Source organism: Citrobacter sp. ABFQG, from assembly GCF_004322975.1.
Lineage (GTDB): Bacteria > Pseudomonadota > Gammaproteobacteria > Enterobacterales > Enterobacteriaceae > Citrobacter > Citrobacter freundii.
This window is the reverse complement of the sequence record NZ_CP036435.1, coordinates 3339024-3396694: the sequence shown is the minus strand read 5'-3', so window position 1 is coordinate 3396694 and position 57671 is coordinate 3339024. Positions and strand designations below refer to the sequence as shown.

At 50.2% G+C, this 57671-nt stretch carries 57 protein-coding genes, 2 tRNA genes, 3 other RNA genes, 1 pseudogene and 1 other annotated feature (2 of these 64 cut by a window edge); of the genes and pseudogenes, 35 read left to right on the top strand and 28 right to left on the bottom strand.

Features of this window, described 5'->3' with window-relative positions; all coding sequences use genetic code 11:
* The 4 genes in view from WN16_RS16700 to narI are tightly spaced (each overlapping or abutting the next) and all read left to right on the top strand, a layout consistent with a single transcriptional unit that may run on beyond the window.
* Positions 1 to 505 carry the 3' portion of a nitrate reductase subunit alpha gene (locus WN16_RS16700; RefSeq protein WP_044700181.1) on the top strand. 3239 nt of this gene lie to the left of the window's left edge, so 505 of the gene's 3744 nt are visible here — the last part of the coding sequence; its start codon lies beyond the left edge, outside the window; its stop codon occupies positions 503 to 505.
* Positions 502 to 2040, top strand: coding sequence for a nitrate reductase subunit beta (gene narH / locus WN16_RS16695; RefSeq protein ID WP_016150347.1), 1539 nt, complete (start codon positions 502 to 504; stop codon positions 2038 to 2040). The genes WN16_RS16700 and narH overlap by 4 nt, the downstream gene beginning before the upstream one ends.
* Positions 2037 to 2747, top strand: coding sequence for a nitrate reductase molybdenum cofactor assembly chaperone (gene narJ, locus WN16_RS16690; RefSeq protein WP_016150346.1), 711 nt, complete (start codon positions 2037 to 2039; stop codon positions 2745 to 2747). The genes narH and narJ overlap by 4 nt, the downstream gene beginning before the upstream one ends.
* Positions 2747 to 3424, top strand: coding sequence for a respiratory nitrate reductase subunit gamma (narI, locus tag WN16_RS16685; RefSeq protein WP_003020743.1), 678 nt, complete (start codon positions 2747 to 2749; stop codon positions 3422 to 3424). The genes narJ and narI overlap by 1 nt, the downstream gene beginning before the upstream one ends.
* Positions 3425 to 3660: 236 nt before the next feature.
* On the opposite strand, the gene WN16_RS16680 is transcribed toward narI, so the two are convergent.
* The 7 genes from WN16_RS16680 to WN16_RS16650 form a co-directional block, all read right to left on the bottom strand.
* A non-coding RNA gene (locus tag WN16_RS16680) (RtT sRNA) lies at positions 3661 to 3792 on the bottom strand.
* Positions 3793 to 3836: 44 nt separating this feature from the next.
* A tRNA-Tyr gene (locus tag WN16_RS16675) sits at positions 3837 to 3921 on the bottom strand.
* A gap of 36 nt (positions 3922 to 3957) precedes the next feature.
* Positions 3958 to 4089: non-coding RNA, RtT sRNA (locus WN16_RS16670), on the bottom strand.
* A 44-nt stretch (positions 4090 to 4133) separates the two neighbouring features.
* Positions 4134 to 4265: non-coding RNA, RtT sRNA (locus WN16_RS16665), on the bottom strand.
* Between the two features lie 44 nt (positions 4266 to 4309).
* Positions 4310 to 4394, bottom strand: a tRNA-Tyr gene (locus tag WN16_RS16660).
* 156 nt (positions 4395 to 4550) lie between these two features.
* Positions 4551 to 5393, bottom strand: a complete 843-nt coding sequence (gene purU / locus WN16_RS16655) for a formyltetrahydrofolate deformylase (protein WP_003020737.1) — start codon at positions 5391 to 5393, stop codon at positions 4551 to 4553.
* Between the two features lie 55 nt (positions 5394 to 5448).
* On the bottom strand, positions 5449 to 5904 hold the full coding sequence (locus tag WN16_RS16650) for a YchJ family protein (protein WP_003841307.1): 456 nt from the start codon (positions 5902 to 5904) through the stop codon (positions 5449 to 5451).
* A gap of 111 nt (positions 5905 to 6015) precedes the next feature.
* Between WN16_RS16650 and rssA the strand changes: the two genes are divergently transcribed.
* From rssA to galU, 3 genes are all read left to right on the top strand, one after another.
* Entirely contained in the window at positions 6016 to 6927 is a 912-nt protein-coding gene (gene rssA, locus WN16_RS16645) for a patatin-like phospholipase RssA (RefSeq protein ID WP_003020732.1), read from the top strand.
* 90 nt (positions 6928 to 7017) lie between these two features.
* Entirely contained in the window at positions 7018 to 8031 is a 1014-nt protein-coding gene (gene rssB / locus WN16_RS16640) for a two-component system response regulator RssB (protein ID WP_003841305.1), read from the top strand.
* 204 nt (positions 8032 to 8235) lie between these two features.
* Positions 8236 to 9144 carry a UTP--glucose-1-phosphate uridylyltransferase GalU gene (gene galU / locus WN16_RS16635; RefSeq protein WP_003020727.1) on the top strand — a complete coding sequence of 303 codons (909 nt, stop codon included), beginning with the start codon at positions 8236 to 8238 and terminating at the stop codon, positions 9142 to 9144.
* Between the two features lie 136 nt (positions 9145 to 9280).
* Here galU and hns read toward each other — a convergent pair whose 3' ends face one another.
* Positions 9281 to 9694, bottom strand: coding sequence for a histone-like nucleoid-structuring protein H-NS (hns, locus tag WN16_RS16630; protein WP_003020723.1), 414 nt, complete (start codon positions 9692 to 9694; stop codon positions 9281 to 9283).
* Positions 9695 to 10304: 610 nt separating this feature from the next.
* On the opposite strand from hns, the gene tdk reads away from it, so the two are divergent.
* A complete protein-coding gene (tdk, locus tag WN16_RS16625; RefSeq protein WP_044700177.1) occupies positions 10305 to 10922 on the top strand; it encodes a thymidine kinase in 618 nt (205 codons plus the stop codon).
* Positions 10923 to 11159: 237 nt separating this feature from the next.
* On the opposite strand, the gene adhE is transcribed toward tdk, so the two are convergent.
* A complete protein-coding gene (gene adhE / locus WN16_RS16620) occupies positions 11160 to 13838 on the bottom strand; it encodes a bifunctional acetaldehyde-CoA/alcohol dehydrogenase (protein ID WP_003020717.1) in 2679 nt (892 codons plus the stop codon).
* A gap of 487 nt (positions 13839 to 14325) precedes the next feature.
* Between adhE and ychE the strand changes: the two genes are divergently transcribed.
* From ychE to WN16_RS16575, 7 genes are all read left to right on the top strand, one after another.
* Positions 14326 to 14973: an NAAT family transporter YchE gene (gene ychE / locus WN16_RS16615; protein ID WP_003020714.1), complete on the top strand. Its 648-nt coding sequence runs from the start codon at positions 14326 to 14328 to the stop codon at positions 14971 to 14973.
* Between the two features lie 771 nt (positions 14974 to 15744).
* Positions 15745 to 17376, top strand: coding sequence for an oligopeptide ABC transporter substrate-binding protein OppA (oppA, locus tag WN16_RS16600; RefSeq protein WP_003844005.1), 1632 nt, complete (start codon positions 15745 to 15747; stop codon positions 17374 to 17376).
* Positions 17377 to 17498: 122 nt separating this feature from the next.
* On the top strand, positions 17499 to 18419 hold the full coding sequence (oppB, locus tag WN16_RS16595) for an oligopeptide ABC transporter permease OppB (RefSeq protein ID WP_003020708.1): 921 nt from the start codon (positions 17499 to 17501) through the stop codon (positions 18417 to 18419).
* Positions 18420 to 18433: 14 nt separating this feature from the next.
* Positions 18434 to 19342 carry an oligopeptide ABC transporter permease OppC gene (gene oppC / locus WN16_RS16590; protein WP_003020701.1) on the top strand — a complete coding sequence of 303 codons (909 nt, stop codon included), beginning with the start codon at positions 18434 to 18436 and terminating at the stop codon, positions 19340 to 19342.
* Between the two features lie 11 nt (positions 19343 to 19353).
* Positions 19354 to 20367, top strand: a complete 1014-nt coding sequence (gene oppD, locus WN16_RS16585) for a murein tripeptide/oligopeptide ABC transporter ATP-binding protein OppD (RefSeq protein ID WP_003833364.1) — start codon at positions 19354 to 19356, stop codon at positions 20365 to 20367.
* Entirely contained in the window at positions 20364 to 21368 is a 1005-nt protein-coding gene (gene oppF / locus WN16_RS16580) for a murein tripeptide/oligopeptide ABC transporter ATP-binding protein OppF (RefSeq protein ID WP_003020696.1), read from the top strand. Before oppD ends, oppF begins: the two co-directional genes overlap by 4 nt.
* Positions 21369 to 21413: 45 nt before the next feature.
* The gene (locus WN16_RS16575) at positions 21414 to 22250 is read left to right on the top strand and encodes an ion transporter (RefSeq protein WP_003020693.1); all 837 of its coding nucleotides are present in this window, start codon (positions 21414 to 21416) and stop codon (positions 22248 to 22250) included.
* Positions 22251 to 22287: 37 nt separating this feature from the next.
* Here the strand turns inward: WN16_RS16575 and WN16_RS16570 are convergent, their stop codons facing one another.
* The gene (locus tag WN16_RS16570) at positions 22288 to 22617 is read right to left on the bottom strand and encodes an HI1450 family dsDNA-mimic protein (RefSeq protein WP_003020691.1); all 330 of its coding nucleotides are present in this window, start codon (positions 22615 to 22617) and stop codon (positions 22288 to 22290) included.
* A 34-nt stretch (positions 22618 to 22651) separates the two neighbouring features.
* On the bottom strand, positions 22652 to 24112 hold the full coding sequence (gene cls / locus WN16_RS16565; RefSeq protein ID WP_003020687.1) for a cardiolipin synthase: 1461 nt from the start codon (positions 24110 to 24112) through the stop codon (positions 22652 to 22654).
* 142 nt (positions 24113 to 24254) lie between these two features.
* Here cls and WN16_RS16560 point away from each other — a divergent pair, with 142 nt between their 5' ends.
* Positions 24255 to 24428 carry a YciY family protein gene (locus WN16_RS16560; RefSeq protein WP_003020684.1) on the top strand — a complete coding sequence of 58 codons (174 nt, stop codon included), beginning with the start codon at positions 24255 to 24257 and terminating at the stop codon, positions 24426 to 24428.
* A gap of 50 nt (positions 24429 to 24478) precedes the next feature.
* Here WN16_RS16560 and WN16_RS16555 read toward each other — a convergent pair whose 3' ends face one another.
* Positions 24479 to 24775, bottom strand: a complete 297-nt coding sequence (locus WN16_RS16555) for a YciI family protein (protein ID WP_044700174.1) — start codon at positions 24773 to 24775, stop codon at positions 24479 to 24481.
* A 215-nt stretch (positions 24776 to 24990) separates the two neighbouring features.
* Between WN16_RS16555 and tonB the strand changes: the two genes are divergently transcribed.
* Complete coding sequence (gene tonB, locus WN16_RS16550; protein ID WP_168150127.1) at positions 24991 to 25719, top strand: TonB system transport protein TonB; 729 nt, start codon at positions 24991 to 24993, stop codon at positions 25717 to 25719.
* Between the two features lie 64 nt (positions 25720 to 25783).
* Here the strand turns inward: tonB and yciA are convergent, their stop codons facing one another.
* The 4 genes and pseudogenes from yciA to WN16_RS24590 form a co-directional block, all read right to left on the bottom strand.
* Positions 25784 to 26185: an acyl-CoA thioester hydrolase YciA gene (yciA, locus tag WN16_RS16545; RefSeq protein ID WP_003020670.1), complete on the bottom strand. Its 402-nt coding sequence runs from the start codon at positions 26183 to 26185 to the stop codon at positions 25784 to 25786.
* A 165-nt stretch (positions 26186 to 26350) separates the two neighbouring features.
* A complete protein-coding gene (locus WN16_RS16540) occupies positions 26351 to 26890 on the bottom strand; it encodes a septation protein A (RefSeq protein ID WP_003020667.1) in 540 nt (179 codons plus the stop codon).
* A gap of 54 nt (positions 26891 to 26944) precedes the next feature.
* Positions 26945 to 27688, bottom strand: coding sequence for a YciC family protein (locus WN16_RS16535; RefSeq protein WP_003020663.1), 744 nt, complete (start codon positions 27686 to 27688; stop codon positions 26945 to 26947).
* A 28-nt stretch (positions 27689 to 27716) separates the two neighbouring features.
* A pseudogene (locus WN16_RS24590) lies at positions 27717 to 27803 on the bottom strand (YkgJ family cysteine cluster protein); the annotation flags it as partial.
* Between the two features lie 283 nt (positions 27804 to 28086).
* On the opposite strand from WN16_RS24590, the gene ompW reads away from it, so the two are divergent.
* On the top strand, positions 28087 to 28725 hold the full coding sequence (gene ompW / locus WN16_RS16530) for an outer membrane protein OmpW (protein WP_003833354.1): 639 nt from the start codon (positions 28087 to 28089) through the stop codon (positions 28723 to 28725).
* A gap of 567 nt (positions 28726 to 29292) precedes the next feature.
* A complete protein-coding gene (locus WN16_RS16525; RefSeq protein WP_003020658.1) occupies positions 29293 to 30009 on the top strand; it encodes a YebC/PmpR family DNA-binding transcriptional regulator in 717 nt (238 codons plus the stop codon).
* Positions 30010 to 30081: 72 nt separating this feature from the next.
* Here WN16_RS16525 and WN16_RS16520 read toward each other — a convergent pair whose 3' ends face one another.
* Positions 30082 to 30540, bottom strand: coding sequence for a hypothetical protein (locus WN16_RS16520; RefSeq protein WP_044700171.1), 459 nt, complete (start codon positions 30538 to 30540; stop codon positions 30082 to 30084).
* Positions 30541 to 30779: 239 nt separating this feature from the next.
* Between WN16_RS16520 and WN16_RS16515 the strand changes: the two genes are divergently transcribed.
* Together WN16_RS16515 and WN16_RS16510 are read left to right on the top strand one after the other, a co-directional pair.
* Positions 30780 to 31055, top strand: coding sequence for a hypothetical protein (locus WN16_RS16515; RefSeq protein ID WP_003020652.1), 276 nt, complete (start codon positions 30780 to 30782; stop codon positions 31053 to 31055).
* A 186-nt stretch (positions 31056 to 31241) separates the two neighbouring features.
* Positions 31242 to 32714: a GGDEF domain-containing protein gene (locus tag WN16_RS16510; RefSeq protein WP_032935568.1), complete on the top strand. Its 1473-nt coding sequence runs from the start codon at positions 31242 to 31244 to the stop codon at positions 32712 to 32714.
* A gap of 32 nt (positions 32715 to 32746) precedes the next feature.
* Here the strand turns inward: WN16_RS16510 and trpA are convergent, their stop codons facing one another.
* From trpA to trpL, 6 genes are all read right to left on the bottom strand, one after another.
* Positions 32747 to 33553 (bottom strand): tryptophan synthase subunit alpha, encoded by an 807-nt coding sequence (trpA, locus tag WN16_RS16505; RefSeq protein WP_044700166.1) that lies wholly within the window; start codon positions 33551 to 33553, stop codon positions 32747 to 32749.
* Positions 33553 to 34746, bottom strand: coding sequence for a tryptophan synthase subunit beta (trpB, locus tag WN16_RS16500; RefSeq protein ID WP_044700164.1), 1194 nt, complete (start codon positions 34744 to 34746; stop codon positions 33553 to 33555). Before trpB ends, trpA begins: the two co-directional genes overlap by 1 nt.
* Before the next feature lie 10 nt (positions 34747 to 34756).
* The gene (gene trpCF / locus WN16_RS16495) at positions 34757 to 36115 is read right to left on the bottom strand and encodes a bifunctional indole-3-glycerol-phosphate synthase TrpC/phosphoribosylanthranilate isomerase TrpF (protein ID WP_003841280.1); all 1359 of its coding nucleotides are present in this window, start codon (positions 36113 to 36115) and stop codon (positions 34757 to 34759) included.
* Between the two features lie 3 nt (positions 36116 to 36118).
* Positions 36119 to 37714: a bifunctional anthranilate synthase glutamate amidotransferase component TrpG/anthranilate phosphoribosyltransferase TrpD gene (gene trpD / locus WN16_RS16490; protein ID WP_003020639.1), complete on the bottom strand. Its 1596-nt coding sequence runs from the start codon at positions 37712 to 37714 to the stop codon at positions 36119 to 36121.
* On the bottom strand, positions 37714 to 39276 hold the full coding sequence (locus tag WN16_RS16485) for an anthranilate synthase component 1 (protein ID WP_044700161.1): 1563 nt from the start codon (positions 39274 to 39276) through the stop codon (positions 37714 to 37716). The genes trpD and WN16_RS16485 overlap by 1 nt, the downstream gene beginning before the upstream one ends.
* A gap of 23 nt (positions 39277 to 39299) precedes the next feature.
* Positions 39300 to 39394, bottom strand: a sequence feature (Trp leader region).
* A complete protein-coding gene (gene trpL / locus WN16_RS16480) occupies positions 39371 to 39415 on the bottom strand; it encodes a trp operon leader peptide (protein ID WP_191229385.1) in 45 nt (14 codons plus the stop codon). Its footprint overlaps the feature before it by 24 nt.
* A gap of 135 nt (positions 39416 to 39550) precedes the next feature.
* On the opposite strand from trpL, the gene rnm reads away from it, so the two are divergent.
* From rnm to rluB, 3 genes are all read left to right on the top strand, one after another.
* Positions 39551 to 40429, top strand: a complete 879-nt coding sequence (gene rnm, locus WN16_RS16475; protein WP_044700160.1) for an RNase AM — start codon at positions 39551 to 39553, stop codon at positions 40427 to 40429.
* Positions 40426 to 41046 carry an L-threonylcarbamoyladenylate synthase gene (locus WN16_RS16470; RefSeq protein ID WP_003020628.1) on the top strand — a complete coding sequence of 207 codons (621 nt, stop codon included), beginning with the start codon at positions 40426 to 40428 and terminating at the stop codon, positions 41044 to 41046. Before rnm ends, WN16_RS16470 begins: the two co-directional genes overlap by 4 nt.
* Positions 41047 to 41146: 100 nt before the next feature.
* Positions 41147 to 42022, top strand: coding sequence for a 23S rRNA pseudouridine(2605) synthase RluB (rluB, locus tag WN16_RS16465; RefSeq protein ID WP_016150338.1), 876 nt, complete (start codon positions 41147 to 41149; stop codon positions 42020 to 42022).
* 83 nt (positions 42023 to 42105) lie between these two features.
* Here the strand turns inward: rluB and cobO are convergent, their stop codons facing one another.
* Positions 42106 to 42696 (bottom strand): cob(I)yrinic acid a,c-diamide adenosyltransferase, encoded by a 591-nt coding sequence (cobO, locus tag WN16_RS16460; protein WP_044700157.1) that lies wholly within the window; start codon positions 42694 to 42696, stop codon positions 42106 to 42108.
* Positions 42693 to 43454, bottom strand: coding sequence for a YciK family oxidoreductase (locus tag WN16_RS16455; RefSeq protein WP_003843987.1), 762 nt, complete (start codon positions 43452 to 43454; stop codon positions 42693 to 42695). The genes cobO and WN16_RS16455 overlap by 4 nt, the downstream gene beginning before the upstream one ends.
* A gap of 221 nt (positions 43455 to 43675) precedes the next feature.
* Here WN16_RS16455 and sohB point away from each other — a divergent pair, with 221 nt between their 5' ends.
* The gene (gene sohB, locus WN16_RS16450; RefSeq protein WP_003843986.1) at positions 43676 to 44722 is read left to right on the top strand and encodes a protease SohB; all 1047 of its coding nucleotides are present in this window, start codon (positions 43676 to 43678) and stop codon (positions 44720 to 44722) included.
* A 110-nt stretch (positions 44723 to 44832) separates the two neighbouring features.
* Here sohB and WN16_RS16445 read toward each other — a convergent pair whose 3' ends face one another.
* Complete coding sequence (locus WN16_RS16445) at positions 44833 to 45084, bottom strand: YciN family protein (protein WP_044700155.1); 252 nt, start codon at positions 45082 to 45084, stop codon at positions 44833 to 44835.
* Positions 45085 to 45482: 398 nt separating this feature from the next.
* Here WN16_RS16445 and topA point away from each other — a divergent pair, with 398 nt between their 5' ends.
* The 5 genes from topA (at position 45483) to acnA (ending at position 52875) form a co-directional block, all read left to right on the top strand.
* Entirely contained in the window at positions 45483 to 48080 is a 2598-nt protein-coding gene (topA, locus tag WN16_RS16440) for a type I DNA topoisomerase (protein ID WP_046155113.1), read from the top strand.
* Between the two features lie 208 nt (positions 48081 to 48288).
* The gene (gene cysB / locus WN16_RS16435; RefSeq protein WP_032935573.1) at positions 48289 to 49263 is read left to right on the top strand and encodes an HTH-type transcriptional regulator CysB; all 975 of its coding nucleotides are present in this window, start codon (positions 48289 to 48291) and stop codon (positions 49261 to 49263) included.
* A gap of 326 nt (positions 49264 to 49589) precedes the next feature.
* Entirely contained in the window at positions 49590 to 49718 is a 129-nt protein-coding gene (locus tag WN16_RS16430) for a YmiA family putative membrane protein (RefSeq protein ID WP_071667655.1), read from the top strand.
* Between the two features lie 2 nt (positions 49719 to 49720).
* Positions 49721 to 49891, top strand: coding sequence for a hypothetical protein (locus WN16_RS24385; protein ID WP_164846210.1), 171 nt, complete (start codon positions 49721 to 49723; stop codon positions 49889 to 49891).
* 308 nt (positions 49892 to 50199) lie between these two features.
* Positions 50200 to 52875, top strand: a complete 2676-nt coding sequence (gene acnA / locus WN16_RS16425; RefSeq protein WP_044700147.1) for an aconitate hydratase AcnA — start codon at positions 50200 to 50202, stop codon at positions 52873 to 52875.
* Positions 52876 to 52924: 49 nt separating this feature from the next.
* Here the strand turns inward: acnA and ribA are convergent, their stop codons facing one another.
* Positions 52925 to 53515 carry a GTP cyclohydrolase II gene (gene ribA / locus WN16_RS16420; protein ID WP_003020601.1) on the bottom strand — a complete coding sequence of 197 codons (591 nt, stop codon included), beginning with the start codon at positions 53513 to 53515 and terminating at the stop codon, positions 52925 to 52927.
* Between the two features lie 202 nt (positions 53516 to 53717).
* Between ribA and pgpB the strand changes: the two genes are divergently transcribed.
* The 5 genes from pgpB (at position 53718) to yciH (ending at position 57371) form a co-directional block, all read left to right on the top strand.
* Positions 53718 to 54482 carry a phosphatidylglycerophosphatase B gene (pgpB, locus tag WN16_RS16415; protein ID WP_103790851.1) on the top strand — a complete coding sequence of 255 codons (765 nt, stop codon included), beginning with the start codon at positions 53718 to 53720 and terminating at the stop codon, positions 54480 to 54482.
* 149 nt (positions 54483 to 54631) lie between these two features.
* The gene (locus WN16_RS16410) at positions 54632 to 54940 is read left to right on the top strand and encodes a LapA family protein (RefSeq protein WP_003020595.1); all 309 of its coding nucleotides are present in this window, start codon (positions 54632 to 54634) and stop codon (positions 54938 to 54940) included.
* 6 nt (positions 54941 to 54946) lie between these two features.
* A complete protein-coding gene (gene lapB, locus WN16_RS16405) occupies positions 54947 to 56116 on the top strand; it encodes a lipopolysaccharide assembly protein LapB (RefSeq protein WP_003020592.1) in 1170 nt (389 codons plus the stop codon).
* A 190-nt stretch (positions 56117 to 56306) separates the two neighbouring features.
* Positions 56307 to 57044: an orotidine-5'-phosphate decarboxylase gene (pyrF, locus tag WN16_RS16400; RefSeq protein ID WP_003840720.1), complete on the top strand. Its 738-nt coding sequence runs from the start codon at positions 56307 to 56309 to the stop codon at positions 57042 to 57044.
* Positions 57045 to 57371, top strand: a complete 327-nt coding sequence (yciH, locus tag WN16_RS16395; RefSeq protein WP_003843984.1) for a stress response translation initiation inhibitor YciH — start codon at positions 57045 to 57047, stop codon at positions 57369 to 57371.
* Between the two features lie 91 nt (positions 57372 to 57462).
* On the opposite strand, the gene osmB is transcribed toward yciH, so the two are convergent.
* Positions 57463 to 57671 carry the 3' portion of an osmotically-inducible lipoprotein OsmB gene (gene osmB, locus WN16_RS16390; RefSeq protein ID WP_003020583.1) on the bottom strand. It continues 10 nt past the right edge of the window, so only the last 209 of its 219 coding nucleotides appear in the window; its start codon lies beyond the right edge, outside the window; its stop codon occupies positions 57463 to 57465.

Genomic DNA, 57671 nt, shown 5'->3' with positions numbered 1-57671 from the left:
TGGTAACCCGGAAAAAGCGCTCAACTTCCTGACGCCACACCAGAAGTGGGGTATCCACTCCACCTACAGCGATAACCTGCTGATGCTGACGTTAGGCCGCGGCGGTCCGATCGTGTGGATGAGCGAAGCGGATGCGAAAGATCTGGGTATCGAGGATAACGACTGGATCGAAGTCTTTAACAGTAACGGGGCACTCACCGCTCGTGCGGTTGTGAGTCAACGTGTCCCGGCCGGGATGACCATGATGTACCACGCCCAGGAACGTATTGTGAATATTCCGGGGTCGGAGATTACCGAGCAGCGCGGCGGGATCCATAACTCGGTGACCCGTATCACACCGAAACCGACGCACATGATTGGTGGTTATGCCCACCTGGCCTACGGCTTTAACTACTACGGCACCGTAGGTTCGAACCGTGATGAGTTCGTGGTGGTTCGTAAGATGAAGAACATTGACTGGTTGGATGGCGAAGGCAATGACCAGGTACAGGAGAGCGTAAAATGAAAATTCGTTCACAAGTCGGCATGGTGCTGAATCTCGATAAGTGCATCGGTTGCCACACCTGTTCAGTAACCTGTAAAAACGTCTGGACCAGCCGTGAAGGTGCGGAGTATGCCTGGTTTAACAACGTTGAAACCAAACCGGGTACTGGCTTCCCCACTGATTGGGAAAACCAGGAAAAATGGAAGGGCGGTTGGATCCGTAAGATCAACGGTAAACTGGTGCCGCGCATGGGTAACAAAGCGCTGCTGCTGGGTAAAATTTTTGCTAACCCGCATTTGCCAGGTATTGATGACTACTACGAACCGTTTGACTTCGATTACCAGACTCTGCACAACACCCCGGCAGACAGCAAAGCGCAGCCGATTGCCCGCCCGCGCTCGCTGATCACCGGTCAGCGTATGGATAAAATCACCAAAGGTCCGAACTGGGAAGATGACCTCGGCGGTGAGTTCGAGAAGCTGGCGAAAGACAAAAATTTCGAGAACATGCAGAAGGCGATGTACGGTCAGTTCGAAAACACCTTCATGATGTATTTGCCGCGTCTGTGCGAGCACTGCCTTAATCCGGCGTGCGTGGCGACTTGCCCGAGCGGTGCCATTTACAAGCGTGAAGAAGATGGCATCGTGCTGATCGATCAGGACAAGTGCCGCGGCTGGCGTATGTGCATCACCGGTTGCCCGTACAAAAAAATCTACTTCAACTGGAAGAGCGGTAAGTCAGAGAAGTGCATTTTCTGCTATCCACGTATCGAAGCCGGTCAACCGACCGTGTGCTCCGAAACCTGCGTCGGTCGTATCCGTTACCTCGGCGTACTGCTGTATGACGCGGATGCGATTGAAAGCGCGGCAAGCACCGAGCATGAGAAAGATCTGTACCAGCGTCAACTGGACGTGTTCCTCGATCCGAACGATCCGGCTGTTATTGAACAGGCGCTGAAAGATGGTATTCCGCTGAGCGTTATCGATGCCGCACAGCAGTCTCCGGTTTATAAAATGGCGATGGACTGGAAGTTGGCGCTGCCGCTGCATCCGGAATACCGCACATTGCCGATGGTTTGGTACGTGCCGCCATTGTCACCGATTCAGTCTGCCGCCGATGCGGGCGAGCTGGGCAGCAACGGTATTCTGCCGGACGTTGACAGTCTGCGTATCCCGGTTCAGTACCTGGCGAACCTGCTGACAGCAGGCGATACTCAGCCGGTGCTGTTGGCGCTGAAACGTATGCTGGCGATGCGTCACTACAAACGTGCGGAAACCGTTGACGGTAAAGTCGATACCCGTGCGCTGGAAGAGGTCGGTCTGACCGAAGCTCAGGCACAGGAGATGTATCGTTATCTGGCCATTGCGAACTACGAAGATCGTTTCGTGGTGCCGAGCAGCCATCGTGAACTGGCGCGTGACGCGTTCCCGGAGAAAAGCGGTTGCGGCTTTACCTTCGGTGACGGTTGCCACGGTTCTGATACTAAATTCAATCTGTTCAACAGCCGCCGCATCGACGCTGTCGATGTGACCAGCAAAACGGAGCCGCACCAATGATTGAACTCGTCATTGTTTCGCGTTTGCTCGAGTACCCGGATGCTGCCCTGTGGCAGCATCAGCAGGAGCTTTTCGATGCACTCGCGTCATCTGAGAACCTGGATAAAGAGGATGCCCAGACTCTGGGCGTTTTCCTGCGCGATCTAATCGCGCAGGACGTGTTGGATGTGCAGGCAAGTTACAGCGAACTGTTTGATCGTGGCCGTGCCACCTCGCTGCTGCTGTTTGAACATGTACACGGTGAATCCCGCGATCGCGGTCAGGCGATGGTTGACCTGATGGCACAGTATGAACAGCACGGTTTGCAGCTCGACAGCCGCGAACTTCCCGATCATCTGCCGTTGTATCTGGAATATCTTGCGCAACTGCCGAAAAGCGAAGCGCTAGGTGGCTTGCAGGATATTGCGCCGATCCTGGCTTTGCTCAGCGCTCGTTTGCAGCAGCGTGAAAGCCGTTATGCAGTACTGTTCGATTTGCTGTTAAAACTGGCGAATACCGTTATCGACAGCGATAAAGTGGCTGAAAAAATTGCGGATGAAGCCCGTGATGATACTCCACAAGCGCTGGATGCGGTCTGGGAAGAAGAGCAGGTAAAATTCTTCGCCGATCAGGGGTGTGGCGAGTCGGAAATCTCCGCTCACCAGCGTCGTTTTGCCGGGGCCGTTGCGCCGCAGTATCTGAATATCACTACCGGAGGACAGCACTAATGCACTTCCTGAATACGTTCTTCTTTGACATCTATCCGTACATCGCGGGTTCTGTCTTTCTGATCGGCAGTTGGCTGCGTTATGACTACGGGCAGTATACGTGGCGTGCGGCCTCCAGTCAGATGCTGGATCGCAAAGGGATGAACCTGGCGTCAAACCTGTTTCACATTGGGATCCTGGGGATTTTTGCCGGGCACTTCTTGGGTATGTTAACGCCACACTGGATGTATGAAGCGTGGCTGCCGCTTGAAGTGAAACAAAAGATGGCGATGTTCGCGGGTGGCGCTAGCGGCGTAATGTGTCTGATTGGCGGTGTACTGCTGCTGAAACGTCGTTTGTTCAGCCCACGAGTGCGGGCTACCACCACCGGAGCGGATATTCTGATCCTCTCTCTGTTGGTTATCCAGTGTGCGCTGGGTCTGCTGACCATTCCGTTCTCCGCCCAGCATATGGACGGCAGCGAGATGATGAAGTTGGTGAACTGGGCGCAGACAGTGGTGACCTTCCATGGCGGAGCGTCTCAGTATCTGGATGGCGTCGCATTTATTTTCCGTGTGCACCTTGTGCTGGGTATGACGCTGTTCCTGTTGTTCCCATTCTCGCGTCTGGTACACATCTGGAGCGTCCCGGTCGAATATCTGACACGCAAATACCAGATTGTTCGTGCACGTCACTAATTGTATTTCTGTGAAAGATAAAACCCTGCTTCGGCGGGGTTTTTTTATGCCTGTTTGCCGGATGGCGGCGCAAACGCCTTATCCAGCCTACGCAGGTTTCAGCGAGCGCCGTAGGCCTGCGTAGTGCATCAGGCAATTTGTGGGCATGTGTCGAGTTTGTAGGTCTGATAAGCACAGCGCATCAGGCAAATAAAGGGCAATGCAGATTGATTTTGTGTTGGTGCTTTATGAAGTGATGGTGGTGGGGGAAGGATTACTCAGCGCTGCGCGCTTCGCCCTTCGGGTCGTTGCCTGCGGCAACGCTTTCTCGCTAACGCTCGAATCGAACCTTGGTCAAAGCTTCTCATCCTTCCCGAATAGGAAGAATTTGGGGCATTGCAGATTGATTATGTGTTGGTGCTTTATGAAGTGTTGGTGGTGGGGGAAGGATTCGAACCTTCGAAGTCGATGACGGCAGATTTACAGTCTGCTCCCTTTGGCCGCTCGGGAACCCCACCAGGGGTATACTAATTTTGTGAGTCTAAAAGAATGAGTGGTGGTGGGGGAAGGATTATTCGTCGCTTCGCTCCTCACCCTTCGGGCCGTTGCCGTTGGCAACGTTCTCTCGCTTTCGCTCGAGTCGAACCTTAATCGAAGGTTCTCACCCTTCCCCGACAAGTGCAAACTTCTGTATTGCTCACCGGGATAACTACATCGCTGTAGTAAAAAATGGTGGTGGGGGAAGGATTATTCGTCGCTTCGCTCCTCACCCTTCGGGCCGTTGCCGTTGGCAACGTTCTCTCGCTTTCGCTCGAGTCGAACCTTAATCGAAGGTTCTCACCCTTCCCCGACAAGTGCAAACTTCTGTATTGCTCACCGGGATAACTACATCGCTGTAGTAAAAAATGGTGGTGGGGGAAGGATTCGAACCTTCGAAGTCGATGACGGCAGATTTACAGTCTGCTCCCTTTGGCCGCTCGGGAACCCCACCACGGGGTAATGCTAATTACTGGCCTGCTTCCGTTGGAAGCGGGGCGCATCATATCAAATGATGCGCCCCTGTAAAGCATTCCGTTGATAAAAAAGAACTGGTTGCCTGATTTTTACACGCAAAGATGTAAAGGTAACCAATTAACTTATCAATCGATTACAGAATAATCGTTCGGTTACCGTAAACAAAGACGCGCTGAGCCAGAACCTGATACAGCGCACGGCTTAAAACATTTTTTTCAACGTCGCGACCCGCGCGCATCATATCTTCGGCAGTGTAGGTGTGATCAACATGGATCACGTCCTGCATAATGATTGGGCCTTCATCAAGGTTATCATTCACGTAGTGGGCCGTCGCGCCGATGATTTTTACGCCGCGCTCATAAGCTTGATGATACGGGCGAGCACCAATGAATGCTGGCAGGAATGAATGGTGAATATTGATAATTTTATTTGGAAAGCGTGAAACAAATGTCGGGGTCAGAACGCGCATGTATTTAGCCAACACGACATAGTCCGGCTGGTGGGCGTCGATAGCGTCAGCCATTTTCTGATCATGTTCGTCACGTGTTAAACCTTCATGGCTGACCAGCTCAAACGGAATATCAAACCGTTCAACCAGAGGACGCAACGTCTCGTGATTGCCGATCACCGCGGCGATTTCAACATCCAGCCCGCCATAATTGGCCTTCATTAACAGATCGCCCAGGCAATGCGCTTCCTTAGTGACCAAAATGACGATGCGGCGGCGGCCTGCTGGGGTTAATTCACGAATTGAGCCTTCAGGTAAGGCGCTGTCCAGATCGGCAAGCAGCGTGACGTCGTTAAAAATGCCCTCCAGTTCGGTGCGCATAAAGAAGCGTCCGGTGCGGTGGTCCACAAACTCATTGTTCTGCACGATGTTCAGTTCATGCTTGTAACAGATATTCGTAATGCGCGCGATCAGACCTTTTTGGTCCGGGCAAATAGTACGCAGCACTTTTCTTTGTAATGAATGCATTTGCAGCGGTGATCCTGTTGAGAATGTTTGCAAAATTGATACTGTCGGGCGTTGATTAGCCGCAGCACTTTTTAAATTTTTTACCGGAGCCACAAGGGCAGGTATCGTTTCGTCCAATTTGAGGGCGTGTACCGTCTATATAGTACCACTGACCGTTTTCTTTTAAAAAACGAGAGCGCTCGATAATTGCACCTGTTTTACCTTGTTCAGAAAACCGTGCGACGAAACTGACATAGCCGATATCTTCTGTGTCTGCCGTCTCTTGTTCAAAAACGGTCAGCCCAAGCCATTCAGTATGATTAAATCCTGCGATAATGTCGTCGCGAAACGAGGCCGCATGACAATCTGGATGCCAGGTCCTGATAAGATAATCTGCGTCTTTCATCACAAAAGCACAGTAACGAGAACGCATGAGGTGTGACGGCGTAGGTGCTACTTGCGCGCCGGACACATAACGGTAGCAACATAGGCTATACTCGACAGCGCTACCACAGGGACAAAGCTGAGACACAAAGTACTCCCTGGAATATAAAAACGGCGTAAAAACGCCAGAGTGGCACTATGTTAACTGAGCGGTAGCGATGTTGCTACGTCTGCAAGCCAGGGGAAGTTTGTACGTATAATGAGAAAAATAAAAATTGGGCTGGCGCTAGGTTCCGGCGCGGCGCGAGGTTGGTCGCATATTGGGGTTATTAAAGCCCTTAAGCATATGGGCATCGATGTTGATATCGTGGCAGGGTGCTCCATCGGTTCGCTGGTTGGCGCTGCCTACGCCTGCAATAAGTTGCCTGCTCTTGAAAAGTGGGTATGTTCTTTCAGCTATTGGGATGTTTTACGGCTGATGGATCTCTCGTGGCGCAGGGGAGGTTTACTGCGCGGTGAACGGGTATTCAATCAGTACCGTAATGTTATGCCGGTAGAAGCAATTGAGCAATGCACACGCCGTTTCGCAACTGTTGCTACTAATCTGAGTACGGGGCGGGAGCTGTGGTTTACCGAAGGTGATTTGCATCTGGCTGTCCGAGCCTCCTGTAGTATTCCTGGTCTGATGTCTCCCGTGGCGCATAATGGTTACTGGCTGGTCGATGGCGCGGTGGTGAATCCCGTCCCTGTATCCCTGACTCGTGCGTTGGGGGCCGATATTGTTATCGCGGTCGACCTGCAACACGATGCTCATCTCATGCAACAAGATTTACTCTCCTTCAACGTCAATAGCGATGCCGAATCGGGTAATGATGCTGACGAGCTTTCATGGCATGCCCGCCTGAAAGAGCGATTGAGCAATATTACGGCCAGGCGTGCGGTCACGGCACCGACGGCGATGGAGATCATGACGACGTCTATTCAGGTTCTGGAAAATCGTCTGAAACGTAACCGCATGGCCGGCGACCCTCCAGACATACTGATTCAGCCGTTTTGTCCACAAATATCCACGCTGGATTTTCACCGCGCCAGTGCAGCAATTGCTGCCGGGCAGTTGGCGGTCGAGAAGAAAATGGATGAACTTCTACCCTTGGTGAAAACCAACGTCTAACGCATTTTTTATCAACACTTAAGCTAATTCTGACAGGCGTGAGTGGCAATAGCATGCCACTATTTATTAAAGCCAGTCAGGGGGGAGAATATGACGCAGCCATTGGTCGGAAAACAGATTCTTATCGTTGAGGATGAGCCGGTATTTCGCTCACTCATGGACTCATGGTTTTCCTCTTTGGGAGCGACAACGGCGGTGGCTGGCGACGGGCTTGAAGCACTTGAACTACTTGGACACTTCACGCCAGATCTGATGATTTGCGATCTGGCTATGCCAAGAATGAACGGCCTCAAACTGGTTGAGTATCTACGCAATCGTGGCGATCAGACCCCGATACTGGTGATTTCTGCGACGGAAAACATGTCCGACATAGCCAAAGCGCTACGACTCGGGGTGGATGATGTCCTATTGAAGCCGGTGAAAGACCTTAATCGCTTGAGAGAAACCGTCTTTGCATGTCTTTATCCCAACATGTTTAATTCACGCGTGGAAGAAGAAGAGCGGCTGTTTCGCGACTGGGATGCGATGGTGGACGATCCTGCCGCCGCCGCGAAGCTGCTAAAAGAATTACAGCCTCCAGTGTCGCAAGTGATTTCGCACTGTCGCATTAACTATCGACAATTGGTAGTAGCCGACCAACCGGGGCTGGTGCTGGATATTGCGCCGCTGTCGGATCATGACCTTGCATTCTATTGCCTTGATGTGACGCGGGCAGGGGATAATGGTGTTTTGGCTGCATTATTATTGCGGGCGCTATTTAATGGTCTACTGCAGGAGCAACTGACACAACAAAATCAGCGGTTGCCGGAGTTAGGTACGTTATTGAAACAGGTAAATCATTTGTTGCGGCAAGCAAATTTACCAGGGCAGTTTCCCTTGCTGGTGGGGTATTACCACAGCGGATTAAAAAATCTGATTCTGGTATCTGCAGGGCTGAATGCGACATTAAATACAGGTTCCCACCAAGTGCAAATCAGCAATGGCGTTCCGCTGGGTACCTTAGGTAATACGTATCTTAATCAGTTGAGCCAACATTGTGAGTCATGGCAATGCCAAATATGGGGGGCGGGAGGGCGTCTGCGCTTGATGTTGTCTGCGGAATGAACAATTGAGAGGCGTGCAAATGAAATTGGTTCACCCTCCCCGTGCTGTAAGTGCTACTATCAGCGCCAGATTTATTCGTATTTATCTTAATTATACCGACGCGCGTCCTTTTCAGACCAGAAGTTTGTCGCTGTACTGATATACTCGGATGCGATACAGAATGATGAACACGTTCAATACATGAACAGTCCAGGAGAGTTTTAAATGGCTGCCCTTAATTCAAAAGTCAAAAAAGCCGTTATCCCAGTTGCGGGATTAGGAACCAGGATGTTACCGGCTACGAAAGCAATCCCGAAAGAGATGCTACCGTTGGTTGATAAGCCATTAATTCAGTACGTCGTAAACGAATGTATTGCTGCGGGCATCACTGAAATTGTACTTGTAACTCACTCGTCTAAAAATTCTATTGAAAACCACTTCGATACAAGCTTTGAACTTGAAGCGATGCTGGAAAAACGTGTAAAACGTCAGCTTCTGGAAGAAGTGCAATCTATTTGCCCGCCGCATGTGACTATTATGCAGGTGCGTCAGGGTCTGGCAAAAGGTCTGGGCCACGCAGTATTGTGCGCGCACCCTGTGGTTGGCGATGAACCGGTTGCTGTAATCCTGCCGGACGTAATTCTTGACGAATACGAATCTGATTTATCCCGCGACAACCTTGCCGAAATGATTCATCGTTTTGATGAAACAGGTAGCAGCCAGATTATGGTTGAACCGGTAGAAGATGTTACGGCTTATGGTGTTGTTGATTGTAAAGGCGTTGAATTATCCCCGGGCGAAAGCGTCCCGATGGTTGGCGTGGTTGAAAAACCAAAAGCTGATGTAGCGCCTTCTAATCTGGCCGTTGTGGGTCGTTACGTTCTTAGTGCCGATATCTGGCCTCTGCTGGCTAAAACCCCTCCGGGAGCGGGTGATGAAATTCAGCTGACAGATGCAATCGATATGCTGATTGAAAAAGAGACGGTTGAAGCTTATCACATGAAGGGCAAAAGCCATGACTGTGGTAATAAACTGGGCTATATGCAGGCGTTCGTCGAATATGGTATTCGCCATAATACTCTCGGCGCTGAATTTAAAGCCTGGCTGGAAGACGAGATGGGTATTAAGAAGTAACCTTCTGGTATTATCTGGTCAGAACGGCGCTGTATTAACAGCGCCGTTTTTTTATACCTAATCCGGGTAAGGCTGAGCGAAGTACCAGTAAAAAAAATCCCGCCAATGGCGGGATTTTAAGCAAAGTATTTCTGAATTATTCCTTGATCAGGAAATCGTCCAGTTGTTTACCTTGCTCTTCCATCGCTTTTTTGATCACTGCCGGTGTACGACCCTGGCCAGTCCAGGTTTTAGTTTCACCGTTTTCGTCAACATAGCTATATTTAGCCGGACGTGCAGCGCGTTTAGCTTTGGTGCCAGATTTAACAGCAGCCATGCTATTCAGCAGTTCGTTCGGATCAATGCCGTCAGCGATCAGCATTTCACGATATTGTTGCAGTTTACGAGTGCGTTCTTCAACTTCAGCGGCAGCAGCGCTTTCTTCTTCGCGACGCTCGCTAACTACAACTTCTAATTTTTCCAGCATTTCCTCAAGCGTTTCCAGAGTGCATTCTCTTGCCTGCGCACGAAGAGTACGGATGTTGTTCAGAATTTTAAGTGCTTCGCTCATTGTAGTAATCTCAAACTTATATTGGGGTGGTTTGTTGAGCTAATAATAGAGCGATAAATTCAGTTGTGCAATAGCCAGGAATGTAAGGAATTCAAAATTGCGCTTTATTTAGTAACAGAATTAATTCTCCTGTCTTAAATTCCCCATGATGTTGGGCATAAAAAAGGCTTATTGGCGAGGGGGCTTCTCAGCGGTTGAGAGTAAAAATTCAAGATTCAGGTCACATTTTATAGTGTACAAATAGTATCTCTTTGCAGTGATTTCAACCTTTTGTATTAGTTTTGCTTACGTGAATTCGCTAATACATGGCGACAGTGGGTAGATTCAATAACAATATGGGAAGGGTTTCTTTATTGCCGTATGATGATAAGTGACATTGATAAATTTCATGAGCACTATTTGTGAAAGAGTGTGTATATACGCGTCCGATCTCGGGCTGTATGGTCGATGGTTGTATGCTCTCTCACTACCTGTTACTTAAATTCAGGCGGCACTGAGCGAGCTTGCCCGCGCATTTATACGCCTTTGGGCGCAACGCTACACCGACACTTTCGTGAAATATGATACAATCCAGCGCATATTTATTTCCCCATGTGAGGGCCTTCGGTCAATGGCACAGCTATATTTTTACTATTCTGCAATGAATGCCGGTAAGTCGACTGCATTGCTGCAATCTTCGTACAATTATCAGGAACGTGGGATGCGTGCTGTTGTATATACAGCGGAAATTGATGACCGTTTTGGTGCTGGAAAAGTAAGTTCACGTATAGGTCTGTCGTCGCCTGCAAAATTGTTTAACCAAAATTCATCATTGTACGAAGAGATTCGTGCTGAAAATGAGCAGCAAAGAATTCACTGTGTACTGGTTGATGAGTCACAGTTTCTGACTCGACAACAGGTTTATGAATTATCTGAAGTTGTCGATCGGCTGGATATTCCCGTGTTGTGCTATGGCTTACGCACAGATTTCCGTGGTGAATTATTTGGCGGCAGCGAATACCTGCTTGCGTGGTCTGATAAGCTCGTTGAATTAAAAACCATTTGTTTCTGTGGGCGTAAGGCCAGCATGGTTTTACGTCTTGATCAGTCTGGAAGGCCCTATAACGAGGGCGAGCAGGTGGTTATTGGCGGGAATGAACGCTATGTGTCGGTATGTCGTAAACACTACAAACAGGCGCAGTCTGAGGGCTCTCTGACGACGATACAAGAGCGACACAGCCACGATTAACCCTGCAGGCTTCTGAGCGCTTATAAACAAAGGGTAGGTCGGGACATTCGTCAATGTCCTCTACCCTGTCAGACTCTCTTCTGACGGCTATTCTCACATCTTCCTGAATACATCTCTTACCGTGCCATTCTATTCACATGGTTAAATTGGGGATCACTCAATTTTCATAACAAAAGACGAAAAAAAACGGTCCCAACTGGGACCGTTTATGGTGAAACTAAAACTTATCTGAGAAAATTAAGCGGATTTCTTCGCTTTCTTTTCTGCTTTCGGTGCAGCTACTGCTTCAGTCTTAGCGGTGGTCTGGCCTTCGCTGTACTCACGACCGTAGTATGTATCCAGCAGGATCTGTTTCAGTTCAGCAATCAGCGGGTAACGTGGGTTTGCACCAGTACACTGGTCATCAAACGCATCTTCAGACAGTTTGTCCACGTGTGCCAGGAAGTCAGCTTCCTGAACGCCAGCTTCACGGATAGACTTAGGAATACCCAGCTCAGCTTTGATTTCTTCCAGCCAGCCCAGCAGTTTCTGGATTTTCGCGGCAGTACGGTCGCCCGGTGCGCTCAGACCCAGATGGTCTGCGATTTCAGCGTAGCGACGGCGTGCCTGCGGACGGTCGTACTGGCTGAATGCAGTCTGTTTAGTCGGGTTGTCGTTCGCGTTATAACGAATAACGTTGCTGATCAGCAGGGCGTTCGCCAGACCGTGAGGAATGTGGAACTGAGAACCCAGTTTGTGCGCCATTGAGTGACATACACCCAGGAAGGCGTTAGCAAACGCGATACCGGCGATGGTTGCTGCACTGTGTACACGCTCACGTGCTACCGGGTTCTTAGAACCTTCATGGTAGGACGCCGGCAGGTTTTCTTTCAGCAGTTTCAGCGCTTGCAGAGCCTGACCGTCGGAGAACTCAGAAGCCAGTACGGAAACGTAAGCTTCCAGAGCGTGAGTGACGGCATCGAGACCACCGAACGCACACAGGGACTTCGGCATATCCATCACCAGGTTGGCGTCAACAATCGCCATATCCGGAGTCAGCGCATAGTCTGCCAGCGGGTATTTCTGCCCAGTTGCATCGTCAGTAACAACCGCAAACGGAGTCACTTCAGAACCGGTACCGGAAGTGGTGGTGACGGCGACCATCTTCGCTTTCACACCCATTTTCGGGAACTTGTAGATACGTTTACGGATGTCCATAAAGCGCAGCGCCAGTTCTTCGAAGTGAGTTTCCGGGTGCTCGTACATAACCCACATGATTTTCGCGGCGTCCATCGGGGAACCGCCCCCCAGCGCGATGATTACGTCTGGTTTGAAGGAGTTAGCCAGCTCAGCACCTTTGCGAACAACGGTCAGAGTCGGGTCAGCTTCAACTTCAAAGAACACTTCGGTTTCAACACCAGCAGCTTTCAGAACGGAGGTGATCTGGTCTGCATAACCGTTGTTGAACAGGAAGCGGTCGGTCACGATCAGCGCACGTTTGTGACCATCGGTAATCACTTCATCCAGTGCGATTGGCAGAGAGCCACGACGGAAGTAGATAGATTTCGGAAGTTTGTGCCACAACATGTTTTCAGCTCGCTTAGCAACGGTTTTCTTGTTGATCAGGTGTTTAGGACCAACGTTTTCAGAGATGGAGTTACCACCCCAGGAACCACAACCCAGAGTCAGGGAAGGTGCGAGTTTGAAGTTGTACAGGTCACCGATACCACCCTGAGAAGCTGGGGTGTTGATCAGGATACGTGCGGTTTTCATCATCTGGCCGAAGTAAGCAACACGTTCTGGCTGGTTGTCCTGGTCAGTATACAGGCAAGAGGTATGACCGATACCGCCCATCGCAACCAGTTTTTCAGCTTTAATGACTGCGTCTTCGAAGTCCTTCGCACGGTACATTGCCAGTGTCGGAGACAGTTTTTCATGCGCAAACGGTTCGCTTTCATCGACAACCGTCACTTCACCGATCAGAATCTTAGTGGTTTCTGGTACGGAGAAGCCTGCCAGTTCAGCAATCTTGTATGCCGGCTGACCAACGATAGCTGCGTTCAGCGCGCCATTTTTCAGGATAACGTCCTGGACTGCTTTCAACTCTTTGCCCTGCAGCATGTAGCCGCCGTGAGTCGCAAAACGCTCACGTACTGCATCATATACAGAGTCAACCACGACGACAGACTGCTCAGAAGCACAGATTACGCCGTTATCGAAGGTTTTAGACATCAGAACAGATGCAACAGCACGTTTGATATCAGCGGTTTCGTCGATAACAACAGGGGTGTTACCTGCGCCTACGCCGATAGCCGGTTTACCGGAGCTGTATGCCGCTTTAACCATGCCTGGACCACCGGTCGCAAGGATCAGGTTGATGTCCGGGTGGTGCATCAGCGCATTAGACAGTTCAACGGAAGGTTGATCGATCCAGCCGATCAGATCTTTCGGGGCGCCAGCAGCGATTGCTGCTTGCAGAACGATATCAGCTGCTTTGTTAGTTGCATCTTTTGCACGCGGATGCGGAGAGAAGATGATGGCGTTACGGGTCTTCAGGCTGATCAGTGATTTGAAGATCGCAGTAGAAGTTGGGTTAGTGGTTGGAACGATACCACAGATGATACCAATTGGTTCCGCAATGGTAATGGTACCGAAAGTGTCGTCTTCAGACAGCACACCACAGGTTTTTTCATCTTTGTAAGCGTTGTAAATGTATTCAGAAGCAAAGTGGTTTTTGATCACTTTATCTTCGACAATACCCATGCCGGATTCGGCAACGGCCATTTTCGCGAGAGGGATTCGAGCGTCTGCGGCAGCCAGAGCGGCGGCACGGAAGATTTTGTCAACCTGTTCTTGAGTGAAACTGGCATATTCACGCTGGGCTTTTTTTACGCGCTCTACAAGTGCGTTAAGTTCAGCGACATTAGTAACAGCCATGATGCTCTCCTGATAATGTTAAACTTTTTTAGTAAATCATCTGCTCGATACGAGAGTATAGACAGACCGACGAAAATTTGTGTAACGGTTTGAAAATCAAACGGTTAATTAACGTCCACTTTACTTTGATTTACTAAAAGAGCTTATACGCTAGTGCCAGTTAACTCTAACGCGTTACCTCCAGGTGGCGTAAGCAAGATTACTCACTTCTGAGTAGTAATTGCGTGATCTGGATCAAAAATTCGCAAAGCTGACACCTTTCAGCAGGCCCTTTTAGCGTTTCTCGTCAAGTGTTAATAAATTGACGTAATGAATGCTAATAACGTTAGCATAATTAATACATATTAATAACACTGAGTATTGGTAGCGTATTTACGTAGATATACGAAGATAGAAGGTGAAGTATGCTGACAAAAGGCGTATCTTCAGCGCGGATTTTATCAATTTTTATGACTCATTTTATCCGGCTAACGCTTCGGAGCTAACCGTGATCCAAACGCTATTTGATTTTCCTGTCTATTTTAAATTTTTCATTGGGTTATTTGCGTTGGTCAACCCGGTAGGGATCATCCCTGTCTTTATCAGTATGACCAGTTATCAAACTGCTGCAGCGCGAAACAAAACCAACCTTACGGCAAACCTGTCGGTCGCTATCATTCTGTGGACTTCGCTGTTTCTTGGTGATGGTATTCTGCAACTTTTCGGTATCTCAATAGATTCGTTCAGGATTGCCGGCGGCATTCTGGTTGTGACTATCGCGATGTCAATGATTAGCGGAAAACTAGGGGAAGATAAACAAAACAAACAGGAAAAATCAGAAACCGCAATCCGTGAGAGTATCGGCGTTGTACCGTTGGCATTGCCGTTGATGGCGGGACCGGGGGCGATAAGCTCAACTATTGTTTGGGGTACGCGATATCACAGTGCGATTAACCTGTTTGGCTTTTTTGTCGCGATTGCGCTGTTTGCCCTGTGCTGCTGGGGGCTGTTTCGCATGGCGCCATGGCTGGTACGACTGTTGGGACAAACTGGCATCAACGTCATTACGCGTATTATGGGGCTACTGTTAATGGCCTTGGGTATCGAATTCATTGTTACAGGTATCAAATCCATTTTCCCAGGTTTGCTGGCCTGATATCTCTCTTCTGTACAAACGGAGTCGGTCCCGGCTCCGTTTCCTTTCATTATCAGTAAAACTTCTCACTAAAGTTGAAAATCAGCATAGTGATAATAAAAAATGCTGATGGTTATTCATTTGTTTATTCATTGATTTTATGAATGTAACACTCATCCATCTGCCAGAGAGAGCCTGATATCGCTGTTATTTAATTAACATCATACTCTGGGGCTTGCTGAAGGATTATCGAAATGTTATTAGTTATTTCAGCGTTTTTTTCAGTTGAATGTGCTAATTAATAACCAATTGTTAAATTTATGTGCATTTTGACGTGGTGTTGACACCTGACAGGGTAGTTAACACCTGGCTTGATGTAATTTATTGTTTTTCATGTGGTTGTTATAGAAAACCTTCATTCGTAAGACTTTCTTTGTGAGATTTATTTCCAATAAAAGAGAATTGGTTAACAAATTTGTAAAATGTATTGGCGGTTAAGAAACGCATTTGATACTTTCCGGCCAGGTATTATGCAGAAGAATTCACGTTGATGAGAATCATTTGCAGTTAGTTTCTCTCAACAGAGTAATAGCGTGTTTCCGGCAGGGGAGGCACGTAGATAATCGACGTAAGGCAGTCATACGAACCGCCAGAATAAATAAAGTCGGTGATAGCAAGCAGTAAAACAAAAAACGACCTGACGGCAGAAAATCTCCGGTGCCGTACAGTGATCCTGACAGGATTAACAGTCTGGTTAAAAAACCAGTCATAATAATGAGGGAGTACAACACAATGACTAACATCACTAAAAAAAGTTTAGTAGCTGCGGGGATCTTAACTGCGCTAGTCGCTGGAAATGTTGCCACGGCGGCAGTAGTGCCAGCGGGTGTGCAGCTTGCTGAAAAGCAGACTCTGGTGCGTAATAACGGTTCGGAAGTGCAGTCACTCGATCCCCACAAAATCGAAGGTGTACCTGAATCCAACATTAACCGTGACCTGTTTGAAGGTTTATTAATCAGTGATGTCGATGGCAAACCATCGCCTGGCGTGGCTGAAAAATGGGAAAATAAAGATTTTAAAGTCTGGACATTCCATCTGCGTAAAGATGCTAAGTGGTCTGACGGCACGCCTGTTACCGCGCAAGATTTCGTGTATAGCTGGCAACGTTTGGCTAATCCAAATACTGCATCACCGTACGCCAGTTATTTGCAGTACGGTCATATCGTCAATATTGATGATATTATCGCCGGTAAAAAACCGATCACCGATCTCGGTGTAAAAGCTCTCGACGATCATACTTTTGAAGTCACCCTCAGCGAACCTGTTCCTTATTTCTACAAACTGCTTGTGCACTCTTCCGTTTCACCGGTTCCTAGAGCTGCTGTTGAAAAATTCGGCGAGAAGTGGACCCAGCCCGCTAACATCATTACTAACGGTGCGTATAAACTGAAAGACTGGGTTGTGAACGAGCGCATTGTGCTTGAGCGTAATACCAACTATTGGGACAACGCCAAAACGGTTATTAACCAGGTAACCTACCTGCCTATTTCTTCTGAAGTGACTGACGTTAACCGCTATCGCAGCGGTGAAATCGACATGACCTATAACAACATGCCGATTGAGTTATTCCAGAAACTGAAAAAAGAGATCCCGAACGAAGTCCACGTTGACCCGTATCTGTGCACCTATTATTACGAAATCAATAACCAGAAAGCACCGTTCAACGATGTTCGTGTTCGTACCGCCCTGAAGCTGGCGTTGGATCGTGACATTATCGTCAATAAAGTGAAAAACCAGGGTGACCTGCCGGCGTATAGCTTTACTCCTCCATACACCGATGGCGCGAAACTGGTTGAGCCAGAGTGGTTCAAGTGGTCTCAGGAAAAGCGTAATGAAGAAGCGAAGAAACTGCTGGCTGAGGCCGGATATACTGCTGAGAAACCGCTGACCTTTGACCTGCTGTATAACACTTCAGATCTGCATAAGAAGCTGGCTATTGCCGCGGCATCTATCTGGAAGAAAAATCTGGGTGCTAATGTGAAGCTGGAAAACCAGGAATGGAAAACGTTCCTCGATACGCGCCATCAGGGCAACTATGATGTTTCACGTGCGGGCTGGTGTGCGGACTATAACGAACCGACGTCCTTCCTGAATATGGTGCTGTCCGACAGCTCCAATAATACCGTCCACTATAAGAGCCCGGCATTTGATAAGCTGATTGCGGATACGCTGAAAGTGACGGATGAAGCGCAGCGCAGCGAACTGTATTCGAAAGCGGAACAGCAGCTGGATAAAGATTCTGCGATTGTACCGGTTTATTACTATGTCAATGCCCGCCTGGTGAAACCATGGGTTGGCGGATACTCCGGTAAAGACCCGATGGATAATATCCACGTTAAAGACTTGTATATTATCAAGCATTAATGGCAAGACGTGGGGCAATCATTTTTGCCCCACAGTGTCTTTTTTCTTCGAACTATTAATACCGCTTTACCTGAACGTCGGGGTTAAAGAGGTATAAAGGCACACGCCAGAAGGTACGGGCAATGTTAAAATTCATATTACGTCGCTGTCTGGAAGCGATTCCGACGCTGTTTATTCTTATTACGATTTCATTCTTTATGATGCGCCTTGCGCCCGGAAGCCCATTCACCGGGGAACGCGCGTTACCGCCAGAGGTGCTGGCGAATATTGAAGCGAAATATCATCTTAACGATCCTATCTCGACGCAGTATTTCAGCTATCTGAAACAGCTGGCGCATGGCGATTTTGGACCATCCTTTAAATATAAAGACTACACGGTTAACGACCTCGTTGCTTCGAGTTTTCCGGTTTCTGCGAAGCTGGGTGCGGCAGCCTTTATTCTGGCGGTACTCGTCGGCGTTAGCGCCGGGGTGATAGCCGCGCTGAAGCAAAATACACGTTGGGATTACACGGTGATGGGGGTGGCAATGACTGGGGTAGTTATCCCCAGTTTCGTGGTCGCTCCCTTATTGGTCATGATATTTGCCATAACCTTGAAATGGCTGCCCGGCGGGGGCTGGAACGGTGGGGCGTTGAAATTTATGATCCTGCCAATGGTGGCCTTGTCACTGGCCTACATCGCCAGTATCGCTCGTATTACTCGCGGTTCGATGATTGAAGTGCTGCACTCTAACTTTATTCGTACCGCGCGCGCCAAAGGGCTGCCGATGCGGCGGATTATTTTCCGCCATGCGTTAAAACCTGCGCTGTTGCCAGTGCTGTCCTATATGGGACCGGCATTTGTCGGCATTATCACTGGTTCGATGGTTATTGAAACCATCTATGGTTTACCTGGCATTGGTCAGTTGTTCGTCAACGGCGCGTTAAACCGCGACTATTCGCTGGTTCTGAGTCTGACCATACTGGTGGGTACGCTGACCATCGTGTTTAACGCGATTGTCGATGTGCTGTATGCCGTTATCGACCCGAAAATTCGTTACTGATACTGGAGCTCGCTATGATGTTAAGTAAGAAAAACAGCGAAGCGCTGGAGAATTTCAGTGAAAAGCTGGAGGTCGAAGGCCGCAGCCTGTGGCAGGACGCGCGTCGACGCTTTATGCATAACCGAGCTGCGGTAGCAAGCCTGGTGGTGCTGGTAATTATTGCGCTGTTCGTGACGCTCGCGCCGATGCTGTCGCAGTTTACCTACTTCGATACTGACTGGGGCATGATGTCCAGCGCGCCGGATACGGAATCAGGCCACTATTTCGGTACTGACTCGTCGGGACGCGACCTGTTGGTGCGCGTGGCGATTGGCGGGCGCATCTCGCTAATGGTCGGCATTGCGGCGGCGTTGGTCGCGGTGGTTGTCGGTACGCTGTACGGTTCTCTGTCGGGCTACCTCGGCGGAAAAATCGACTCGGTGATGATGCGTCTGCTGGAAATTCTCAACTCCTTCCCGTTCATGTTCTTCGTGATCCTGCTGGTCACCTTCTTTGGTCAAAATATCCTGCTGATTTTTGTCGCTATCGGGATGGTCTCCTGGCTGGATATGGCGCGTATCGTGCGTGGACAAACGCTGAGCCTCAAGCGCAAAGAGTTTATTGAAGCGGCGCAAGTGGGTGGGGTGTCTACCGTGCGTATCGTTATCCGCCATATTGTGCCGAACGTGCTGGGTGTGGTGGTGGTATACGCTTCATTGCTGGTGCCGAGCATGATCCTGTTTGAATCCTTCCTGAGCTTTTTGGGATTAGGTACGCAGGAGCCGTTAAGTAGCTGGGGCGCTCTGCTTAGTGATGGTGCCAACTCAATGGAAGTCTCACCATGGCTGCTGCTGTTTCCGGCAGGTTTCCTGGTGGTCACTTTGTTCTGTTTTAACTTTATTGGCGATGGCTTGCGTGATGCCCTCGACCCGAAAGACCGTTAAGGAGTGCAGCCATGAGCGTAATTGAAACCTCAACCGCGCCGCTCGCGCAACAACAGGCTAACGCACTGCTGAACGTAAAAGATTTGCGTGTGACGTTCGCTACCCCCGACGGCGATGTAACTGCGGTCAACGATTTAAACTTTTCTCTGCGAGCTGGAGAAACGCTGGGTATTGTCGGAGAATCCGGCTCAGGTAAATCGCAAACGGCCTTTGCCCTGATGGGCCTGCTGGCGGCTAATGGTCGTATCGGGGGCTCCGCTACGTTCAACGGACGTGAAATTCTGAACTTACCGGAACGTGAACTGAACAAACTGCGCGCCGAGCAGATCTCGATGATTTTCCAGGACCCGATGACGTCTCTCAATCCGTACATGCGGGTCGGGGAGCAGTTGATGGAAGTTCTGATGCTGCATAAAGGCATGAGCAAAGCGGAAGCTTTTGAAGAGTCAGTCAGAATGCTGGATGCGGTGAAAATGCCGGAAGCGCGTAAGCGCATGAAAATGTATCCGCATGAATTCTCCGGTGGTATGCGTCAGCGCGTAATGATCGCTATGGCGTTGCTGTGTAGGCCCAAATTACTGATAGCCGATGAACCGACCACTGCGCTCGATGTGACTGTACAGGCGCAAATCATGACGTTGCTGAATGAACTGAAAAGCGAATTCAACACCGCGATTATCATGATCACCCACGATCTGGGGGTTGTTGCCGGTATTTGCGATAAAGTTCTGGTGATGTACGCCGGTCGTACGATGGAATACGGCAGTGCGCGGGATGTCTTTTATAAGCCCGTTCATCCGTATTCGATTGGTTTGCTGAATGCCGTACCTCGTCTGGATGCAGAAGGGGAAGAGATGCTCACGATCCCGGGCAACCCACCGAACCTGCTGCGTCTGCCAAAAGGCTGTCCATTCCAGCCGCGTTGCCCGCATGCGATGGAAATCTGTAGCAGTGCTCCGCCACTGGAGGAATTTAGTCCAGGCCGTTTGCGCGCCTGCTTTAAGCCGGTGGAGGAACTGGTATGAATGCGGTAACCGAACAACGTAAAGTGCTCCTTGAGATTGCTGACCTTAAAGTCCATTTCGATATTAAAGATGGCAAACAGTGGTTCTGGCAACCATCTAAAACCCTTAAGGCAGTTGATGGCGTAACCCTGCGACTGTATGAGGGCGAAACCCTGGGCGTGGTCGGTGAATCAGGCTGCGGGAAATCGACCTTTGCCCGTGCGATTATCGGCCTGGTGAAGGCCACCGATGGAAAGGTTGCCTGGCTGGGTAAAGATTTACTCGGCATGAAACCCGATGAGTGGCGGGAAGTACGCAGTGATATCCAGATGATTTTCCAGGATCCGCTGGCATCGTTAAACCCGCGCATGACCATTGGTGAAATCATTGCCGAACCGCTGCGTACTTATCATCCGAATCTTCCTGGTCAGGAAGTCCGCGATCGTGTGAAAGCGATGATGATGAAGGTAGGATTACTGCCCAACCTGATTAACCGCTACCCACATGAGTTTTCAGGTGGCCAGTGTCAGCGTATTGGTATTGCCCGCGCGCTGATCCTCGAACCGAAGTTGATTATCTGCGATGAACCCGTTTCGGCGCTGGACGTGTCAATCCAGGCCCAGGTGGTTAACCTGCTGCAACAACTTCAGCGAGAAATGGGATTATCGTTAATCTTCATTGCCCACGACCTCGCGGTGGTTAAACATATCTCCGACCGTGTGCTGGTTATGTATCTCGGACATGCGGTGGAATTAGGGACCTATGACGAGGTGTACCATAACCCGCTGCATCCTTATACCAAAGCGCTGATGTCTGCGGTGCCGATCCCCGATCCGGATCAGGAAAGGAACAAGGTTATCCAGTTGCTGGAAGGCGAGTTACCGTCCCCGATTAACCCTCCTTCCGGTTGCGTGTTCCGTACGCGCTGCCCGATTGCAGGGCCGGAATGCGCAAAAACGCGCCCGGTTCTCGAAGGAAGTTTCCGACACGCAGTTTCCTGCCTGAAAGTAGACCCGCTATAATTCCGAGGGCTGACAAAAGTCAGCCCTTTTTTTGGTGAGGTATCTGTGCCAGGTTTAGTCTCTTCTGTCCGCCGCGCGCTCTTTCGCAAATTATTCGATTTAAACACCCGTTCAGGGCGTCGCTTTGAAGGTATGTGCGCGCTATTCGCCTTGCTCAGCGTTATTGTTATCTTCATTGAGTCCGGAGTAGGGACGCAATACCATTTAACCTTTGAGGAATGGCGCGTTTTTGTCTGGCTGGAGATCTTTATTACTCTGGTCTTTACTCTCGAATATCTTCTGCGCTTATGCTGTTGGGCCAATCCCGCCAAATATGTGTTTAGTTTCTGGGGGATAGTTGACCTTGCCACCATCCTGCCGCTGTATGTGATGTGGCTATGGCCGGAAATCAGTCTGAGTTATGTTTTCGCCTGGCGGGCGATGCGTGTCCTGCGCGTACTGCGTATTCTCAAGCTGTTGCGCTTTATGCCTTCTCTACGGGTGTTCTGGAATGCGTTAAAAAGTGCCCGACATCAGCTGATGTTGTTCTATTCCTTTATCGCCATTCTGATGGTGGTTTTTGGTGCGATGATGTATCTGATTGAAGGGCCAAAATATGGATTTACTACGCTGAATGCGTCGGTGTATTGGGCGATTGTTACTGTAACCACCGTCGGCTATGGCGATATCACACCGCACACCCCGTTGGGGCGCATGGTGGCGTCCGTGCTTATCCTGATTGGCTACTCGGTGATTGCGATACCGACGGGATTGATTACCACGCACATGAGCAGTGCGTTCCAGCATCGCGGGCACCAACGAAAATGTCCCCAGTGTCAGCAGGCGCAGCACGAACATAGCGCGCAGTTTTGTAACCGTTGCGGAAGCAAACTACCGGGCTAAAAATAAAAAAAGCTGCGAGAGCAGCTTTTTTGTTTGATTATTCGCGCCAGAGAATATGGCAGAGCTTATGATCTTTTTCGCGACATAATAAAACGCGCGCAAAAATATCGTTAATCTCGCCGTCTTCTGTATCTGCCAGACCAATCACCACTTCGGCAAAGAAATCAGGGTTCAGGTCAAAATCAACATGCTCCTGCCAGTCTTCTGCCGGATCGAATAACTCGGCACCGCCGCGTTCTTCAAACTGCAAATTGAACAGAATGATATCTGCCGGATCGAGGTTATCCGCAGCCAGTTCGAGAAAAATGTCGTAAGCCTGCTCAAGCGTTTCGTCTTCGGTCAGGCGATTGTTCAAATCCATATCCATAATGACTACCTGTTTACTGTCTGATGGGCACGTTTTACAGCAACGGACTAAAGAAGTAAAACAGTCGCTCTGCTATCCGCTGCCAGAGTGGTCGTTTTACCCACAAACGGGCATCAAGCAGGCGGGAACGCGAAATATAATCATCCTGCACGGCGGCGAGGTCGCCGCCGAATCCGGCATCGTCAATGACCAGCGTGATTTCAAAATTGAGCCACAGACTGCGCATATCCAGGTTAACGGTACCGACCAGGCTCAGCTCGCCATCGACCAGTACGCTCTTGGTGTGCAGCAGGCCGCCTTCGAACTGATAAATTTTAACGCCAGCTGCCAGCAACTCAGTGAAAAAGGCCCGGCTTGCCCAGCCAACCAGCAGGGAATCATTCTTACGCGGAAGAATGATACTGACGTCGACCCCACGCTGTGCTGCCGTACAAATTGCATGCAGCAAATCGTCGCTGGGAACAAAGTAAGGCGTGGTCATAATTAAATATTCGCGCGCTGAATAAGCTGCGGTTAACAGCGCCTGATGAATCAAGTCTTCTGGGAAACCAGGACCCGAGGCAATTGTGTGAATGGTGTGCCCGCTGGCCTGCTCAAACGGCATGATATTGACGTCCGGTGGCGGGGGCAAAATGCGCTTTCCGGTCTCAATTTCCCAGTCGCAAGAATAGACGATGCCCATAGCGGTGGCTACCGGGCCTTCCATTCTTGCCATTAAATCAACCCATTGCCCAACGCCTGCATCTTGTTTGAAGAAGCGCGGATCGACCATGTTCATGCTGCCGGTATACGCAATGTAGTTGTCGATCATAATCATTTTGCGATGCTGACGCAGGTCCATACGGCGTAAAAATACACGCATCAGGTTCACCTTCAGCGCTTCTACAACCTCGATACCTGCGTTACGCATCATCGCCGCCCAAGGGCTGCGGAAGAACGCCACGCTGCCGGCGGAGTCCAGCATCAGGCGACAGTGAATGCCACGCCTCGCGGCAGCCATTAACGACTCGGCTACCTGATCGGCCATACCACCCGGCTGCCAGATGTAGAACACCATCTCTATGTTGTGGCGCGCCAGTTGAATATCACGGATCAGCGCCTGCATCACGTCATCTGAACTGGTGAGCAGTTGCAGCTGATTTCCCTTAACGCCGGCGATTCCTTGACGACGCTCGCACAGTTTAAATAAGGAGGAGGCGACGCTGCTGTTTTCCTGCGCAAAAATATGCTTACAGGCTTTAAGATCGTTCAGCCACTTGGCCGTTGACGGCCACATTGCCCGGGCGCGTTCGGCGCGGCGTTTACCCAGGTGGAGCTCACCGAAGGACAGATAAGCAATGATCCCTACCAATGGCAGAATATAGATGATCAAAAGCCAGGCCATTGCGGAGGGCACTGCGCGTCGTTTCATTAGAATGCGTAATGTTACGCCAGCAATGAGTACCCAGTAACCCAGAATGACCAGCCAACTCACCACGGTGTAGAAGGTTGTCATAAATTTAAAAATCCTTTTGAAAGCGTATTGTTAAGAGTTTACGCATCAGGATTAATCTGGCAAATAAAAACACGGGAAAACCGCTGGTCTGCATTCGGTGTGGCGTTATAATGGCCACTCAGTGACTGAAAGAGTAGTAAACATGAAGCGTAGTAGAACGGAAGTGGGACGCTGGCGGATGCTGCGTCAGGCTAGCCGCCGTAAAGCACGTTGGCTTGAAGGACAATCGCGTCGTAATATGCGTATCCACACTATCAGAAAGTGCATTCTCAACCATCAACGCAACTCGTTGCTGTTTGCGATCCACAGCATCTGATCCCAAAAGGGCACCGCTGGCGGTGCCCAATGTCTGTTTTTGTTTTGTTTTTAAAATACTTTTTTGTACGGTTTTACTGAAACCTGCGCGTAAACGCCCGCTGCAACATACGGATCGGCTTCCGCCCACGCCTGTGCCGCCTCCAAAGATTCAAATTCGGCAATCACCGTCGAGCCGGTAAAACCCGCCGCACCGGGATCGTTACTATCGACCGCTGGCATGGGGCCCGCCGTGAGCAAACTACCTTCGTCATGAAGGAGTTGCAGGCGAGCCAGATGAGCAGGGCGCACGGAAAGACGTTTTTCGAGAGAGTCTGCGATATCTTGGGCGTAAATAACATACAGCACGGGTAGAACTCCTTGAACGGTAAAAGTCGTTAATAACGTTATTGGAAAGGCCTAACAACTGCAACGGAAAGATAACTGATATGTTAAGGCCATACTCTGAAAGTGGTTTTTTATCATGAAATCGCGTTCTAAATGTCAGTTACCGCCACGGGCTTATTGAATATGATTGCTATTTGCATTTAAAATCGGGGCCTGGTTTTTTTACTGAAACGATTATGACTTCAATGACCCTTGATTTACCTCGTCGCTTTCCCTGGCCAACGTTACTGTCTGTCGGCATTCATGGTGCCGTGGTGGCTGGTTTGCTGTATACCTCGGTACATCAGGTTATTGAACTGCCTGCGCCAGCGCAGCCGATCTCTGTCACGATGGTCGCGCCTGCCGATCTCGAACCACCTCAGGCCGTTCAGCCGCCGCCGGAACCCGTTGTCGAGCCTGAACCGGAACCAGAGCCGATTCCAGAGCCACCAAAAGAGGCGCCGGTGGTGATTGAAAAACCGAAGCCCAAGCCTAAACCGAAGCCAAAACCGGTGAAAAAAGTGGAAGAGCAGCCGAAACGCGATGTTAAACCAGCAGAACCGCGGCCGGCCTCCCCGCTGGAAAATACGGCACCTACGCGCACAATGACCAATACCGCGCCGGCAACTACCAGCAAACCGGTGGTCAGTGCGCCATCGGGCCCACGCGCTTTAAGCCGTAATCAGCCTCAGTATCCGGCGCGAGCTCAGGCGCTACGCATTGAAGGGCGGGTAAAGGTCAAATTTAATGTAACGCCGGATGGTCGGGTTGAAAATGTGGAGATCCTGTCTGCACAGCCTGCCAATATGTTTGAGCGTGAAGTGAAAAACGCGATGCGTAGATGGCGTTATGAAGCAGGTAAACCCGGTTCCGGACTCGTGGTGAATATTGTTTTCAAATTAAACGGCACAACGCAGATCGAGTAAGCATCAGGCCGTCCGGCAATGATCAAGAGTGATGATTGCCGGATAGCATTACTGGCGTGTGCTATCAGGCCAACGTGGGGATTGGACGCGGTTTCCCGTCTTTATCAACGGCAACGTAGATAAACAGAGCTTCGGTGGCCTTATAACGCTGGCCAATAGGTTCAGAAGCGACTTTCTTCACCCAAACTTCAATATTGATGCTGATTGAGGTTGTCCCGCGTTTCACACAGCGAGCATAGCAACACACTACATCACCTACGGCGACCGGGCGCAAAAAGCTCATTCCTTCAACCCGCACCGTTACCACACGACCATGTGCGATCTCTTTGGCCTGAATCGCGCCACCTATATCCATTTGTGACATCAGCCAGCCGCCAAAAATATCACCGTTCGCGTTGGTATCGGCAGGCATGGCCAGAGTGCGTAAAACCAGTTCACCCTGGGGAGTGTTATTCGTTGTTGTCATTGTAGAACCGACTATAGAGAAAGATTACAGGCGCGATGCTACTAGAATTTGTGCGTCGAGAACAGAGGGGATGCGGCATGCAGAGCAGATGTAAGTCAGGTTGTCAGCTCTATGGAACGCGAGGGGATAAAAATTCGCCAGATCCGCAGATCTGGCGAGCATGTATTACGATTTATCTTCTTGCGGCAGATGACGGTAAATATAGACCCCACTCAGCAGCGTAAAGAATAAAGTCAGGGCGGTCAGGCCGAACACTTTGAAGTTGACCCAAATGTTCTGCGGTAGCCAAAATGCAATATAGATATTCGCCAGACCACACAGGATGAAAAAGACTGCCCAGGCTAAATTTAGTTTCGACCAGACTGGCTGCGGCAGGGTCAGTTCTTTACCTAACATGCGCTGGATCAGCGGTTTTTTCATCACCCACTGGCTTACCAGCAATGCTCCAGCAAACAGCCCGTAAATCACCGTTACTTTCCACTTAATGAATTCATCGTTGTGGAAAAAAATAGTCAGGCCACCAAATACGGCCACCAGGACAAAGGTGATTAACGCCATCTTCTCGACCTTGCGATAGCGAACCCAGCTGTAAATCAACACTACAGCCGTTGCGACAATCAGCGCCGAGGTCGCCGCATAGATGTCGTAAAGCTTATAAAAAGCAAAAAAGACAACCAGCGGTAAAAAATCAAGAAACTGCTTCATTCTTCGATTCCGTCATCAAAAGCACCGGGTACAAGCCCGGAATGCGTTCAGGGTTTATTGGCGAATCAGCATGTACAGGCGGAACAAATAGATCAGCAACACCGCGGAGATCATATTGCTCAGCGTATTCGCCAATACCGCGCCTACATTCGGCGTAAGTACTGCAAAACTTGGCGCAAAAAGCAACAGCAGCGTTTTTGCCAGCAACCAACCGATTACTGCCGGCGCAACCAGTCGCATATTCGACCACGCCAGACGCATACTGTTGCGCATCGCGGCAAAGACACCCATTTTGTCCTGTACCAACATCACAGGTGCGAGTGCCAGCAGGATGGCCAGCAGAATACCGGGAACAACAACCAGCATAATACCGATTTGCACCAGCAGAGTAGTCAAAAAAATCAGAATAAACAGCTTTGGCAACACTGGCGCACTGGCGCCGATGGCACGTAATGCGCTGACCCGATGACCTGCTGAAATCAGCTGAATCATCAGGATGACCCCACCGGCAAGGATGGCATTACCAATCAGACCAGAAAACGTAGACGCCGCGGAAGCGCGTAGCAAAATTTGCTGTTGCTCCGGGGTCATGTTTTGCACCAGATCGAACAACCCCACGCTGCTGGTTAACTGATCGCCTTCACTGAGTTGCGCAATTTGTGCGTCAGTGGGGGAAAAGGCATGCCCTAACACCACTGTGATAAACGCGCACAACAACGATACCAGCAAGATGGTAATGAATTGATTACGGAAAAAGTTTCCCGTGTCACGGTAAACGGATTTCGCCGTGATAGACATGCACTCTCCTTGAGTTTTGCAGGTGTTCATTTGCGGGCAATTGTACCCTGGATAACTCTACAGTGGCAGCATCGCGCGATGTATGGAAAAGCATATCTTTGTAAAGCTGCGGTAATTTTTGGCTATGACTTCAGCGTCGTGCATGAACGCTGTTTGTTATCTGCGCATCGCGTGCAGATAACAAACACCCATCAGCAATGAGCTGGAGGTACTTGCACATTGAAAATATATTAAAATTGATCTGAATTAATTTAACCAGGATTCTGAATGCAAGTTCTAACTTAATCTGGATCAATAAATGTTAAATTATCAAAGTCAATGTGATCCATGTCAGATCATTTATTACTCCAAAGTAGGTATATTCATTCCGCTTTTATAACCATAACGATGGAGCGGACATGAAAAAATTAACAGTTGCAGCATTGGCTTTAACAACCCTTCTCTCTGGTAACGCATTTGCGCATGAAGCTGGAGAGTTCTTTATTCGTGCAGGTTCTGCCACCGTCAGACCGACGGAAGGTGCAGGTGGTACGCTGGGCAGCTTAGGTGGCTTTGATGTCAGCAATAACACGCAGTTGGGTCTGACATTTACCTACATGGCAACCGACAATATCGGTGTTGAATTACTGGCGGCTACACCGTTCCGCCATAAAATTGGTACTGCAGCAACAGGTGATATTGCCACCGTACATCATTTGCCGCCGACGTTAATGGCACAGTGGTACTTCGGTGACTCCAGCAGTAAACTGCGTCCGTACGTAGGTGTTGGTGTGAACTACACGACCTTCTTCGATGAAGGCTTTAACGATAACGGTAAAGAAACAGGATTATCGGACCTGAGTCTGAAAGATTCCTGGGGTGCAGCAGGGCAAGTCGGTATGGACTATCTGATTAACCGCGACTGGCTGATTAACATGTCGGTCTGGTACATGGATATCGACACCACCGCAAGCTATAAAATGGGTGGCGTCCAGCAGCGCGACAGTGTACGCCTCGATCCGTGGGTGTTTATGTTCTCTGCGGGTTATCGTTTTTAAGTTCTTCTGCAAAACTCCTCTGCAAAACTGGTCATCAAATGACCAGTTTTTCCATTCTTTTCCACGCGTATTGTTGTTTTGACCAGCCGTAGTCAACTGAGTCACGTGTGCTTCTGAACACATCAGTCAGAGATGCTGGTTGTACCGCTCCACCCATTTAGCATTTCCCTTTGTTGGAGTGGTGGAGTAAATATAGGCTAAGTATCTTGTCCCGGTACTAAACGAACACACTATCAAATAAGGCGCAGTGCAAGATGACTTGTAGCGCTCTCTTTAAGCAGTACCGCGGTAACTTTAATAGCCAGTGTGTTTATCTGGAATATCGCTTTTGTTTCTATTCTCTTATGCATTATTACTGCGGCTCATTTATTACGTACAAAAAAGAACCTGCAGATAATCAGGGGATAACTTATCCAAAATGTTAACTATTGATAAAATTAAAGTAACATATCGTAAAATTTGGATATTTTATTTTTCATGGACTAAGGTTTATACATCATGATATAATGTGATGGCAGATTATTTACCATTCAATAATGTAAATGAATTTTCGAGGAGATCATTCCAGTGGGACGTAAGTGGGCAAATATTGTTGCTAAAAAAACAGCTAAAGACGGTGCAACGTCTAATGTATATGCAAAATTCGGTGTAGAAATTTATGCTGCTGCTAAACAAGGCGAACCAGACCCAGAATTAAATACATCTTTAAAATTCGTTATTGAACGTGCGAAACAAGCGCAGGTTCCAAAACACGTTATTGATAAAGCCATTGATAAAGCCAAAGGCGGCAGCGATGAAACGTTCGTGCAAGGGCGTTATGAAGGCTTTGGTCCCAGTGGCTCACTGATTATCGCTGAAACATTGACTTCAAACGTTAACCGTACGATTGCTAATGTCCGCTCAATTTTTAATAAAAAAGGCGGGAATATCGGAGCGGCGGGTTCTGTCAGCTATATGTTTGACAATACCGGAGTAATTGTATTTGAAGGGACAGACCCTGACCATATTTTTGAAATTCTGCTTAATGCTGAAGTAGATGTTCGTGATGTAACCGAGGAAGAAGGAAACATCGTTATTTATACTGAATCTACAGATCTTCATAAAGGCATTGCAGCTCTAAAAGCAGCAGGAATTACTGAGTTCTCAACCACAGAATTAGAAATGATTGCTCAATCAGAAATTGAACTTTCACCAGAAGATTTAGAAGTCTTTGCAGGGCTTGTTGATGCTCTTGAAGATGACGATGATGTTCAAAAAGTATATCATAACGTTGCAAATCTCTAATGATAGATTAAAGAAATCTGTCATTATGGCAGATTTTTTTAACTCATAAAGTTGTTATGAGTGCACTATTTATTACAGACTCGGATATTTTCCATCATCATCAACTAAAAATATCTGAGATAGGTACCAGGTATCATTCTCTTTGGACAATTGATATTCATAAACAGGTGAATAATACTGTCTCGATAATCTGGTCGTCACGGTCGCTACTTTTTCAGTAATCTGAACCGATATGATGTTCTCTTGCTCAGGATCATGACTAGACTCAGAACCAAAAGCTATAGGCTCGCCCTGAAAACCAGGTTTTGTATATTTATTCAAAAGCTCATTCCAACCCTTCTGGGCCAGGAACATAACTTCTTGCTTTCCGTAGTTCTGATTTCTCTGAAATGACTGATCATTCCAATATTTATAATCCCTCTGGAAAGCGGTGATTACCTGCTCCGGAGTATTTGCCAGTATGTCCCCAGCGCTTAAAAATCCAACGCTTAACATAACTAATTTAATCAACAGATGTTTCAACAAGTTCACCCATATTTGGCATGTTTTACTTCAGTGTCTCGCAAGGGACTTTTTGAAGTCAACTTCATTAATGGTTGCACAACCAAGACGACCAAACTGTATAGATTCCGGGCATACCTGCCCGTGGTTAGCAACCAGGAAAAATTCCCCTCGTTCTTCATTTAAAAAATTCTGGGGAAAACATCCTGCCTTTCTCCCCTTTGATGTAGTGCTACTCTTTAAACAAACCAACTTTGAGGGTATTGCTGATGATGTTGACCCGCCATCTGCTACAGCAAAAAATCACACTTCTGGAACCGTTCTACGAGGATCAAACGGCAGCGTTTGCCGTGAGTGTTGCACGTGAGTTATTGCTTTACATGGATAAAACTGAGGCGCTGGAGAAACTTATTGCGACTCCGGTTACACTACCTTATTGCAGCGCAAGTCCGGTTTGTGAGATTGAGGCGGGCTATGCCGCAGGCGTAAACGACTGCCGCGAGGCCATCCGGCGAGCAGGGTATCCTATCGAAGGTGATGATTAGTTTGCGCTTATGTTAACAACTATGTGCTTTTATTGTATAAATCTGTAACCTAAGCGCGCGATTGCGGGCTACATCAACGTACCTGCTTCGGAGTGGCAAACATTCTCTATCAACGTACAACGCTGTTATGCAACAACATAAACGGGTAACCGATTTGGCAATACTGTTAACTATCAGGGTGGACTCGTGAAGATTGTGCAGGATAAGCTCAGAAACAGGCAGGCTCTGCTGGTATCCGGGCTCATTACGTTGATTTTTACCTCGTTGTTTCTGTTTATCATTTATGAACAGCGTATGGCGGCCGCCAGTGAAGGCGTTAGCCGCCTGCAAGCTCACATGTTGGACATTTTTAACGATAATGAACTGATTGCCGATGCGATTGGCGAGCGTTATTACCACATCAAAACCGGGGAACAGTGTGGTGTTATGGCGCAGTTTGTTCCGCGAAACAAAGATGAATGGGGAATTAACGCCGACCCAAAGCGGGTTCATTCTGCAACGGGAACGATTATTGCTCAGCAACCCAGCCATAACGCGCTGTGTATGTATACTGCGGCGGAGTTCATTCGCGGAATGGTTAATGAGCTAAATCCAGGCAGCTTCGATGCGCACCGTTACATTATCGCCAGCAATTCAGATTATTTTTATTGGTTTATGGCTTCCGACTCGCGCAATTTCAGTTTTTCTGACTCCGAAATGGCGATGGATATTACGCATTTTTTCTATCCGCCCACCGATTTCTATACCCGGTTGTTGCAAAAAAACGTAAAAAATAAAGCTCTCAGTTCAACAAACTTCTATACCGATAAAATTACCGGTGAAAAAGCCTACAGCGTAGTGAGCTATATCTACGATCTGTCGGGTAAAGAGATATCAGACCAAATCGTTGCCTATCTGGTCTATGATCATTCGAAGCCTGAGCTGCAGGAAGCGTTAGCCGAGGCGTTTGATAATCAAATCCTTCCCGGATTGAACGTGGAGTTGGTGAATCTGACCAACAAAGAGAGCCTCTGCTTATCCGGCAAATGTGCGGGGCAATCCAGCTATTTGGTGCGCAATTTTTCGGAGAAATATGCGCTGCACTATTCGCTTTCATTAGGCCGTTTTATGGCGCGCGATACACATGCCGGGATTGTTATCCTGCTGGCGCCGTTCTTTTTCATCATCATTAGCTTCTCGTTAAAGTCATGGCTAAACGAAAGCGACCTTAAGGTTTATATCGATACTCTGACCGGCTGTTTTAACCGCCGAATACTCGACATTATCAAGCGTCGGGATTTATCACACTGTTCGGTGGTGCTACTGGACTGCAATAAATTTAAGGCCGTCAATGATACCTGGGGCCACGCGGCAGGCGATCGCGCGTTGCAAATTATCGCCAACAGGATGCTGTCAAACACCCGCACCAGCCACGATATTGTAATTCGTACCGGCGGGGATGAATTTATGATCCTGCTGTTTCGATCGCAGGCAACTGACGCCATAGCAATCGCGCAACGTATTAGCGGGCAGGTGACCAGTCATGTGTTTGTGGTGGATGGGCATACCGTGCCATTGTCAGTATCGTGGGGAATTGCAGAGGTGAACGGTGAACTGGATGTGGCCATTCAGAATGCGGATAGCGCTATGTATAGAATGAAGCACACGGAAGAAGGGTGAAACCGCCAGACGTCTCTGGCGGTTGATTTAACTTACTGGTGGGTGGCGGCTTTCATCGTGCTGACAAACGCTTTCAGCTCAGCCAGCATCTGTTCCGGTGCCGCAACATTTTTCTCAATGATTTTCACAATTGCCGAGCCGGAAATTGCACCGGCAGCACCGGCTTCAATAGCTCCGGCTACCTGTTCAGGCGCAGAGATACCGAAGCCCTGTAAAGAAGGCGGAGCATCATATTGTTTCAGCTTTTCAACCAAATGATGCAGCGGTAATGCCGCACGATTTTCGGCACCGGTCACGCCTGCACGTGAAAGCAGATAAGTGTAGCCGCGGCCGTAAGAGGCAATCTGGCGTAGCAGTTCTTCATCAGCGTTCGGTGGGCAGATGAAAATCGGTGCGATGTTGTGACGCAGTGCAGCAGTTCTGAATGGCGCAGACTCCTCAACAGGGACATCGGCTACCAACACAGAATCCACACCCACTTTTTCGCACTGGGCGTAAAACTCGTCAATGCCCTTGCTGAAGACCAGGTTGGCATACATCAGCAACCCAATGGGAATCCTCGGATGCTTCTGGCGAATCAGCGCCAGCATTTCAAAGCATTGCGATGGTGTGACGCCGGCGGCAAACGCACGCAGGGTGGCTTCCTGAATGGTTGGGCCATCGGCCAGCGGATCGGAGAACGGAATGCCGAGCTCAAGCGCGTCGGCACCGGCTTCAATCAGCGTATCAATGATTTTCAGTGACTGCTCAACAGACGGATCGCCCAGGGTTACGAAGGGGACAAAAGCACCTTCTTTGCGGTCCTTCAGCTGTGCAAACAGGTTTTCGTAACGTTCCATCAGATTTCCCCTCGCGCTTTCAGAATATCGTGTACGGTGAAAATGTCTTTGTCGCCGCGACCGGAGAGATTAACCACCAGTAGCTGCTCTTTTTCCGGATTATCACGCATCATTTTCAACGCGTGCGCCAGGGCATGGGAGGACTCCAGTGCCGGAATAATCCCCTCGTGCAGACACAGCGTTTTGAAGGCTTCCAGTGCTTCATCATCGGTTATTGAAACATAATCGGCGCGACCAATGCTGTTCAGGTACGCATGCTGTGGCCCGACCGACGGAAAGTCGAGCCCGGCGGAAATAGAGTAAGACTCTTCAATCTGTCCTTCTTCGGTCTGCATCATCGGGGACTTCATGCCGAAATAAATCCCAACACGCCCATGTTTCAACGGCGCGCCGTGTTCTCCAGACTCAATCCCGTGACCGCCTGGCTCTACGCCAATCAAACCGACGCTGGTTTCATTAATAAAATCGGCGAACATACCGATTGCGTTAGAACCGCCACCCACGCAGGCGATAACGGCGTCCGGCAGACGACCTTCTTTTTCCAGAATCTGCGCCTTGGTTTCTTCACCGATCATCCGCTGGAACTCACGCACAATAGTCGGGAAGGGGTGCGGACCTGCCGCTGTACCGAGCATATAGTGCGCAGTATCGTAACTGCCAGACCAGTCGCGCAGCGCTTCGTTACAGGCATCTTTCAGCGTTGCGGAACCGCTGTGAACGGGGATAACTTCTGCACCCATCAAACGCATACGGAAAACGTTCGGCGACTGACGTTCAACATCTTTCGCGCCCATGTAAATACGGCATTTCAACCCCAGCAGTGCGCTGGCGAGAGCAGATGCAACACCGTGCTGCCCCGCGCCTGTTTCGGCGATAATTTCCGTTTTACCCATGCGCTTCGCCAACAACGCCTGGCCCAGCACCTGGTTGGTTTTGTGCGCGCCGCCGTGCAGTAAATCTTCACGCTTGAGATACAGCGTCGTGTTGGTGCCTTGAGTAATGTTCTGGCACTTGGTCAGTGCGGTTGGGCGACCCGCATAGTTTTTCAGCAGGTCTGTAAACTGCGCCTGAAATTCAGGATCTTTTTGCGCGCTGACAAAAGCTTCTTCCAGCTGGCGCAGGGCAGGCATCAGAATCTGTGGCACATACATACCGCCAAATTCACCAAAATACGGATTGAGTAATGTTGTCATGTCCTTTTCCTTAATATGCGCGCAGCGTCTGAAAGACCGAAGCCAGAAGACGTGCATCTTTGATGCCCGGCTGTGACTCTACGCCAGAATTGAAATCGAGACCGGCACAGCCGGTTTTTGCCGCGTCAACGCAGTTATCTGCGCCAAGTCCGCCAGCCAGTAATACGTTATCCAGCGATTGTCCGCCTAAAAGTGACCAGTCGAAGCGTTGCCCGCTGCCGCCCTGACCGTTGTCGAAGACGTATTTATCGACATGCTGATAATCACGGGCTGGCAACTTATCGCTGACGCTGAGCGCCTTCCAGATTTGTACCTGTGCGGGTAGCGCATTGCGTAGCGCGTCTACGTAGGCCTGATCTTCGCTACCATGCAGTTGCACGGCAGTGAGTCCCAAAGCAGCCGCTGTTTCACGTACGTCGATAATATCTGTGTTGCGAAACACCCCGACATATTGCAGCGGCGCGCCGGTCATGACCTCTCGCGCTTGCTCAACGCTAACCGCGCGTGGCGATGTGGGTACAAAAATCAGTCCGCCATAAATCGCGCCGGATTTATACGCCGCGTTGGCATCCTGAGCCCGGGTTAAACCGCAGACTTTATTCTCGCCGAGCAGTACGCGACGCACGGCAGCGTGCAGATCATCATGCGACATCAGCGCGGAACCAATCAGAAAACCGTTGGCGAAGTGGCTGAGCTCGCGCACCTGACCATAGGTATTGATCCCGGACTCGCTGATGACGGTCACACCGTGGCCCAGTCGCGGCGCAAGCTGGCGGGTGCGATTCAAATCAATCGACAAGTCGCGTAAATCGCGGTTGTTGATACCAACGACTTTGGCGCCCAGTGCGATAGCGCGCTCCAGCTCTTCTTCGTTGCTGACTTCGGTCAGTACGCCCATTTTCAGGCTGTGGGCGACGGCGGCGAGTTGACGATATTGTTCATCATCGAGGACCGACAGCATCAACAAACAGGCGTCCGCCTGGTAGAAACGCGCCAGGTAAATCTGGTAAGGATCGATAATAAAGTCCTTACACAGAACAGGTTGCGGCGCGATGCGGCTGACGATAGGCAGGAAATCAAAACTGCCCTGGAAATATTTCTCATCGGTCAGTACGGAAATCGCGGAAGCATAATGTTTATAAACGCCCGCAATCTGTGCCGGATCGAAGTCATCACGGATCACGCCTTTTGACGGAGATGCTTTTTTACATTCCAGAATAAAGGCGGTGCGCGCACCTTGCAGCGCATCGTAGAAATCACGAGAGCTGGGTTGAACATCATTTTGAAAGCTGGCCAGCGGTTGTTGCTGTTTGCGGGCTTCTACCCAAATCGCCTTGTCTGCGACAATTTTCGCTAAAACGGTTTGCATCATTTACCCTCTTGCTGCCAGTGCAGTGACACGGTCATAGGCCGCACCGCTGCGCAGTACATTAATCACGGTTTGCGCATTGGCTTTTAAATCTTCTTCACCGTGCAAGCGCATTAACATGGCGACATTCGCGGCAACAGCGGCTTCATGAGCGGCTTCACCTTTACCTTGTAACAAGCGACTAAGAATGTCACGGTTTTCTTCCGGTGTGCCGCCAGCCAGCTGTTCCTGGTGGTAAGGCGTCAGGCCAAAGTCTTCTGCCGTCAGTTGATAACTCTTGATTTCCCCATCGTGCAGCTCTGCCACAATGGTCGGTGCATGCAGCGAAACTTCGTCCATGCCACCGCTGTGCACTACGGCTGCCCGCTGATATCCGAGCACGCGCAGCGTTTCGGCAATCGGCAGCACCAGCTCCGGGCTGTAAACGCCGATCAGCGCCAGCGGCGGATGTGCCGGGTTAATCAACGGGCCGAGCACGTTAAACAGCGTGCGGGTTTTCAACTGCTGGCGTACCGGCATGGCATGGCGAAAACCGGTGTGGTATTTCGGCGCAAACAGAAAACACACGCCGAGATCGTCAAGCGCCTGACGGGATTTGTCGGCGTTCATATCCAGATTGATGCCAAATGCCGCTAACAGATCCGAAGAGCCTGACTTGCTGGAGACGCTGCGGTTGCCGTGTTTGGCAACTTTCAGTCCGCAAGCCGCAGCAACAAAGGCGCTGGCGGTAGAAATATTGATGCTGTTGCTGCCGTCGCCGCCGGTACCGACAATATCGGCGAACAGATAATCAGGGCGCGGGAATGGGGCTGCGTTTTCCAGCAGCGCGGTTGCCGCACCGGCAATTTCATTCGGGTGTTCGCCACGAATTTTCATGCTCACCAGCGCCGCAGCCAGTTGTTCCGGCTTCAGTTCACCGCGTACCACGGCAGAGAACAACTGGTGGCTTTCCTGCTGGGACAGCGTCTGGGCCTGATACAGTTTCTCCAGAATTGGTTGCAGCGTATTGGTTTGTTCAAGCTTCTGTTGCGCCCAGGCCAGCGTTTGTTCCAGCAAACGCGCGCCCTGGGTGGTCAGAATGGATTCCGGATGGAACTGGAAGCCGCAGACGCGATCGGTATCGTGACGCACCGCCATCACCATGCCGTTAAAGTGGGCGTTAATGGTTAATCCTGCCGGAACGTTGCTGCCAACCAGCGAATGATAGCGTGCCACGGGCAGCGGATTCGCCAGACCAGCAAACATTGCCTGACCGTCGTGTTCAATGCTGGACGCTTTGCCGTGCAGGATTTCTCCAGCCTGGCCCACATATCCACCATAGGCCTCAACAATGGCCTGATGTCCCAGACAAATGCCGATGATTGGCAGCTTGCCGCGCAGACGGGTTAACAGCTCCGGCATGCAACCTGCTTCGCTTGGCGCACCTGGGCCTGGAGAGAGCATCAGCACAGGATTTTTCATCGTTGCTAAACGGTCAATCAACGTCTGAGCCGGAATATGGTTGCGGTAAATCACCACGTTGTGACCATTAGTACGCAGCTGATCCGCCAGGTTATAGGTAAAAGAGTCGATATTATCGAGCAGCAGAATGTCAGCCATTAGAAGGTCTCCTGTGCGTGGTGCGCGGTGGCGATAGCACGCAGAACCGCGCGCGCTTTATTACGGGTTTCATCGGCTTCAGACTGCGGTACAGAATCCAGAACAATCCCGGCACCGGCTTGTACGGTGGCAATACCGTCTTCCACGAGGGCGGAACGAATGACAATACAGGTATCCAGATCGCCATGAGCCGTGAAGTAACCTACCGCGCCGCCGTAGCTGCCACGGCGACGACCTTCTGCCTCGGCGATAAGCTGCATAGCGCGAACTTTTGGCGCTCCGCTTAACGTGCCCATATTCATACAGGCGCGGTAAGCGTGCAGCACATCCAGATCGCTACGCAGCTCGCCTACCACACGCGAAACCAGGTGCATTACGAAGGAGTAACAATCGACTTTGGTGAGATCAGCAACATAGCGGCTGCCAGGCGTACAGATGCGCGCCAGGTCGTTACGCGCAAGGTCAACCAGCATCAGGTGCTCAGAAAGCTCTTTATGGTCGGTACGCATCTCCAGCTCGATTCGGCTGTCAAGGTCGCGGTCAAGCGAACCGTCAGCACGACGACCACGCGGGCGAGTGCCGGCAATCGGGTAGATCTCAATCTGGCGGCTGGTGGCATCGTATTTCAGCGAGCTTTCCGGGGAGGCGCCAAACAGCGTGAAATCGTTGTCCTGCATGAAAAACATGTATGGGCTGGGGTTACTTTTCTTCAGCACATAGTAGGCTGCCAGCGGTGACGGGCAGGGCAGCGAGAAACGTCGGGACGGAACTACCTGGAAAATTTCGCCCGCGCGAATCGCTTTTTGCATGCCACGTACTACGGCGCCGAACTCTTCATCGCTCTGATTGCATTCGCAGCGCATCTGCGGGACTTCAGTAACGGGCAGCGGCGGCGCAGGCTCGGTAAGCTGTTGGCTCAGCTGCGCCAGACGGGCGTTAAGACGCTGTTTCTCCGCATCATTGGGGGTAAAAACACTGGCCTGAATTCGGGTGCTTTTTTTCTGGTGGTCGATAACCATCAGCGTTTCTGCCAGATAGAAGCAGTAGTCAGGACAACGGTTGCCCGCTTCAAGCTGAGGTAAATCTTCAAAACCGGCAACCAGGTCGTAGGAAAACAGACCGCCGAAGAACATCGCTTCACGTTCTTGCACAGGAACATTCACCAGCCCCTGCAGTATGCGAAAAGCATCAAATACGGAAAGAGAACATAAACGGGCGTCTTCATCCAACAGCGGGCTGACGGCAGGGAATCGCAGATGACGACCATTCGGCTGTTTTTCATTCTCAACGCCAGCGGGCAGTGCAGCATCCAGCAAGGGCAGCAGCGATGCGCCGTTTGTGGATAACGCCTGAATAGTGACGGTGTCACCGAGAGCGGTAATGCGCAATGCGCTGTCGACTAGCAGCAAGCTCTTCAGATCGTCTTTGCTGTCGATATCTGCAGATTCCAGCAGCAGCGTTGCCGGACGTGCGCCACACACCTGATGAAACAGCGACGTTGGATTCTCACGGTAGGCGGCATCGCAGGCAAGCAGTTCGAGTATCGGTTTTTGTGTTTGCATCGTTATTCTCATTAATTTTGTTCAAAAAAAAGCCCGCTCATTAGGCGGGCCGGGTATCTGGTTGCAAATTGCAGACGTAAGACACTGCCCGAAATCAGGAAGTGCGCCACCAACCGTGCAGAAAAAATGTTGCTTTCATTGCAGATACCTTCTTCATGTGAACTTGCGTACTAGTTAACTAGTTCGATGGGGTAAAGTCAACACCTGATTTCAGTATATTTGCCGAAACCGCTATGATGGGCGTGTTACGACATTTATTGAAACGGGAGCCGCCTTGAGCGACACGAATTACGCAGTGATTTATGACCTGCATAGTCATACTACAGCCTCCGATGGGCGATTAACCCCAGAAGCCTTAGTACACCGTGCGGTAGAGATGCGAATCGGTACACTGGCGATCACCGATCATGACACCACGGCGGGCATTGCGGCGGCAAGAGAAGAAATTTCACGTTCGGGTTTAGCGTTAAATTTGATCCCTGGTGTCGAGATATCAACTGTTTGGGAAAACCATGAGATCCATATAGTGGGTCTGAACATTGATATCGCCCATCCCATGATGTGCGAGTTTCTGGCGCAACAAACGGAACGTCGTCAGCAGCGTGCGCGCCTGATTGCCGAACGACTCGACAAAGCGCATATCCCCGGCGCGTGGGAAGGGGCGTTGCGCCTGGCTGATGGCGGGGCGGTTACGCGGGGCCATTTTGCGCGTTTCCTGGTGGAATGTGGCAAAGCCACAACCATGGCGGATGTCTTTAAAAAATATCTTGCCCGTGGGAAAACCGGTTACGTTCCGCCACAGTGGTGTACAATAGAACAAGCTATTGATGTCATTCATCATTCTGGCGGTAAGGCTGTTCTGGCTCATCCTGGGCGGTACGATCTTAGCGCTAAGTGGCTGAAAAGACTGGTTGCACATTTTGCTGAACATCGCGGCGACGCGATGGAAGTAGCGCAGTGTCAGCAGTCTCCCAATGAACGCACCCATCTGGCGACGCTTGCGCGTCAGCATCAATTGTGGGCATCGCAAGGGTCTGATTTTCATCTACCCTGCCCATGGATTGAGTTGGGTCGTAAACTTTGGTTGCCCGCAGGCGTAGAAGGCGTCTGGCAACTTTGGGAGCAGCCCGAGATCACAGAGAGGAAAGTATGAGCCAGTTTTTTTATATTCATCCCGAAAACCCGCAGCAGCGCCTGATCAATCAGGCCGTTGAAATCGTGCGTAAAGGTGGGGTGATCGTCTATCCAACCGATTCCGGCTATGCGTTGGGCTGCAAAATTGAAGATAAAGGCGCAATGGAGCGCATTTGCCGCATCCGTCACCTGCCGGACGGGCACAACTTTACGCTGATGTGCCGTGACCTGTCTGAACTGTCGACCTATTCGTTTGTCGACAACGTGGCCTTCCGTTTAATTAAAAACAACACGCCGGGCAACTACACCTTCATCCTGAAGGGGACGAAAGAGGTTCCGCGCCGCTTGTTGCAAGAAAAACGTAAGACCATCGGCCTGCGTGTACCCTCAAACCCGATAGCACTGGCGCTGCTTGAAGCGCTGGGCGAGCCGATGCTCTCCACGTCACTGATGCTGCCGGGTAGCGAATTTACCGAGTCAGATCCGGAAGAAATTAAAGACCGCCTGGAGAAACAGGTGGATTTAATTATCCACGGCGGATATCTCGGCCAGCAGCCGACCACGGTCATTGATTTAACCGACGATTCTCCGGTGGTGTTGCGTGAAGGCGTCGGTGACGTTAAACCTTTCTTATAAGGGCGCGAACCGCTATACTATGCGGCCTTAAAATGGCGCTGACTGGCGCCGTTGATTCTCCTGTTCGACGCCTGTGAAGGCGACACCTAAAGGAAGCTCTATGAGCGAAAAGTTACAAAAAGTGCTGGCGCGCGCTGGCCACGGTTCTCGCCGTGAAATCGAATCTATTATTGCCGCGGGTCGCGTGAGCGTTGATGGCAAAATTGCCACGCTCGGCGATCGCGTTGAAGTCACTCCGGGTCTGAAAATCCGTATCGACGGTCATCTGATTTCGGTTAAAGAGTCTGCGGAACAAATCTGCCGTGTTCTGGCCTATTACAAGCCAGAAGGCGAACTGTGTACCCGTAACGACCCGGAAGGTCGTCCGACCGTGTTTGATCGTTTACCAAAACTGCGTGATGCGCGCTGGATTGCCGTAGGGCGTCTGGACGTGAATACCTGTGGTTTACTGCTGTTTACCACCGATGGTGAACTGGCTAACCGTCTGATGCACCCAAGCCGCGAAGTTGAGCGTGAATATGCGGTACGTGTGTTTGGTCAGGTTGATGATGCAAAACTGCGCGATCTGAGTCGTGGCGTGCAGCTGGAAGATGGTCCGGCGGCATTTAAAACGATCAAGTTCAGCGGTGGTGAAGGGATCAACCAGTGGTATAACGTCACGCTGACCGAAGGACGTAACCGTGAAGTCCGCCGCCTGTGGGAAGCTGTAGGTGTACAGGTAAGCCGTCTGATTCGTGTCCGTTATGGTGATATCCCGCTGCCGAAAGGCCTGCCGCGTGGTGGCTGGACAGAGCTTGATCTTGCTCAGACCAACTATCTGCGTGAACTGGTGGACCTGAAGCCGGAAACGACCTCTAAAGTGGCCGTCGAGAAAGATCGTCGTCGCATGAAGGCGAATCAGATCCGTCGTGCGGTGAAGCGCCACTCTCAGGTCGGCGGCAGCCGTCGTCCGGGTGGTCGCAGCAACAACGGTTAATCATGACCAGGCCTGATAAGCAAAGCGCCATCAGGCGTTAGCGTGGAGCCGGATGCGGCGCAAACGCCTTATCCGGCCTACACTCAATAATCGATCCCTGCTTGGGCTTTCACGCCCGCTTCAAACGCATGCTTGACCGGGCGCAGCTCGCTAACCGTGTCAGCTAACTCCAGAATATCGCGATGACATCCACGGCCGGTGATAATGACCGTTTGATGGGCTGGGCGCGCTTTCAGGGCATTGATGACCTCTTCAAGCGGCAGATAGTCGTATGCCACCATGTAGGTTAGCTCATCCAGTATCACCATATCCAGTTCATCGTCGGCCAGCATCCGCTTGCCGTGTTCCCACACGGCCATACAGGCTGCGGTGTCAAACTCGCGGTTCTGTGTTTCCCAGGTAAATCCTGTCGCCATAACCTGAAACTCTACGCCGTGGGGTTCAAGTAAGTTACGTTCTCCGTTTGGCCACGTACCTTTAATAAATTGTACGACGCCGACTTTTTTACCATGGCCCACCGCGCGCGTGGCGGTACCGAATGCGGCGGTGGTTTTACCCTTACCATTTCCGGTGAACACGATGATAATTCCGCGCTCATCTTTCGCTGCGGCAACGCGTGCGTCAACCCGATCTTTTACGCGCTGTTGACGTTGCTGATAGCGTTCTTCACTCATTGGGCAATTCCTGGTTTACGGCCCGGCTGGGCATCAAAAGTCATACCGGTTTTACGGCGGCTGTCATCGCCCATCAGCCACAGGTAGAGCGGCATAATATCGGCGGGAGTTTTCAATTTTTGCGGATCTTCAGTTGGGAATGCGCTGGCTCGCATGCCAGTTCGCGTCCCTCCAGGATTGATACAGTTTACGCGCAGATGACGGTTTTGATACTCATCAGCCAGAACCTGCATCATCCCTTCGGTCGCAAATTTTGAGGTGGCATATGCTCCCCAATTGGCGCGTCCCTGGCGACCGACACTGGAAGAGGTAAAGACCAGCGATCCGGCATCGGATTTGAGTAACAACGGCAGCAATGCCTGAGTCAGCATAAAAGTGGCATTTACATTTACCTGCATCACATCCTGCCAGACCTGCGGGTTTTGTTCACTCATTGGACAAATATCGCCGAGTAATCCGGCGTTATGCAGTACGCCATCCAGACGCGGGAAATGTGCAGCAATGCGCTGCGCAAGCTGGTGACATTCTTCAGAGGTACAGGTCAGTAGATCCAGTGTAAACCACTGTGGTTGTGTTCCGTTTTCATCGGCGATAGTGCGGGCAACCTGACGCAGTTTTTCTTCGTTACGCCCAAGCAGGATAACGGTCGCGCCATAGCGTGCATAGGTCTGCGCGGCCTCGCGTCCGATACCATCGCTGGCACCGGTGATAAGAATAATGCGGCCCTGTAGAAGGTCTTGTTTAGGTTGGTAATGCACGGCTACTCCTCGGCGACGTCCTGGATATCTCGTTCGCGATAACTTTTGGGCTTTATGCCTTAAACCCTGTACTTTTTCAATCAGCCAAAGGCAATAACACCGCAAAATGAACGCTTTGTCATGCTTTTTACTGATTCAGCACTGAATGTATGAAGCAAGACGAGGTGACACGCCTGTTGTACACTGAGCGGAAGTCGCGTTGTTTAACCAAGGTGGGTCTCGTGGAATTGTTGTCTGAATATGGGTTGTTTTTGGCAAAAATTGTCACTGTCGTGGTGGCTATTGCAGTGGTGGTGATGCTGATCGTAAACGCGACACAACGCAAACGTCAGCGTGGGGAATTGCGGGTTATTAACCTCAGCGATCAATATAAAGAGATGAAGGAAGACCTGTCGCTAGCCTTATTGGATGGGCATCAGCAAAAATTCTGGCATAAGGCGCAGAAAAAGAAACAAAAGCTGGAGGCGAAAGCGGCGAAGGCAAAAGCGAAACTGGGTGACAGTACGTCATCAGATAAACCTCGTGTATGGGTGCTTGATTTTAAAGGCAGTATGGATGCCCATGAGGTCAGCGCATTACGCGAAGAGGTGACGGCTGTGCTGGCGGTTGTTAAACCTCAGGATCAAGTGGTGGTTCGTCTGGAAAGTCCGGGTGGTGTGGTACATGGTTATGGCCTGGCTGCGTCCCAGTTACAACGTCTGCGCGATAAGCAGATCCCGCTGACCGTTACGGTAGATAAAGTCGCTGCGAGCGGCGGATATATGATGGCCTGCGTGGCGGATAAAATTGTCTCGGCGCCGTTTGCTATCGTCGGCTCAATTGGCGTGGTGGCGCAGATCCCGAACTTTAACCGCTTCCTGAAAGGGAAAGATATTGATATCGAACTGCACACTGCCGGACAGTATAAGCGTACGTTGACCTTACTCGGTGAAAACACGGAAGAAGGGCGGCAGAAATTCCGCGAAGATCTGAACGAAACGCATCATCTGTTTAAAGATTTTGTGCAGCGCATGCGTCCGACTCTGGACATTGAGCAGGTTGCCACCGGTGAACACTGGTTTGGTCAACAGGCGCTGGCAAATGGGCTGGTGGATGAGATCAATACCAGCGATGAGGTGATCCTCGGGCTGATGGAAGGTCGTGAAGTATTGAACGTTCGCTATCTGCAGCGTAAAAAGCTGATGGATCGTTTTACCGGTAGTGCGGCGGAGAGCGCCGATCGTTTGCTGATGCGCTGGTGGCAGCGGGGGCAGAAGCCACTGATGTAAAATTGTCATTGCCGGATAGCGATACTCATATATCTCCTATCCGGCCTACAAATATGCACCAATATAGGCTGGATAAGGCGATGCCGCCATCCGGCAAATTATTACTCGTGTTAATCGATCAAGTAATACTTTTCGGAAAGTACGTGCGCCAGGTGTTTAAACATATTAAACACCGCCGTACTTTTGGGCGTTGGTAGCCCTTGCTCGTCTAAAAAGTAATCTCCGCTGAAAACCAGCACGCCGTTTCGCTGCGTAACGCCGGTGGCGACAATCCCCGCCAGCGTGTCCTCATGCTCACGAATGATTTTGTTGGCTTCAATCAGCAGTGTTTCGCGATCGATGGGTTGAGTGTCTTTATGCATGATTTACTCCTTAAACAAGGACATTAGTCTACGCTGAGCCCGCCTTATGGGCAAATTTTCCCTGACATAAATGAAGGTTTTACGACAGTGTTACAACTGGCGAGATTTGTTTTTGCATGCTAATAAAGTTGCGTAACGCATTTTATCAGGTACAGTGTGACGCTTTCGTCAATCTGGCAACAGATTTGCTTGACATTCGACCAATACTTCGTCGTGCTAGAGCGTTTGTGAGAAAAAAAGCCTGTTAACTCAGTTACATGAGAGTTACATTACAAGCGCGAATCAGTTTAAAGGGTTGATATCCGCCGACGCAGAGACCATATCGATGTCTCGTCGCCAGTGGAAGGTGAATCAACGTGCGACGCATTCTGGAAGAATCAAATTAGGTAAAGGTGAATATGGGTAAAGCTCTTGTCATCGTTGAGTCCCCGGCAAAAGCCAAAACGATCAACAAGTATCTGGGTAATGACTACGTGGTGAAATCCAGCGTCGGTCATATCCGTGATTTGCCGACCAGTGGCTCAGCAACTAAAAAGAGCGCCGACTCAACCTCCACCAAAACGGCTAAAAAGCCCAAAAAGGATGAACGTGGCGCTCTCGTCAACCGTATGGGTGTTGACCCGTGGCACAACTGGGATGCGCGCTATGAAGTGCTGCCTGGTAAAGAGAAAGTTGTTTCTGAACTGAAGCAACTGGCTGAAAAAGCCGACCACATCTATCTCGCAACTGACCTTGACCGCGAAGGGGAAGCCATTGCATGGCACCTGCGGGAAGTCATCGGTGGCGACGACACCCGCTACAGCCGCGTGGTGTTTAATGAAATTACCAAAAATGCTATTCGCCAGGCGTTTGAAAAACCGGGCGAGTTGAACATCGATCGTGTTAATGCGCAACAGGCGCGCCGCTTTATGGACCGTGTTGTGGGCTATATGGTGTCGCCACTGCTGTGGAAAAAAATTGCACGCGGTCTGTCTGCCGGTCGCGTACAGTCTGTGGCTGTGCGTCTGGTGGTTGAGCGTGAACGCGAAATCAAAGCATTTGTTCCAGAAGAGTTCTGGGAAATTGATGCTAACACGACCACGCCGGGCGGCGACGCGTTGCCGCTTGAGGTGACGCATCAAAATGATAAGCCGTTCCGTCCCGTAAATCGGGAACAAACGCTTGCCGCTGTTAGCCTGTTGGAAAAAGCGCGCTATAGCGTATTGGAACGTGAAGATAAACCGACCAGCAGCAAGCCGGGCGCACCGTTCATTACCTCCACGCTACAGCAGGCTGCGAGCACGCGTCTCGGCTTCGGTGTGAAGAAAACCATGATGATGGCGCAGCGCTTGTATGAAGCGGGTTACATCACTTACATGCGTACTGACTCAACCAACCTGAGCCAGGATGCAGTGACCATGGTTCGCGATTACATCAGCGATAATTTTGGTAAAAAATATTTGCCGGAAAACGCGAATCAGTACGCCAGCAAAGAGAACTCGCAGGAAGCGCACGAAGCTATCCGTCCTTCCGATGTCGCCGTACAGGCGGAATCGCTGAAAGATATGGAAGCTGATGCGCAAAAACTGTATCAGCTGATCTGGCGCCAGTTTGTTGCCTGTCAGATGACCCCTGCTAAATATGATTCCACCACGCTCACCGTGGGTGCGGGTGATTTCCGCCTGAAGGCGCGCGGTCGTATTCTGCGCTTCGATGGCTGGACGAAAGTGATGCCAGCGTTGCGTAAAGGCGATGAAGATCGCATCTTACCGGCGGTGGACAAAGGCGATACGCTGACGCTTATCGAACTGATGCCAGCACAGCACTTTACTAAACCGCCTGCGCGCTTCAGTGAAGCTTCGCTGGTTAAAGAGCTTGAAAAGCGTGGCATTGGTCGTCCATCTACCTATGCGTCGATCATTTCTACGATTCAGGATCGTGGTTATGTTCGCGTAGAGAACCGTCGCTTTTACGCTGAAAAAATGGGTGAAATCGTCACCGATCGTCTGGAAGAAAACTTCCGCGAACTGATGAACTACGATTTTACCGCGCAGATGGAAGATAGCCTCGACCAGGTGGCGAATAAAGAAGCCGAATGGAAGGGCGTACTCGACAACTTCTTCACTGATTTTACTCAGCAACTGGATAAAGCCGAGAAAGATCCTGAAGAAGGCGGTATGCGTCCGAACCAGATGGTGCTGACCAGCATTGATTGCCCGACATGCGGACGCAAAATGGGTATTCGTACCGCCAGTACCGGCGTTTTCCTTGGTTGCTCCGGCTACGCACTTTCCCCGAAAGAGCGTTGCAAAACCACCATTAACCTGGTGCCGGAAAACGAAGTATTGAACGTGCTGGAAGGCGACGACGCGGAAACGAACGCATTGCGCGCCAAACGCCGCTGCCAGAAGTGCGGTACGGCAATGGACAGTTATCTTATCGATCCTAAGCGTAAATTGCATGTGTGTGGTAATAACCCAACCTGCGACGGCTACGAGATCGAAGAGGGCGAGTTCCGTATCAAGGGTTATGACGGTCCTATCGTCGAGTGCGAAAAATGTGGTTCTGAAATGCACCTGAAAATGGGACGTTTCGGCAAGTACATGGCGTGTACTAACGACGAGTGCAAAAACACCCGTAAGATCCTGCGTAACGGTGAAGTCGCTCCGCCGAAAGAAGACCCAGTTCCGTTGCCGGAACTGCCGTGTGAAAAATCTGACGCGTATTTCGTGTTACGTGATGGTGCTGCAGGTATCTTCCTGGCGGCCAATACGTTCCCGAAATCACGTGAGACTCGTGCGCCGTTGGTGGAAGAGTTGTACCGCTTCCGCGATCGCCTGCCGGAAAAACTGCGTTATCTGGCAGATGCGCCGCAAACTGATCCGGATGGTAACAAGTCCATGGTTCGTTTCAGCCGTAAAACCAAGCAGCAATACGTTGCCGCTGAGAAAGACGGTAAGGCGACTGGCTGGTCCGCGTTCTTTGTTGACGGCAAATGGGTAGAAGGGAAGAAATAACAGCGTTTCGGCTGAATTTCTCCTCAAAGGGTCGCGTAAGCGGCCCTTTTTGTTTCTCGCATATTATTTTTTGTCATACCTATACAGCGTACATATAAATGATATAGTGGTTATAGTTAACAGAGTTTTTATTATTAAATCGTATTAGCAGCGCCCGCGAGCCTGCACTGAAACGATGATTTGATGGCGCGAATCGGGATGGCATAACATGAAATTACAGCAGCTTCGCTACATTGTTGAGGTGGTGAACCACAACCTTAATGTTTCCTCAACAGCGGAAGGGCTTTATACCTCGCAGCCCGGTATCAGTAAGCAAGTTCGTATGCTGGAAGATGAACTTGGCATCCAGATTTTCGCCCGTAGCGGTAAGCACCTGACGCAGGTTACGCCAGCGGGGCAAGAAGTTATTCGTATTGCGCGAGAAGTTCTGTCGAAGGTGGATGCCATTAAGTCCGTTGCTGGCGAACATACCTGGCCGGACAAAGGCTCGTTATATATCGCCACTACGCACACTCAGGCGCGTTACGCTTTACCGAACGTGATTAAAGGTTTTATTGAGCGCTATCCTCGCGTCTCATTGCATATGCACCAGGGATCGCCGACACAAATCGCCGAAGCCGTTTCGAAAGGAAATGCAGATTTTGCTATCGCGACGGAAGCTTTGCACCTGTATGACGACCTGGTGATGTTACCTTGCTACCACTGGAACCGCTCGATCGTCGTCACGCCGGATCATCCGTTGGCGGGAAAACCTTCGGTTTCTATTGAGGAACTGGCACAGTATCCGCTGGTGACCTACACGTTTGGTTTTACCGGACGCTCGGAGCTGGACACCGCGTTTAACCGCGCGGGTCTGGAGCCACGTATTGTCTTTACCGCGACCGATGCTGATGTCATTAAAACCTATGTCCGTCTGGGCCTTGGCGTGGGGGTGATTGCCAGTATGGCGGTTGATCCTGTTTCCGATCCTGACCTGGTACGCGTGGATGCTCACGATATCTTCAGCCATAGCACCACCAAAATTGGTTTTCGTCGCAGCACCTTCTTACGCAGTTACATGTATGATTTCATTCAACGTTTCGCGCCGCATCTGACGCGTGATGTGGTGGACACGGCGGTGGCGCTGCGTTCCAACGATGATATTGAAGCCATGTTTAAAGATATTAAATTGCCTGAGAAATAATAACGACTGTAACCTCGTCGGTATCCATAAGCATAAAGCGATACCGACGGGAAACACTGAATTAATTGATAATTTACCGTGGATAAATTAACCATATATAGCTTGTGGAAAAAGTTCTCTAAAGTAGTTTCAAATTAGTCAGCTTGCCAAAAATTCCTTTCAAATATTTATAACCGATCAAACAATCGATTTATTTATCAGGACGAGTCTGAAAATTAACTGGCTTTTTTTCGCCTTTTTTATTAGGATTTCTCCTATCTGATGATTAATTGTACCGATTGTTTGGTGCCTAAATGATAAGTGATTTCGATAGTATGAGGTTAGCGATGCCTTCAGGAAACCAGCCAGCACGCAGGGATCCGGTGATGAAACGTAAAGCCTGGTTCGCCGTATTTCTTGGTTCTGCGATATTCTGGATTATTATCGCACTCGTGGCCTGGAATGTGTGGGGGTAAGTATGTCCGCATCAGAGCAGCACTCTACCGAAACGCTATCGCCTCATGACCATGAACAAGAGAGCAAAACCGTCGCAGAGAAGGGACAGAAGGTACCCGAATCCTGGAACCTTTCTCCTGAACAACGGGCGTTTATTGATCTGTTAACTGATGATGATGAACAGAAACAATAATTCGTACGTATTTTATAATAATAACGATTACCTTGTGCCCTTGAATATCGAATCATTTATCCATGTAATCGTCATCAACAACCTAATCAACGTATTATCCATTGCTCTATTGCCTGCTGAATATCCATCCTATTAATCTACACGGCTAGACCTTCCTCCTTACCATCGACCTCAGTTCGCGCTTTTATATCGCCCGCTACTTTTATCATTTTGAGTTGTTATCAAAGCGTTACATTTTGTTTGTGTTATCTTTAATACTAACCCTGAGGAAAGTCAGGGGATCCAACCCTGTCATTTAAGGAGGAGCTATGTCGTCGACCCTACGAGAAGCCAGTAAGGACACATTGCAGGTTAAAGATAAAACCTACCGCTACTACAGTTTACCTCTGGCTGCTAAATCACTGGGTGATATCACCCGACTACCCAAATCGCTAAAAGTGTTGCTGGAAAACCTGCTTCGTTGGCAGGATGGTAATTCCGTTACCGAAGATGATATTCATGCTCTCGCGCATTGGCTGAAGACCGCCCATGCCGATCGTGAAATTGCCTATCGACCCGCTCGTGTTCTGATGCAGGATTTTACCGGCGTGCCGGCGGTGGTCGATCTTGCCGCCATGCGCGAAGCGGTGAAACGACTGGGGGGAGATACGGCAAAAGTGAATCCGCTTTCGCCAGTGGACCTTGTCATTGACCACTCGGTAACGGTGGACCGTTTTGGTGATGATGATGCTTTCGAAGAAAACGTTCGCCTGGAAATGGAACGTAACCATGAACGTTATGTGTTCCTGAAATGGGGACAGCAGGCATTTAGTCGCTTCAGCGTTGTACCGCCGGGAACGGGTATTTGCCACCAGGTAAACCTTGAATACCTTGGCAAAGCCGTCTGGAGCGAGTTACAGGACGGTGAGTGGGTGGCTTATCCCGATACGCTGGTCGGTACCGATTCCCATACGACAATGATTAATGGTCTCGGTGTGCTGGGATGGGGCGTTGGAGGCATTGAGGCTGAAGCAGCAATGCTGGGTCAACCGGTCTCTATGCTTATCCCGGATGTTGTGGGCTTTAAACTAGTGGGCAAACTGCGGGAAGGTATCACCGCTACCGACCTGGTTTTAACCGTTACCCAGATGCTGCGTAAGCACGGCGTGGTCGGTAAATTTGTTGAATTCTATGGTGATGGCCTCGACACCTTACCGCTGGCCGATCGGGCAACCATTGCGAACATGTCGCCGGAATACGGCGCAACCTGCGGTTTCTTCCCGATCGATGGCATCACTCTTGAATATATGCGTCTGAGTGGACGCAGTGAGGAGCAGGTTGAGTTGGTCAGCGCCTATGCCAAAGCGCAGGGAATGTGGCGTAATCCAGGGGATGAACCCGTATTTACCAGTTCACTGGAGCTGGATATGGGCAGTGTGGAAGCTAGCCTTGCCGGACCGAAGCGCCCGCAGGATCGGGTGGCACTGGCTGATGTTCCGAAAGCGTTTTCGGCGAGTAATGAACTCGAAGTAAATAGCTCGCTGAAAGACCGTCAGCCCGTGGACTACACCATGAGCGGCCAGCAGTATAAGCTGCCGGACGGTGCGGTGGTGATAGCAGCTATCACTTCCTGTACCAACACCTCCAACCCAAGCGTATTGATGGCGGCGGGACTGTTGGCGAAAAAAGCAGTGACACTTGGTCTGAAACGTCAGCCGTGGGTGAAAGCCTCGCTGGCGCCAGGATCGAAGGTGGTGTCTGATTATCTGGCGCAGGCTGGGTTCACGCCGTACCTTGATGAGCTGGGATTTAACCTTGTAGGTTATGGCTGTACCACCTGTATTGGTAACTCGGGTCCGTTACCCGATCCTATCGAGACAGCCATCAAAAAAGGCGATCTCACCGTTGGTGCTGTGCTTTCCGGCAACCGAAACTTTGAGGGGCGTATCCATCCGCTCGTGAAGACCAACTGGTTGGCGTCTCCGCCGCTGGTGGTGGCCTATGCGCTAGCAGGGAATATGAATATCAATCTGACGAAAGATCCGTTAGGCCATGACAGAAAGGGCGATCCCGTTTATCTGAAAGATATCTGGCCGACGGCTCAGGAAATTGCCCGTGCCGTGGAGCAGGTTTCTACCGCCATGTTCCATAAAGAATACGCTGAAGTCTTTGAAGGTACGCCAGAATGGAAAGCTATCCAGGTTGATCGGGCTGATACCTATGGTTGGCAGTCTGACTCAACTTATATCCGCTTGTCGCCGTTCTTCGATGGTATGCAGGCTACGCCGGATCCGGTCCAGGACATTCATGGTGCGCGTATCCTCGCAATGCTTGGGGATTCCGTCACCACCGACCATATTTCTCCTGCCGGCAGTATTAAGCCGGATAGCCCGGCAGGACGTTATCTGCAAAACCACGGCGTTGAGCGTAAAGATTTCAACTCCTATGGTTCACGCCGCGGGAATCATGAAGTGATGATGCGCGGTACCTTTGCCAATATTCGTATTCGTAATGAGATGGTACCCGGAGTGGAAGGTGGGATGACGCGTCATTTGCCGGGAACCGAGGTAGTGGCTATCTATGATGCGGCTATGCAATATCAACAGGAGAATATCCCCCTGGCGGTTATTGCCGGGAAAGAATATGGCTCTGGCTCCAGTCGCGACTGGGCGGCAAAAGGCCCGCGCTTGCTGGGGATTCGCGTGGTTATCGCTGAGTCCTTTGAGCGAATTCACCGTTCTAACCTGATTGGTATGGGGATTTTGCCGCTGGAATTTCCACAGGGCGTCACGCGCAAAACGCTGGGACTAACAGGTGAGGAAGCGATCGATATTACGGACCTGCAAAACATCAAGCCGGGCGCAACAGTGCCGGTGAATATGGTTCGCTCAGATGGACGTAAAGAGGTGATTTTATGCCGCTGCCGTATCGATACCGCGACGGAGCTAACTTACTACCAAAACGATGGTATTCTGCACTACGTGATTCGTAATATGTTGAATTAAAATGCATAAAGCCTGCGAGAGCAGGCTTTTTTATCGGTGGTAACAACCATTACTTGCCCAGCAAATGCCCCATCTTGGCGGCTTTGGTGTCCAGGTAATGTTCATTGTTCGGGTTACGACCCACAATCAGCGGCACGCGTTCAACAATATTGATTCCCGCTTCGGTCAGAATTTCCACTTTTTTCGGGTTATTGGTCAGCAAACGAACTTCGTCCACGCCCAGCAGCTTGAACATATCCGCACACAGCGTGAAATCACGCTCATCTGCCGCAAAGCCCAACTGATGGTTAGCCTCAACGGTATCATAACCCTGGTCCTGCAACGCGTAGGCACGGATTTTATTGAGCAGGCCGATATTGCGTCCTTCCTGACGATGATAAAGCAGGATACCGCGCCCTTCTTCAGCAATGTGGGTGAGAGCCGCTTCGAGCTGGAAGCCGCAATCGCAACGCAGGCTAAACAATGCATCGCCAGTCAGACATTCGGAGTGGACACGCGCCAGAACAGGCGTTTGACCTGTGATATCGCCAAAAACCAGTGCGACGTGATCGTGTCCGGTTGCCAGTTCTTCAAATCCCACCATCAGGAAATCACCCCAGGGGGTTGGCAGTTTGGCTTCTGCCACACGTTTAAGCTGCATGTAATTCTCCAGATTATGCTGGCACTGTCGTGCCGTCGCCTGTTGGCTTCTTGTTCTGTATTGCACTATTTTGCCATAAGGCAACGATGTTCACCTAATCGCGACAACGGATTCGCCTTTGGAATGGCACAAAAATGTCAATTTTCCCGGCATGCACTTTTTTCAGTTATGATTGTGAGACTTATAGACGAAAGGAGAGGCAATGCTGTCAATTGCAAAGCGCACTGCGGTCGGGGCCGGGCTGCTACTTATTATGCCGGTTGCTGTATGGGTATCGGGCTGGAGCTGGCAGCCGGGACACAACGTTTGGTGGCTAAAATCTCTGTACTGGGTAACGGAAACGGTGACGCAGCCGTGGGGGATTATCACTCACGTTGTGCTCTGCGCATGGTTTCTGTGGTGTCTGCGTTTTCGTCTGAAAGCTGCGGTAATGCTGTTTGCGATCCTGGCCGTGGCAATTTTAGTCGGTCAGGGTGTGAAGTCCTGGGTTAAAGACAGGGTGCAGGAACCTCGGCCCTTTGTCGTATGGCTGGAAAAAACGCACCATATCCCGGTTGATGAGTTCTACACTTTAAAACGTAAAGATCGTGGCAACTTAGTTAAAGAGCAATTGGCCGAACAACAGGATATTCCGACGTTTCTACGTAAGCACTGGCAAAAAGAAACGGGTTTTGCCTTTCCGTCAGGACATACAATGTTTGCTGCCAGTTGGGCTTTACTGGCAGTAGGGCTGTTATGGCCACGCCGACGTACGCTGACGATTGTGTTTTTGCTTATCTGGGCGACAGGTGTTATAGGTAGCCGCTTGCTGTTGGGCATGCACTGGCCGCGTGATTTGGTCGTTGCAACGCTGATTTCATGGCTGCTGGTAACGCTGGCGACCTGGCTCGCGCAGCGAGTATGCGGGCCACTTACGCCGCCTGTGCAGGAGGCAAAAGAAATCGCGCAACGCGAGCAAGAAAGCTAGCTATGATTGATTTTTCAAATTTTGCCCTTAAATCAGAAAGCGGAAAGCGCTTTTCCATTTCGCACTCGTTGTGAAAATGGTAATTTAAAGGGCTCAACGCGGTAAGTTGTACACGATTTATTCGCTTAAACCACATAACGGGAAGTAATGTGAAATATTTACTCATTTTCTTACTGGTGTTGGCGATTTTTGTTATTTCGGTGACATTAGGTGCGCAAAACGATCAACAGGTTACGTTTAATTACCTGCTGGCTCAGGGTGAGTATCGTATCTCTACGCTGCTTGCTGTATTGTTTGCCGCAGGTTTTGCGATTGGTTGGTTAATTTGCGGCCTTTTCTGGCTGAAGGTTCGTGTGTCTCTTGCGCGCGCCGAACGTAAAATCAAACGACTGGAAAACCAGCTTACGCCTGCGACCGACGTTGCGGTTTCTGCCGATTCGTCGGTTGTGAAGGAATAATTATTTATGTTGGAGTTGTTGTTTCTGCTTTTACCTGTAGCCGCTGCCTATGGGTGGTATATGGGTCGCAGAAGTGCGCAACAAACCAAGCAGGATGAAGCTAACCGTCTTTCCCGTGACTATGTCGCCGGGGTTAACTTCCTCCTGAGCAACCAACAAGACAAAGCGGTGGATCTGTTCCTTGATATGCTAAAAGAGGATACGGGCACCGTTGAGGCTCATCTCACTCTCGGAAACCTGTTTCGCTCGCGCGGTGAAGTCGATCGCGCAATCCGCATCCATCAAACGTTAATGGAAAGTGCTTCGCTGACCTACGAGCAGCGTTTGTTGGCCGTACAACAGTTGGGGCGCGATTACATGGCCGCAGGTCTGTACGACCGCGCGGAAGACATGTTCAATCAGCTTACCGATGAAACAGATTTTCGCGTCGGTGCATTACAGCAACTGCTGCAAATTTATCAGGCGACCAGCGATTGGCAGAAAGCCATTGATGTCGCAGAACGTCTGGTGAAGCTAGGCAAAGATAAACAGCGTATTGAGATAGCCCACTTCTACTGCGAACTGGCCTTACAGCAGATGGGCAGCGACGATATGGATCGCGCCATGGCGCTGTTGAAAAAAGGGGCTGCGGCAGACAAAAACAGTGCCCGGGTTTCTATCATGATGGGCCGTGTGTACATGGTGAAAGGCGAGTACGCGAAGGCCGTTGAAAGTCTGCAACGCGTGATTTCTCAGGATAAAGAACTGGTCAGCGAAACGCTGGAAATGCTACAAAGCTGCTACCAGCATCTGGGGAAAACCGATGAGTGGGCAGAGTTTTTACGTCGGGCCGTTGAAGAGAATACTGGCGCCGCCGCCGAGCTGATGCTGGCCGATATTCTTGAAGCGCGTGAGGGGACTGATACCGCTCAGGTTTATATTACCCGCCAACTACAACGCCATCCTACGATGCGCGTTTTCCACAAATTAATGGATTACCATCTTAACGAAGCAGAAGAAGGGCGCGCGAAAGAGAGCCTGATGGTTCTGCGCGATATGGTCGGGGAGCAGGTGCGCAGCAAGCCGCGCTATCGTTGCCAGAAGTGCGGATTTACCGCATATACACTGTACTGGCACTGCCCATCTTGTCGCTCATGGTCAACCATTAAGCCTATTCGCGGACTTGATGGGTTGTAATTTTTAAAAAAATCTTACTTTAGTTACAACATACTAATGATGGGTAACAAAGCCATCCTCAGCCACCGTTGCCAAATTCGCCTGGCAGAAATGGAATCGCGCCTGTTAATTTTCTATTACCGCAGGTAGAATGCACGCCGTTTACCCATTTCGCGCTACTGTCGGCGCCCATCCTCAAGAAGGTCTGGTCATGACGTTTACTGCTTCATCTTCTTCTCGTGCTGTTACTGATTCTCCTGTCGTTGTCGCTCTCGATTATTCCAATCGTGATAAAGCATTAGCTTTTGTCGACAGAATTGATCCTCGTGATTGCCGTTTGAAAGTGGGCAAAGAGATGTTCACGCTTTTTGGACCTCAGTTGGTTCGCGATTTACAACAGCGTGGTTTTGACGTTTTTCTTGATTTGAAATTTCATGATATTCCCAACACTACCGCGCATGCCGTTGCGGCAGCGGCTGAGCTTGGCGTGTGGATGGTTAACGTTCATGCTTCTGGTGGGGCGCGTATGATGACCGCCGCACGTGAAGCCTTATTACCTTTTGGCAAGGACGCACCGCTGCTGATTGCGGTAACGGTTCTGACCAGTATGGAAGCCAGCGACCTCGCCGATCTCGGCGTGACGTTGTCACCTGCAGAGCATGCTGAAAGGCTGGCGCGCTTAACCCAACATTGTGGTTTGGATGGCGTTGTATGCTCCGCGCAGGAAGCGGTGCGATTCAAGCAGGCGTTTGGCCAGGCATTTAAATTGGTTACGCCGGGTATTCGTCCTGAAGGCAGCGAGGCGGGCGACCAGCGTCGCATTATGACGCCGGAACAAGCACAGTCAGCTGGTGTGGATTATATGGTTATTGGTCGTCCGGTCACGCAGTCGGCAGATCCGGCTCAGACGCTGAAGATGATTAATGCCTCACTGAAACGAGGTGCGTAAATGAACGACTCAAACTCTCGCCTGGTCTACTCAACCGACTCCGGGCGCATTGATGAACCAAAAGCTGCTCCTGTGCGCCCACAAGGCGATGGCATTGTTCGTATCCAGCGCCAGACCAGTGGCCGCAAAGGTAAGGGCGTGTGTTTGATTACCGGTATTGATCAAGACGATGCCGAACTGACCAAATTAGCTGCGGAACTGAAGAAAAAATGTGGTTGTGGCGGGGCAGTGAAGGATGGCGTGATTGAGATACAGGGTGATAAACGCGACCTGATTAAATCGCTGCTGGAAGCCAAAGGAATGAAAGTTAAACTGGCTGGCGGTTAATAAAAAAAGCCACGGAATATTTCCGTGGCTTTTTAATAATACAGACCTGAAAAAGTAAACGTATTATTATATCGAGCCGTTCAACCGTAGATTATTTACCCACCTGGTGGCCAATGATACCACCTACTGCAGCACCACCCAGCGTACCCAGCGTGCTACCGTCAGTCAGGACTGCACCACCTATTGCACCTGCACCAGCACCGATTGCAGTGTTACGATCGCGTTTGGACCAGTTAGAGCAGGCGCTCAGCGACATTGCCAGAGTAATCGCCAGAATGGCAGCGGTCATTTTTTTGCTCG

Bases quoted from the DNA above. Each gene is read 5' to 3' on its own strand.
- narH (WP_016150347.1), top strand. From the start codon at position 502: ATGAAAATTCGTTCACAAGTCGGCATGGTGCTGAATCTCGATAAGTGC.
- narJ (WP_016150346.1), top strand. From the start codon at position 2,037: ATGATTGAACTCGTCATTGTTTCGCGTTTGCTCGAGTACCCGGATGCT.
- narI (WP_003020743.1), top strand. From the start codon at position 2,747: ATGCACTTCCTGAATACGTTCTTCTTTGACATCTATCCGTACATCGCG.
- purU (WP_003020737.1), bottom strand. From the start codon at position 5,393: ATGCATTCATTACAAAGAAAAGTGCTGCGTACTATTTGCCCGGACCAA.
- rssA (WP_003020732.1), top strand. From the start codon at position 6,016: ATGAGAAAAATAAAAATTGGGCTGGCGCTAGGTTCCGGCGCGGCGCGA.
- rssB (WP_003841305.1), top strand. From the start codon at position 7,018: ATGACGCAGCCATTGGTCGGAAAACAGATTCTTATCGTTGAGGATGAG.
- galU (WP_003020727.1), top strand. From the start codon at position 8,236: ATGGCTGCCCTTAATTCAAAAGTCAAAAAAGCCGTTATCCCAGTTGCG.
- hns (WP_003020723.1), bottom strand. From the start codon at position 9,694: ATGAGCGAAGCACTTAAAATTCTGAACAACATCCGTACTCTTCGTGCG.
- tdk (WP_044700177.1), top strand. From the start codon at position 10,305: ATGGCACAGCTATATTTTTACTATTCTGCAATGAATGCCGGTAAGTCG.
- adhE (WP_003020717.1), bottom strand. From the start codon at position 13,838: ATGGCTGTTACTAATGTCGCTGAACTTAACGCACTTGTAGAGCGCGTA.
- oppA (WP_003844005.1), top strand. From the start codon at position 15,745: ATGACTAACATCACTAAAAAAAGTTTAGTAGCTGCGGGGATCTTAACT.
- oppB (WP_003020708.1), top strand. From the start codon at position 17,499: ATGTTAAAATTCATATTACGTCGCTGTCTGGAAGCGATTCCGACGCTG.
- oppC (WP_003020701.1), top strand. From the start codon at position 18,434: ATGATGTTAAGTAAGAAAAACAGCGAAGCGCTGGAGAATTTCAGTGAA.
- oppD (WP_003833364.1), top strand. From the start codon at position 19,354: ATGAGCGTAATTGAAACCTCAACCGCGCCGCTCGCGCAACAACAGGCT.
- oppF (WP_003020696.1), top strand. From the start codon at position 20,364: ATGAATGCGGTAACCGAACAACGTAAAGTGCTCCTTGAGATTGCTGAC.
- WN16_RS16570 (WP_003020691.1), bottom strand. From the start codon at position 22,617: ATGGATATGGATTTGAACAATCGCCTGACCGAAGACGAAACGCTTGAG.
- cls (WP_003020687.1), bottom strand. From the start codon at position 24,112: ATGACAACCTTCTACACCGTGGTGAGTTGGCTGGTCATTCTGGGTTAC.
- WN16_RS16560 (WP_003020684.1), top strand. From the start codon at position 24,255: ATGAAGCGTAGTAGAACGGAAGTGGGACGCTGGCGGATGCTGCGTCAG.
- tonB (WP_168150127.1), top strand. From the start codon at position 24,991: ATGACTTCAATGACCCTTGATTTACCTCGTCGCTTTCCCTGGCCAACG.
- yciA (WP_003020670.1), bottom strand. From the start codon at position 26,185: ATGACAACAACGAATAACACTCCCCAGGGTGAACTGGTTTTACGCACT.
- WN16_RS16540 (WP_003020667.1), bottom strand. From the start codon at position 26,890: ATGAAGCAGTTTCTTGATTTTTTACCGCTGGTTGTCTTTTTTGCTTTT.
- WN16_RS16535 (WP_003020663.1), bottom strand. From the start codon at position 27,688: ATGTCTATCACGGCGAAATCCGTTTACCGTGACACGGGAAACTTTTTC.
- ompW (WP_003833354.1), top strand. From the start codon at position 28,087: ATGAAAAAATTAACAGTTGCAGCATTGGCTTTAACAACCCTTCTCTCT.
- WN16_RS16515 (WP_003020652.1), top strand. From the start codon at position 30,780: ATGATGTTGACCCGCCATCTGCTACAGCAAAAAATCACACTTCTGGAA.
- trpA (WP_044700166.1), bottom strand. From the start codon at position 33,553: ATGGAACGTTACGAAAACCTGTTTGCACAGCTGAAGGACCGCAAAGAA.
- trpB (WP_044700164.1), bottom strand. From the start codon at position 34,746: ATGACAACATTACTCAATCCGTATTTTGGTGAATTTGGCGGTATGTAT.
- trpCF (WP_003841280.1), bottom strand. From the start codon at position 36,115: ATGCAAACCGTTTTAGCGAAAATTGTCGCAGACAAGGCGATTTGGGTA.
- trpD (WP_003020639.1), bottom strand. From the start codon at position 37,714: ATGGCTGACATTCTGCTGCTCGATAATATCGACTCTTTTACCTATAAC.
- WN16_RS16485 (WP_044700161.1), bottom strand. From the start codon at position 39,276: ATGCAAACACAAAAACCGATACTCGAACTGCTTGCCTGCGATGCCGCC.
- WN16_RS16470 (WP_003020628.1), top strand. From the start codon at position 40,426: ATGAGCCAGTTTTTTTATATTCATCCCGAAAACCCGCAGCAGCGCCTG.
- rluB (WP_016150338.1), top strand. From the start codon at position 41,147: ATGAGCGAAAAGTTACAAAAAGTGCTGGCGCGCGCTGGCCACGGTTCT.
- cobO (WP_044700157.1), bottom strand. From the start codon at position 42,696: ATGAGTGAAGAACGCTATCAGCAACGTCAACAGCGCGTAAAAGATCGG.
- WN16_RS16445 (WP_044700155.1), bottom strand. From the start codon at position 45,084: ATGCATAAAGACACTCAACCCATCGATCGCGAAACACTGCTGATTGAA.
- topA (WP_046155113.1), top strand. From the start codon at position 45,483: ATGGGTAAAGCTCTTGTCATCGTTGAGTCCCCGGCAAAAGCCAAAACG.
- cysB (WP_032935573.1), top strand. From the start codon at position 48,289: ATGAAATTACAGCAGCTTCGCTACATTGTTGAGGTGGTGAACCACAAC.
- WN16_RS16430 (WP_071667655.1), top strand. From the start codon at position 49,590: ATGCCTTCAGGAAACCAGCCAGCACGCAGGGATCCGGTGATGAAACGT.
- WN16_RS24385 (WP_164846210.1), top strand. From the start codon at position 49,721: ATGTCCGCATCAGAGCAGCACTCTACCGAAACGCTATCGCCTCATGAC.
- acnA (WP_044700147.1), top strand. From the start codon at position 50,200: ATGTCGTCGACCCTACGAGAAGCCAGTAAGGACACATTGCAGGTTAAA.
- ribA (WP_003020601.1), bottom strand. From the start codon at position 53,515: ATGCAGCTTAAACGTGTGGCAGAAGCCAAACTGCCAACCCCCTGGGGT.
- pgpB (WP_103790851.1), top strand. From the start codon at position 53,718: ATGCTGTCAATTGCAAAGCGCACTGCGGTCGGGGCCGGGCTGCTACTT.
- lapB (WP_003020592.1), top strand. From the start codon at position 54,947: ATGTTGGAGTTGTTGTTTCTGCTTTTACCTGTAGCCGCTGCCTATGGG.
- pyrF (WP_003840720.1), top strand. From the start codon at position 56,307: ATGACGTTTACTGCTTCATCTTCTTCTCGTGCTGTTACTGATTCTCCT.
- yciH (WP_003843984.1), top strand. From the start codon at position 57,045: ATGAACGACTCAAACTCTCGCCTGGTCTACTCAACCGACTCCGGGCGC.